We start from the raw sequence: 57,671 nt of genomic DNA, 5'->3' as shown, positions 1-57,671 counted from the left end.
TATTGATTTCAATATAATCGATATTAGTACTTTGTTTAAGTCCTTCCCCTTCGTTTACGAGTTCTTCTTCAAGAGTTTTTTCTTCTAACTCTGCTTTAGTCATTTCGTCTATACAAGATGACAACCCATGCCCATTCGCTAAGGTAAGTCTTAATCTTTTAAGCATATTTTCATCAGAGCCTCGGGAAACAATCGAAATTGCTTCAGCAGCACAAATAGAGCGTTTCCATTCATCAGTCAATGTCTCGAGCTCTATTTCTATTGACTTCTCTTGCCTATAATCATTTAATCCATTCATTTTATCCCTGAATTTTTGGACATGTTCATCTTGCCGTTTATCACGTCTTAACAAAAATGGACTTAACGCTACCTCAAATTTTTTCGCAGAGTCCATGAATACTTTTTTTGCAATTGGGTTATTAGTGAATGTTTGAATATCTTTTACTGACTGAATATATTCATTGATAATGCTTTTTATCTGGTTATTAACTTCTACATCGACATTTATACGCGAAAAAATTTCTAGCCATTGTTGTGGGTAGAGTTCAACAGGAGTAGCAGTAATTGCAATTCTTCTAGCTGATGCAGATTCAACTAATAAATTAGTCAACATTTTATTTAAACCACTTTCAGCTTTTCTACTTTTATGGGCTTCATCTATAATAATTAGATCAAATTCACCTAAGCCTAATCCAACTGCACTTTCCAAAAAAGGGCGAAGATATTCATCGTTTTTGTACTCTTTAGCATTCAAAGCATTAGGCCAAGGCGTATTATCATAGATATATTCAATTCTTTTTATTAGTTTGCTTTTATAGTTGGATTTTGAAATACGTTCCAAAAATTGAACGATCTTGTCACTTGCAACATCAACCTCAGCGTTCCAGTCACATTTATCATTTTTGTGATATTTATTAGGAAATCGTTCAGATTGTGATTTTCGCCATTTTCCATAAACTTGAGGCAATAAACTCCAACGCCATACTTCTGATTTTTCACTTAATCGCCAATTCATAAACAATTGTGATATCAACGTGATAGATTGCTCATACGGTATCACATTTTCGTCAGAACTGAACGACGCTAAGTATTGGTATAGACTTCGGATTAATTTTGGAGGCGAATTAATATTTGCATCAGCGAGCTCGCTATTCCATTGATATCCAAGTCCAGGCGGAACAATAATTGCAACTCTGCCACCACAATCCACAATAGCTTTGGATACTAGTGCTGCGATACGCGTTTTACCCATACCAACTTCATCAGCAATTATCACACCATTGTTGACTAAACGTTTTGCAATTGCGACTAGGGATGCCCGCTGACCCGCATTTAATTTTTTGATAGAAAGATCGTTAGCAACCATAATGAGCCTAGCAGCAACAGCATCCCAACCTTTGAAATTATGACTCATAACACTTCTCCTATATCTAAATTAGTCAGCTTACCAACACCCCATTCACTTTCTATTTTTTTAATAGCAGCAATATATTTATCAGCATACTCATTACCATTATTAGCAAAATCAGGCTTAAATTCTTCTCGATAAAGCGCACTTAAAGGATTTATTTTCAAAGATTCTTTAAAATATAAAACGCAGCATGTCGATTTCATTTGAATTAATGTTTGAGCAAGGCGATTACACCAAAGTGTCCAATTTTGCTCAGCCATTTGTGTTTGCTGAACTGCTATCTTTTCAATTAAGCTCATCATTTGACGTACTTGGTAACTGGAAATGCTTTTTTTTTGTGACGTTCTACTTAAATCATTATTGGCAATGATTTCACTTAAAGTATCTTGTTCATCTTCTTCGCCATCCTGATGTACAGGTAATGCTTCATCATCCAAAAAGTTAGGAAACGATAATAATTGAAGTTCAGCCTCTTCTGGTGTTAGTTGAGGTAATTTAGCACCAGCGATACGACCATCTTCACCAATAACTGGAATGAATACTTCATAGTTTCGCGTATCAATCTTCCATTTAATTAAGACTTCTCTTGGCTTTTCAGATTCCCAAATGAATCCATTTCTGGATCGTTTGCATTCTTTATCTCCATTAAAAAGGCAATAATTTGTTAAAAATTTTTTTTCACTATCTGACACGTAAAGTTCTACCGGTTCAGATTCATCATTCCAAATTACATAGCTTATTTCAGATGCAGCATAACATTTATCAGAATCTTCAAACCCTTTTCCTTCGATTAAATCAATATTTTCGTGATTAGGTTCTTTTCCTGTACGATGAATAGGAAGAACATAGTTTATTGACTCATACTTAGGACTTTTATCATCATGATTCCCCCAAATATCCCCTGTTTCAAAAATTACGCCAGCTTCTAAATTCCCTTTTTTAGACGCCGCTGTATTCATAAAACCTGGATTTGTGATATTTCCAGAACCAAGGTACAACCAGCCATGTGAATATTTATCTGTTTTTGTACTATATTTTGCACTGAATATAAATTTTGCATGAAGTGTTCTTTGCGTATTTTCGCCATATATGTTGGGATTAATATATGCTGGGTGAATTTTGTAATTATTTTCTTCTATTTCTTTTCTTAACTGAGCAATAGACTGGCACGCAAGAGGATTAACATAAATTACTTTATAAGGTGTTTTAGTCAGTAATCCATTTTCTTTAAGTGAGTATTCAATTTGACTTACAACCGTTTCAGTAAAATATTTTTTTATAGTCTCTTCAAAAAAACCAGACCCTATTGCTAAAAAATTTCTGGATACGGCACAATCAAACGAAGAGATGTGATTACCAAGCTGATTGAAAAATGATTTTTTTCTATTATCAATAAACCTCGGTTTACCCTTTGCAGCTTTAGATGTCAGCTCAAGCCATTTCATTAAATCAATACTTAAGTTACTGCTAATTAAAGGGCTTAGCGCTTCAAGGTTATAATTTTCCAGCAAGTCACTCATAAAATCCCAAGCTGCTTTGATATCAGCAGCCCCCTGAATTTTATCCTTATCTTTAGACACTAGATCGTTTTGGTTTATTTCTATTTGCCAAATCAAATCAAGACTTTGTTCAAGAGTTTGCTTTGTCCAATTCCCTGTGGATACCAGTAGACGTATCTTCCAATCATTTTTTGCTACAAGAGAGCGAAAACCAAGTATTGCTACTTTTGCGTGCATCAGTTTGTACTTTGGTAAAGAGTTCTTGACTAAAAAATGCATCACTCCCGGCATATTTGATATCTTCAAGGGTTGATTAGTTTGATCCAGTAATAATCCCAACTTTATTTGACCTGCTAATGCCCGTTGCCCTCTATTAGCACCGGTGAAGCGTTCAACTGCCAAATCCATAAAAGAATCATCTGCGCTATAACCACACACCCAACCAAAATGACCTTCATAATCATCCGGAGATTCGAAAAATTGTGTCAAAGATTTATTTTTTTGCTCAATGAATTTTTCGTTTTTCATGATAGCAGCTCCTCTGCGAGATGATTAGAGAGTTGATTTTGAAGATCCATATTAAGTAGGTATAGATTTGAAATTCGGTAAGATATGTGAGGAGGAAATTGGCCTAAGGGACTATCATCTTTGATAGATATATCAATAGAACGGTTCTCAAATGCTTCACCGGGTCTAATCGAATTACCTTGAATTATCAGTGTAGACATATCCCGACTAACCAAGTTGGTGATCACAGATTTAATACCATCAACATTTTTATTTAAAGAACATTCACGACAAAATTTAAGCGCATCAGGATGAGTATTATTATAATTTAAAAAATTTGTAGCTAAATCACTTAGTAGTTTTATTGCATCAATTATTGAGTCATTTTTTGCTAGCGATTCAACCGTTATTCCAGTAGAGGTTTTATCCGCAATAGTTCCTTCGATTTGATTTAAGACTTGTAGCGCAAGAAATTTCACATGATTAAAATGTGCTCCTATCTTTATATCAGCCCAATGTTCACTTGATAAATTCTCAGGTTGCGTTGAGTTAAAATCTATAGGCTCCTCATTTTGGTGGAGTGTTTCCATCCAGCACAGCGCATTTCTTCTGCGAATTGAATCCTCTTTGTAACCTTCTAAGGAGCTTTTCACTAAAACTTCTCTTAATAACTTTAGTGCATCCTTTGGCAGAGGTTCGTTCACGTTAAGACAAGATAAATTTGACGGAACTCTGCCAGAGAAATTCAGTTTTGGATCACCTGAAACCCAATTAGCCAATATCTCAATTAGGTCTTTAGCACCTGATTTTTTAATCAGTTCATTACCCAAATCTGTCAATGTAAAACTATTAAATCTTGAATTACTACTTGAGGCTAAGCCTAATGGAATAAGAGCTTGTGCTGTCGACATTCTCATTGGTTGTACTAGATAAAATCCAGTTTTAGAAATATTCTTATAGCTAAAATCAGTAAAAGGTCTCAGCAATAATTTAGTTAATCCTTTTACCCGCTTGTCAACCGCACCTTTATTTTTCAGCATAGTGACTTTAAATGCTAATGCTTCAATTGCATTAGCAACTGGAATGTTTTGGACTTTTTTACGTCCTTCGCGTACTTTGACTGCCACAGCAATTCCAAGTACGGCAAGTAATAATTGCTTGCCGTACCAGACAGAAGCTGTACCAGGTACGGCACGCTCATTGTAATAACGGATTACACCATTTAGTTCAAGTGAACGATTGCGTCTTATGCTAGAAACTTTTTCTGGTGCAAGAAGCCCCCAAGTTATTTGACTCATTGAATTATCCTTGAGTATTTTTAGATTAAAAATAATTATCACTTTGTTTATTTAATAAGCTTTTAATTTGATTGCTATCTTAAACGACTAAACAAATAATTGCCACATGGAGTCTTAATAGTAAGCATCCGCTGAACCCATCTTGAATAAGCCAACAGATACACTAGACTGAGTATAAGTTCAATTAATCGAGGTTTGTGCTTTAAGATAAAATTCACACTACAAGAAAAAATCGCACATTTAGAAGCTCTGGCAGAGTCTGAGCTTAAAATAGCTGAATATACTGTTTTACGTAATTTAAAATCAGCCTCAAGCATCAGAATAAAATCACCCTTCCATACTCGACCTATATATCCTCAAAATCCCAATATACGTACTTATTTATTTAGTACATAAAAAATACTCATGTCAGATATAAGCAACAGATTTAATTTATACCTCGATTTATGCCACCACTTTCAATAACTTCCAATGTATTTCATAACATTTAAATACTAATTTCGCATTGATTTACGCATGATATCGAGATTACTTGAATGGCAAGTACAAAAAACCGCTTTGATAGCGATTCTTATGATTTTCATGTTCAATTAAGCGTTAGCTTTTTGTTACTCTTTTCTAGCGGCACTAGAAAGAAGGTACCCCCTAATCTTGTACTCAGCTTTTGATTTAAGATCTGATAAATTAACCTATGAGGCAAAGTAATATTAATTATTTCGAATTTAGCATCATACATTGACTTGTCTATAGAAATATTTAACCACTGACCATCTTCATATATTCCATCTGAGTCATTTTTTAAATGCTCAGATACATTGCCTGGCTGAAGTATATCATCATCTTTCTCTACCAATAATTCGAAGAAAAAACCAAGCACACTTATCGCCTAGCTGAACCAGCTTCACCAAAATACACATCAGCTGGTTAGATATTGATATTTATTCTCGTTAATTATAACTTATTATAAAGATTGCACTTTTCTGGTTTCTCTTAGAGTTATAAGTTGCTGACATTTGATACTTGAAATCACTGTTGTAAATTCAGCAATTTATCATCCAAACTATTTTTAATCTTTTTCAAGTCATATTTTATAATTTTTCAATCATGTTTTTAATACTATCAAGTGCAAATTTGCACAAATGATGTAAACTATACCCATCCTTTTTCGTTGTGTAACTTACCCAGCTAAAGCCATTAAAATAGTTGCTTTTGCGTTAAAAAGTATATTTTAACCAAAAACTATATTTTAGTTATGAGTTTATGGCTGATTTGAAGACCACTTCGAACTAAAAGGCGCGTTTTTATATTTCTATTTTACTTTAATTCGTTAAATGCATTTTACTTAGGAGCATAGTATGTCTAAACAACAAATTGGTGTTGTCGGTATGGCTGTCATGGGCCGTAACTTAGCCTTGAATATAGAAAGCCGCGGATACAGCGTATCAATTTATAATCGCTCAACAGATAAAACTGATGAGGTCATTGCTGAAAATCCTGGTAAAAAACTTGTCCCTTATTATACCCCTGAAGAATTCGTTGCCTCATTAGAATCTCCTCGCCGCATTTTACTAATGGTAAAAGCAGGTGAAGCAACAGATAAAACCATCGCTTCATTAACGCCTTTTTTAGATAAGGGTGACATTTTGATTGATGGTGGTAATACATTCTTTGTTGATACTATTCGCCGCAATAAAGAGTTATCAGCTCAAGGATTCAATTTTATAGGAACAGGCGTGTCTGGTGGTGAAGAAGGTGCTCTGAAGGGGCCTTCAATTATGCCTGGTGGTCAACGTGAAGCTTATGAATTGGTTGCACCGATTCTTAAAGAAATTGCAGCGAAAGTAGGTGATGAAGCGTGTGTTACCTATATCGGAGCTGATGGCGCAGGTCATTACGTTAAGATGGTGCATAATGGGATTGAGTACGGTGACATGCAATTAATTGCTGAAGCGTATGCATTATTAAAACATGCACTTAAATTAGATAATCCTACCTTAGCAAATGTTTTTACTGAGTGGAACCAAGGCGAATTAAGTAGTTATCTAATAGAAATCACCTCACAAATCTTTGGTAAACAAGATGAAGCAGGTAATTACTTAGTAGATGTTATTTTAGATGAAGCTGCAAATAAAGGCACAGGTAAATGGACCAGCCAAAGTGCACTTGATCTTGGTATTCCTTTGACTTTAATCACAGAATCAGTTTTTGCTCGCTATATTTCTTCAATGAAAGAAGAGCGTGTCAACGCGTCAAAAGTTCTGTCAGGCCCAACATCTGTTGAATTCACAGGTGATAAAGCACAATTTATTGAGAAAGTACGCCGTGCATTGTATTTAGGGAAGATTGTTTCTTATGCTCAAGGTTTTCACCAATTAAGAGCTGCCTCAGAGGAGTACAATTGGGACTTAAATTATGGTGAAATTGCAAAAATATTTAGAGCCGGCTGTATCATTCGCGCTCAATTCTTGCAAAAAATTACTGATGCTTATGCCCAAAATCCAAAGCTTGCAAATTTATTTCTAGCGCCTTATTTTAAAAATATTGCTGACGAATACCAACAAGCTTTACGTGATGTTGTTGCATTTGCTGTCCAAAATGGTATTCCAACACCAACATTTGCTGCTGCGATAAATTATTACGATAGTTACCGTTCTGCGGTATTACCGGCTAATTTAATCCAAGCTCAAAGAGATTTCTTCGGTGCGCATACATATAAGCGTATTGATAAACCAGGTGTATTTCATACAGAATGGTTGGAATAAATTGACCTAAGCTTTATACATTGTATAAGCATTGCCCCTTGTGTTTTATACAGCACCAGGGGGAAATAAACCTTATCAATTTAATTACTATTAGCTTTAAACTTAATAATAGTTGAACATAATATGAAACAATTTAAAAATGATGATTTACGTGTGGAAAAAATAGAAGAATTACTGCCGCCCTACCAGGTATTAGAAAAATTTCCCGCTGATGATAAAGTTGCAGCTCTTGTCAAAGAAAGCAGGCAAGCTATCAGTAAAATTATTCATGGCCAGGATGATAGATTATTAGTTGTTATTGGGCCATGCTCTATCCATGATGTCGCTGCTGCTAAAGAGTATGCTCAAAGATTATTAAAATTACGTGATCAGTTTAAAAATGAGCTAGAAATCGTAATGAGAGTATACTTTGAAAAGCCTCGTACAACTGTAGGCTGGAAAGGACTGATTAATGATCCATATATGGATAATAGTTTCCAAATAAATAAGGGTATTCAAATAGGACGCGAGTTACTATTAGATATCAACGCTATGGGAATGCCAACTGCAGGTGAGTTTTTAGATATGATTACCCCTCAATTCGTTGCTGATTTAATGAGCTGGGGAGCAATTGGTGCTAGAACTACGGAATCACAAGTCCACCGTGAATTAGCGTCCGGCCTTTCATGCCCTGTTGGCTTTAAAAATGGCACGGATGGTACAATCAAAGTTGCTGTTGATGCTCTCATGTCTGCTAGCGCTCCGCATTGTTTTTTATCAGTCACTAAAATGGGGCATTCAGCTGTTGTGACAACAAAGGGAAATCCTGACTGCCATGTCATTTTGCGTGGTGGTAAGACACCAAACTATGATGAATCTCATGTTGCGCAAGTAAAATCAGAACTAGTCAAGGCTAATTTGCCGCCTTATATTATGATAGATTTTAGTCATGCAAACAGCTCAAAACAATTTAAAAAACAGCTTGATGTATGTGACAATGTGTCAGGTCAAATTGCATCTGGAGAGCGTGCCATTACTGGTATTATGATTGAAAGCCATTTAGTTGAAGGTCGCCAAGAATGTGAAGCTGGCAAAGAACTTGTTTACGGACAAAGTGTTACAGATGCTTGTATTGGTTGGGAAGATACTGAAAAAGTTTTACAACAGCTAGCTGATGCCGTAATTATTAGAAGAAAAAAATAAGTTCATTTTAAATTAAACTCGATATAAATCTTTACTTACATCGAGTTTAATCTTATTAACGGGCTATGTGCTTATGACTTGAATTCGCCCAATTCAGCAGTTATGCAAATCGCTAAAATCAAAACAGCGTGATTATTCTAGTAGGCTATTTTCTTCACAAGCTTCAAGGGTATTTTCAATTAAACTTGCAACTGTCATTGGGCCTACTCCCCCTGGCACAGGTGTAATGAATTGAGCCTTAGTTTTTGCTGCTTCAAATTCAATATCCCCTACAACCCTACCATCTTCTAATCGATTAATGCCTACATCAATCACAATAGCACCAGGTTTAATCCATTCTGCCTTAATAAAATTAGGCTTACCTACCGCTACTACTAAGATATCCGCTTGAGAAACAAATATTCCTAAATCATGGGTAAATCTATGAGTGACTGTTGTAGTGCAACCTGCGAGTAATAACTCTAAACTCATCGGTCTACCAACAATATTTGAAGCGCCTACAATTACTGCGTGCATGCCTCTTATATCAACACCGGTTGAATGAAGCAGGGTCATAATTCCTTTAGGGGTACATGCTCGCAATTTAGGAATACGCTGGCATAGACGCCCGACGTTATATGGATGGAATCCATCTACATCCTTATTAGGTAAGATACGTTCTAATACTAATGTGCTATTGATATGTTTTGGTAGCGGTAATTGAACCAAAATACCATCAATTGTTGAATCTAAATTTAGTTTATCAATCAAAGATAATAATGATTCTTCGGATGTTTCATCACCTAGATAGAATGCTTCAGAATGAAAGCCGACTTCTTTACAGGCATTTTCTTTACTATTGACATAAATCGCCGAGGCAGGATTGTTTCCCACTAAAATTACGGCCAAACCGGGTATCCGTAATCCAGACTCTTTTCGCATTGCTACTTTATTTTTTACTGTTTGTCTAATGCTTGCAGCGACGGATTTGCCATTAATTAAGGTTGCTGTCATGTCTATGTTTTCCTAGTTAAAATGGGAGTGCTGATTAAACTTATAGTTATTTTAACAACTTAAAAGCTGTTACAGTGACTAATACATCTTGTAGAACCCACTTAATCTCATAATCAAGTAACTCTACTCCATATTGTTGCTGTTCTGAGTTCTGTTTATGGTAAGCGGGCCTAGGATCTTGAGATAAAATTTCAACAATAAATGATTTTACTTCTAAGCTATATTCTAAACTTTGCCCAGCATCTAAAACTAGCCTTTCTAGTTGCTCATTAGCTTCTGGTGTGAATTCAACAGTAAAAGGAGAAATAGGTGGTAACTGTGCAAATGCCCCTTTCGCTTCATTGATGCTATCGCTAAAAGGAATATAGGGCTTAATATCTATAATAGGTGTACCATCAACTACATCAACACCTTTCACATGAATCTCAACATGTCCATTGATACACTCTACTGATTCTAGTTCGAATACTGACATACCGATTGGATTAGGTCTAAAAGGAGATCTTGATGCAAACACGCCCACTTTTTCTTTCCCCCCTAAACGAGGCGGCCTCACCATAGGTTGCCATTTATACAAATTTGAACTAGCAGATTTATTATCAGGGTTAAGATGAAACCAAAAAAGCACCCAAACATGACTAAAAGAAGATAATGCAGCAACTGCATTAACATCATCAAAAGGCTTATTGAGAGTTATCACCCCTTTTGCTAAGTTAATCAATCTCGGTTGTCTTGGTACCGTAAATTTCTGCTTAAAAGGGGTATTTATTTGTCCAATAGGCACTATTTCATAACGATCAACACCTATCGATTTTGTGTCCAACATTAATTCAACTCACCGAATTTTAAGGCTTCTCCTTTGCATACAGTTTGACGAACACATCCTGGTGTACCTTGTAAAATTTCACAATTTTGAACAAGCACAGCGCTCGCACCTATCCTTTGTGCGTGACGTTGTATTTGTTGTTCAGCTTGTCTTACTGTGACGACAGGGTCACTTGCATTCACTTGGCAAGCAGCGCCTGAAATATCGCCTAATGATTTATAGCTAATACCAGTTAATTGTCCTGGATTGTCAAATAGCACAATCGAAGATTTTGGTTCAGGAGGGTTTCTTTCAAATAAAGAACAAGCAGTCAAAGAAACAATCGATAGTGTAAGTGCGCTTATAAGCACCACTTTAGGCAAATTTATCATGTAAAATCCTTAAATAAAAACATTACAAAAACACGCTAATAGACTAAAAGTCTTTTAATTAGATGATACTACCAAATAAATCAGTATTTTATTAACTTATATTCAGCACAGATGAAAAAGTTTTCTTTAACCCTGCACATTTTGTCTCTAGGGCTATATCCATTGTGGTCAAATCCCTATAACGATCAATATTCAATTCTTGCTGTGCAATCAAATCTATTTTATCTGTTGCAATTCTACGATCGTAAATATAGCTAAATGTAATTTTTTTAGTTTGTTCATCGGTCAGGGGGACGCTGCAGTGATATCTCAAAAATAAGAGTGCTGCATTAAATTCAGCTAACTCTTCATTCTCATGCATGGCAGCAAACGCAGAAGTACTTAGCAAACTAATTACAAGGCCAAAAATGCTTAAGGCAGATTTAATTTTAAGATTTATTCTTAGTACATTCATTATTTTTGTCCCTGTATTAGTTATTTTATAAAGTTTGCAAGTAAAGAAAGACCATGCTCACTTAAAATACTCTCTGGATGAAATTGTACACCTTCTAATGCAAAATTTCTGTGTTTAATTGCCATTATCTCATCTATTTTTCCATTTTCATCTTCAGTCCAAGCCGTTAGCTCAAAAGAATCAGGTAAAGTTCTTTTATCTACTAACAGCGAATGGTAACGAGTCACTGACATAGGAGAGGGTATATTTCTAAACACACCTCTATTAGTATGCTTAATGATAGAGGTTTTACCATGGATAGGATGACGAGCTCGCACAACTTTTGCCCCCATAGCCTGAGCAATAGCTTGGTGCCCTAAACACACACCTAATATTGGTATTTTCCCAGCGAAATGATGGATAACGTCGAGTGAAACACCAGCATTATCAGGTGTACTTGGCCCAGGTGATATTACAATATGAGTGGGAGATAAACGCTCAATACTTTTAATATCAATTGCATTATTTCGCCTAACATCTATATCTTCACCAAGAACACCAAAGTATTGCGCTAAGTTATACGTAAATGAATCAAAATTATCAATTATTAGTATCATATATTAGTATCATAATTATCATACCGGCTAGGCCTGAACTTTAGGTTACGTTCTTGGTTCTAGGATGCTGACGAATTAACCCTTCTTGCTGGGTCGTCGCTATCAATTTCCCCATTCTATCAAAAATCTCACCCCTTACCAAGGCTAATGCATTATTCGCAATTGGACTAGTAATAATATAAGCAAGCCAATCATCTAATATAATATCATTATGGAACCAAATTGCATGATTGAGTGTTGCGACCTGCATATCTTTTTCCAAGAAACCTTTGCCATGTGGTTTTAGGGTAGCTGGTAATAAATTATGATCAGAGTGATAAGCAATGAGAGCATAGCGCAAAAATGGAGAGAGGTTTAAGACTTGGCCATTTAATTTAAACCATGCTTTATGTATTGCTTGCGCAGGCTTACCATAAAAAGGATTTAAAGGTACCTCTGGCCTTACCTCAAAAGCAGGCTCAGTTGTCCAATGCATTCTTATAGGCTCAGGAATAAGATGAGATAACTTCTTCGCTAGCTCAAATTCATTCTCTAATGTTTCAGGTGCAGCAATATCAGTTAATTTAGACTGTTGGTGCGAAAATCCATGTTCTGGTATATGGAAAGAGGCCTGCATACTGATTAACTGAATACCATTTTGAATAACCTTCACTTCCATTACTGAAAAACTTTTACCTACCCTTAAAGGGGCTATTTCATAATAAATAGGAGAATCAACTTGACCTGCATTGATAAATGAAGCTGTCGCGTAATGAAGCTGTTTTTCAATAGATAGCGTCATATCTGCATATTGAATAACTGCGCTAATAGCTTGAGCAAAAATTAAACCACCATACAGTTGGCGTAGACCTAAATCAATAGGCTTACCGACAAAAACATTCTCACTGTATTTAGTCATAGATAAGGCTTGGACTAATTCCGCTAGCGTTTGGCTCATCTAACTCCCTATTTCTGGTATGTTGGTTTCATACAAAAATTAAATTTAAACTAATTTTTTTATCCATTCTTCTTTGTTACCCGCTAAAAAATCAACAGGTGGGATTTCAATCAAGGTGTAAACCCCTGATTTTTGTTTCATACTGGCTCTTGCTGCACTTATCATAACCTGAGAAGTTAAAGCTGGATTATTAATTCTCATATCAAACATAAATTGTTGATTATGTGTCTGTCCAGAAACACCTTTGTGTAGCATAGAAACACCATGCCCCATATCTTTTAACTCTGCTATAGATCTAACAACTTTAACGTGAGTTTCAGAAGTTGAAAAATACGTATCTGCCTTAATAGCGGCAATAACAGTTGATTCATCTGCATGCGTATCAAGTTCAATATAAACCATTCTTCTATGAATACCAGTACCTAATGGTATCGTCATTGATAGTGCATCTTTCACACCTTCAATTGCTTTAGCAGCAACACTATGTCCCATACTCATTCCAGGACCAAAATTAGTATAAGTGATTCCTTTAGGTGCCATAGTTAGCATCAATGCTCTTAATATAGAATCAGTACCAGGATCCCATCCAGCTGCAATAACTGCAACGCTATTATGCTCATTAGCAAAAGGAGTAAGAGTTGACTTTAACGAGAGAATATTTTCATGGATATCAAAACTATCTACAGTATTAATCCCTTTTGCTAAGTAAAAACTTGCTTGCTGCTCTACGCTTCTAGAAGGAACACATAATAATGCAACATCAACATGCCCTAAGGCTTCAATCTCTGTAACAACTGGCACACCGAGTGTTAATTGCTCTTCAGTAGTGACTAACTGTCGTCTAACAATACCAACACATTGCATATCATCCGTTTGTTTAATTGCTTCTAAAGCAAACTGTCCAATATTTCCTAAGCCTATAATGGCAACTCGAATGCATTTCTCATTACTTTTAATCTGTGTTGATGAACTCATGATTTTTCCTATCATTTTAACGATATCAATTAGTCATTACTCTCCTTGAAACTCATCGATATTTAAATTTAACACTAACCCTGCTTTTTCCTTTTAGTGTTGTCGATTAATGCCTTTGTGAAGTTGTTCAGTATACAACTCTAGTTGAAGCATAAATTATGCTCTGGTCTCACTTCTATTATAACTATTTTTTAACTTTGACAATAGACAGAACATTTAAATTTCTCAGTGCTTAAGCTTTTCAATTTCCTCACTAAACTCTTCAATACTCGCAAAACTCAAATAAACAGAAGCAAATCTTATATAAGCAACTTTATCCAATCGCTTTAATGCAGCCATAACATGACTACCAATTAATTCACTACTAATTTCACGTTCACCTGTTGCTCTTAAAAACGACAGTATTTTACTGATTTCTATTTCAATATCATCTGCACTAACAGGGCGTTTTTCCAATGCTTTTAAAAAACTACGTCTAAGCTTGTCTTCATCAAAAGGTACCCTTCTACTATCTCTTTTAATCACATGAGGGATAACAAGCTCCGCAGTTTCAAAAGTGGTAAACCTCTCTAAGCAGCCTAAGCATTGACGCCTTCTTCTGACCTGATACCCTTCACCTACAAGCCTTGAATCGATAACTTTAGTATCTTGCATATTACAAAATGGACAATGCATAATATATCCTTATTTAAGAATGTAGCGAATTTGTTACTCTTATTTTAACACAATTGCATAAAATATTTTATAGATGTTCAACCTATTTTTATTTACTAACTCACTAATTATATCAACCAACCTTATTATGGGTTTTACCATTTAATTGTTTTGTACTAAGAATAATAGTTAAATGATAAATAAGTCTGATTGTAATGTATTGAGTTACTTTTTTTGGTTCAGAGAGCAAACAAGTGCATTAAAAACTGACTTACATAAAGACAGCTCCTTCTAAAACCGCGGTCTCTAATTTTCTTAACTTTACATTAAAAATGGTGAAATAAATTGACTTTCTTGTCAATTATAGGTAAAAGTACATTTTAGAATATATTAGCTGTAAAAACAGCCAATAAACTTATAACGCGATATAATTATAAGAAACCGTTAAATCAGAATTATTATAAGTTTCATTTTATGGATGAATTTACAACCAAAAGACAAGACCTCATTTATATGCTTTATTGGGTAAAGGAATCCTTTAGCCTATGTGAATCAATTTGCGTTAAACTTAAAGATTTACCATATATAGAATTTTCAATTCAATTAAATAAATTAAAACTTTCAATCAACTATTTCCAACGTTTTATGGTTAACTACCAAATCAAGCACAACGAGGATAAAACAATTATTTCTTATGGATGCAAATTCACAAAAGAACTTGAACAAATTGTTGAAGAACTGAGAGCGGTAAAGTTTGATCAAAAAATTAAAAATGGACTTTGCTTGATTGAGCCATTAAAAAACATAAAATTCATCTTAATCATTACTATTATTAACCATAATGATTATGTTCCTATAGATACAATTGAAGAAGTTTAATATAAGAAAAATTCAAATATTCTATAAATCAGATTAATTATGCACGTAATCTGGTTGGTTACAAAATATTAGCAAATATTTATTACACTTAACTTTATAATTAAACCTAAAATTTAATATATTATATTCCAATTAAAAAAATGAATTTTAGAATACAAAGAGGATGGTATGAACAAACATGATTACTTACTTAAACTAAGAAAATGCACTAGCATTGAAACATTAGATAGAGTAATAGAGAAAAACAAGTATGAATTAACTGCAGAAGAACTAGAGGTATTTTATTCAGCTGCAGATCACAGACTTGCTGAACTAACGATGAACAAGCTATATGATAAAATTCCTAGTACAGTATGGCAACATGTTAAATGAGTTATAATTATAAACGGCGATATATATGGCCGTTTATATTAAAAAAACAATCTACTTAATATATAAGGCCCCTTAGCTTTGAATTAAATCCAGTATTGCAAATGGAGCCTTATTATAATAGCTAATTATCTTAGTTTGATTATTAATATTTTTCCTATAGATAAACTAGTTAAATAAATAATTTGACGCAACTACATTTTATATATTAATTATAGTTACGCATCTAACTTATCTTAGAAAGATAACATCTATAAAAACTGATATTACTAAAAGTGGATAATTGAGTAAATTTTTCAGAGGTATTAGCAAAATTAATGCGGTATCGTTTAGTGTGGTGGGATCTCTACCAGCGCATCTCGGCACATACGTTCCATGCTGCGGCTGCTTCCTTCCGGACCTGACCGAGTTCACATAGTAGTATTGCGAGAGAACCAATAGAAACCCCATTGAAGGGTATTACAGTAACGTAACTCGTGAGCTATTATCTCTAATCAATACTTAAATAGCAAGTAACAATCTCAATCTAATAGTGTAATTGACGAAAATCAACACTATTTTATTTTCATTTGTTTAAAAAATATCTAATTTGCATTTCATTTCGAACCTCAACCAAAAAAATCGCTTAAAAAACATACTGAAGCACTCAGCGAAGCTAAAACTAAGACTTCTATCACAATTTAATTTCTTACATACCATTAACAAAATGCTTAATTCTTGCTATGCTCTGAAAGTTAATTCTCATTTAACTCTGAGAATCAAATACAAGATACTTTGTGTAAAAAATCGATTATTGCAAGTAATTAAGCTAATGCAGTATGAATCTCAATAAAAATAACCAGTAAGGAGTTATGCATGTTAGAAGCCTACCGTCAACACGTAGCTGAGCGAAAAGCGCAAGGCGTTGCCCCCAAGCCACTAAACGCCAATCAAGTTGCTGAATTAGTTAATTTATTAAAATCTCCTCCTGCTGGTGAAGAATCATTTTTAGTCGAACTTATAAGTGAACGTGTTCCACCAGGAGTAGATGAAGCTGCTTATGTTAAAGCAGGATTCTTATCTGCAATTGTAAAAGGTGAGACTTCTTCTCCCCTGATTGATAAAATCAAAGCACTTGAACTACTTGGAACTATGCAAGGTGGATATAATATTCACCCACTCATTGATGCTCTAGATGATGAGACTCTAGCACCAACTGCTGTTAATGCTTTATCCCATACCTTACTTATGTTTGACAGTTTTTATGATGTAGAAGATAAAGCAAAAGCTGGTAACATCCATGCAAAAAAAATAATTCAATCCTGGGCAGATGCACAATGGTTTACTTCAAAACCTAAATTAGCCGATAAAATCACCTTAACAGTCTTTAAAGTTACCGGGGAAACAAATACCGATGATCTCTCCCCAGCCCAAGATGCTTGGTCTCGCCCTGATATCCCATTGCATGCCCTTGCTATGCTTAAAAATCCAAGAGAAGGAATCAATCCTGATGAACCAGGTACAATTGGTCCTATCAAGCAAATCGAAGAACTCAGCAAAAAAGGTTACCCATTAACTTATGTGGGAGACGTTGTCGGTACTGGTTCATCAAGAAAGTCCGCTACTAACTCTGTTTTATGGTTTATGGGGGATGATATTCCTTATGTTCCGAATAAACGTGCTGGTAGTGTCGTACTTGGTAGTAAAATTGCCCCTATATTTTTTAATACAATGGAAGATGCTGGAGCACTGCCAATAGAAGTTGATGTTTCAAATCTTAATATGGGTGATGTTATTGATGTCTATCCCTATGAAGGGAAAATTTGCACTCATGGAACCGATACTGTTTTAGCGACTTTTGAACTTAAAACAGATGTCATTATTGATGAAGTCCAAGCGGGGGGACGTATCCCGCTGATTATTGGACGCGGGTTAACCAATAAAGCACGTAAATCTCTTGGTCTTGCGCCAAGCGACTTATTCCGTAAAGTTGCTGTAGTTGCTGCAAGTGATAAAGGGTTTACACTTGCACAAAAAATGGTTGGTCGTGCTTGCGGCGTAGAAGGTGTTCGTCCTGGCGAATACTGTGAGCCTAGAATGACCTCTGTTGGTTCACAAGATACGACTGGGCCAATGACACGAGATGAATTAAAAGATCTCGCTTGCTTAGGTTTTTCTGCTGATCTTGTAATGCAATCATTTTGCCATACTGCAGCTTACCCGAAACCAGTTGATGTTGAAACGCATCATACCCTACCAGATTTCATCATGAACCGTGGAGGTGTTTCATTACGTCCTGGTGATGGAATAATTCACTCATGGCTAAACCGTATGCTTTTACCTGATACGGTAGGAACGGGCGGCGATTCTCATACTCGTTTTCCAATAGGAATCTCTTTTCCAGCAGGTTCAGGTCTAGTCGCATTTGCTGCTGCAACAGGCGTTATGCCATTAGATATGCCAGAATCTGTTCTTGTTAGATTTAAAGGCAAAATGCAACCTGGCATCACCCTGCGTGATCTTGTACACGCTATTCCTTACTATGCTATCCAAAAAGGGTTGCTGACTGTTGAGAAAAAAGGCAAAAAAAATATTTTCTCTGGCCGCATCTTAGAAATTGAAGGCTTACCAGAATTAAAAGTAGAGCAAGCATTTGAATTAGCCGATGCATCTGCTGAACGTTCTGCAGCTGGCTGTACAATTAAATTAGATAAAGCACCTATTATAGAATACTTAAATTCAAATGTGATTATGCTTAAGTGGATGATTGCCGAGGGTTATGGTGACAGAAGGACAATTGAACGCAGAATCACTGAAATGAAAGCTTGGCTAGATAATCCTACTTTACTTGAAGCTGATAAAGATGCGCAATATGCTGAAATCATTGAAATAGATTTATCTGAAATTAAAGAACCTATTTTATGTGCACCAAATGATCCTGATGATGCAAGATTATTATCCTCTGTGGCAAATGATAAAATTGATGAAGTCTTTATTGGCTCTTGTATGACCAACATTGGCCATTTTAGAGCAGCGGGTAAACTTTTAGATCAGCACGCAGGGCAAATTCCTACTCGCCTATGGATTGCGCCTCCGACTAAAATGGATGCAGCTCAGCTTACAGAAGAAGGTTACTACAGTAAATTTGGTCGTAGTGGTGCTCGTTTAGAAATGCCAGGCTGTTCATTATGTATGGGGAACCAAGCACGTGTTGCAGATGGTGCATCCGTGGTTTCTACTTCTACGCGAAACTTCCCTAACCGTTTAGGTAAAGATGCAAACGTCTATTTAGCCTCGGCTGAGCTTGCTGCTGTTGCCGCTATTTTAGGGAGATTACCGACTGTTAGCGAATACCTAGAGTCAATGGCTCACGTAGATAAAACAGCAAATGATACTTATCGCTATTTGAACTTCAATGAATTAGCACAATATACCGAGCCTGCTAATACAGTGATATTCCAAACTAAACTATAAGCTATTGCATTTGATGCGTTATTGATAATAGGATTGCAACTGCAATCCTATTTTTTCTTAGGATAATTCTATGCTTAATGCACTTAAGCCTTGGGCTATTTTGCCTATCACTTTAGAAAGTGACACGCTTTCACTGATACCACTAAGCCTTTTACATTTAGCAGAATTAGAAAAAGTGGCAAATGAAAACATGCTTGATGAGCTTTGGTACACAGCTATTCCTTCTGCGCTAACCATGTCTGATGAAATTAAAAGACGCTTAGCACTCCAAGAGCAAGGCACGATGCTCCCCTTTACCGTTTTTGATAAACTCAGTCATAAAATTGTAGGAATGACGACTTTCATGAACATCGATATCTACCAACATCGATTGGAAATAGGCCATACTTGGTATGCAAAAACAGCACAGAAAACTCACGTAAATACCACTGCAAAACTGTTGCTTTTGAAGCATGCCTTTGAATTTCTAGGTGCTAATGCGGTTGAATTTAGAACCCACGCAATGAATTTCACAAGTCAAAAAGCAATTATACGTTTAGGTGCAAAGTTAGATGGCATATTAAGAAACCATCAATGTCAATTAATGCCTAATGGCACAAAGGTCTTGCGTGATACTCATGTTTACAGCATACTTGCACATGAGTGGCCTACAGTAAAAGTTAATCTTACTTTCAAGCTAAATCGTTAATCATTATTATTTGTTTTTGGATGTTTACTTATGAAAACAGAGCATAACCTTGCTAAACTAGACACTATTGCACAGCAAAAACTACAAGTTGACATGGCTGCATCTTCTGTTGCTTATCACGAAAAATATCAACAATTTGTTAATCTAGCTGAAGTATCTAGAAACCAACCCCCAGAGTTGCAATCATATTTTATGGAGCGATTAGACTATTACAGGCAATTAAGCCAAACAATTGGCGTGTTAGAATCTATTGAAGATTAATCTCTCATTCGAGCCAATTAACTTCAATAGATAAAAATAACTTAATTGAAATTGTCTGCTTTTTTCAAAACCAACTCACACACGCTTTACAGATTGCCTTATTGTCATTAAACATGTCGAATACTATACAAAACATTATCTAAATCAAAAATAAAAAACGGATACTTGCTATACTGCTTCTACTTACTTTTAAACGTTTCAATCTTTATTTTAAAATTTATCCAGTGTACCGTAACCATCTCCTTTAAGTTGGGAAGTATGTCAACTCATCATGAGTGAGGTCATATGATAGCGATTGTACAAGCTTATAAAAAAGGCTTTCTCGCAAAACGATTTTTCATTAAAAATCTGATTGCTGGGCTAGTTGTCGGTATCATCGCATTGCCTTTAGCGATGGCATTTGCAATTGCAAGTGGTGCTAAACCAGAGCAAGGTATCTATACGGCCATTGTTGCCGGAATGACTGTATCGATTTTAGGTGGTAGTCGAGTACAAATTGCAGGTCCTACTGGAGCATTCATCGTTGTCTTAGCTGGCATAACTGCAGAACATGGTATTATAGGATTGCAGATTGCCACACTTATGGCTGGCATAATCCTCATTGCATTTGGTCTTTTAAGGCTTGGTGGAATAATCAAATTCATTCCAACACCTGTTATACTGGGTTTTACAGCTGGTATTGGTGTCGTGATTTGGATAAGTCAATGGCCATCCTTTTTAGGGATTCCTCCCCCACAACAAGCATTCTTTCATGAAAAGCTAGCAGCAATGTTTAGTCAATTTACCGACATTGATGCTATGACACTTGTTTTCGGTATGATATCACTTGCCATTTTACTAATCATCCCTAAAATTAAAGCAATAAAATGGCTTCCAGCATCGTTGTTAGTACTGGTAATTTCAACTACTCTCCAAGCAATGTTTCAATTCCCTACTGTTGCGACAATTGGCAGTAGTTTTGGTGGTATTAAACAAGGACTACCCGAGATTATCATACCTACCTTTAACTTTGTTACCTTTACATCATTAATTGGACCTGCTTTTGCAATTGCAATGCTCGGTGCCATTGAGTCATTATTGTCAGCGACAGTTGCTGATAACATGACGAAATCAAAACACCATCCGAATCAAGAACTAATAGGACAAGGTATCGCCAATATGCTAGCACCTATTTTTGGAGGTTTTGCTGCTACAGGCGCCATAGCAAGAACTGCTGCGAACATTAAAAATGGAGGTTCAAGTCCAGTAGCTGGTATCGTACACGGCTTATTCTTATTGAGCGTTCTCGTTTTTATGGCTCCACTTGCAACTCACATCCCACTTAGTTCGCTTGCAGCAATATTATTTGTAGTGGCATAGAATATGAGTGAAGTTAAGGTAATATTTAAACTTTTTAAGCAAGCTCCCATCGCAGATAGTGTTATTCTTTGTATAACATTCTTTTTAACTGTTTTTACTGATTTAATTATCGCGGTCAACCTAGGTGTGCTTATCGCAATACTCTATTTTTTAAAACAGGCATCAAATCATGTCACAATCAAATTAGAGCCATTACCAGCAGAGTATCCATCTACCCGTGGTTGTAAAATACTTATCCGAGGTCCGTTATTTTTTGCATCACTTTCTAAACTAGATAATATTATCAGTCAAACGGATTCTAATTCTGAGTTGATCGTATTTGATTTTGAACAAGTCCCCTTTACAGATGCTACAGGGTTGGAAAAGTTAAAAATAGCGATTGATGAGCTTAACTCCGCAAATATTCGAGTTGAATGTATTGGGATGTCTCCACTTGTACTGAAACAATTAAAACAAGCTAATATTCATTGATAGTCTAGGATAAAGCATTATTTGATACTTTATCCATTTTTAGATTGAGATGAATGCCTGTGTCATGTATTGCTTTTAAAATTCATTTTATTTTTAATTAATCGAATAATTTCAAGCCTAAACATTAAACTTTAGTGATTAATTTAAAAACTCTAAGATATTTACTTCGTTTTTTTGTTTGATTTAACAAACAAAACATGTATTATAATCGCAATATCGTTACACATGGTAAACTTCTATTTGTTCATTTTTTATTTACATTAGGAATTATTATTATGAATCAAGCAAGTACTCAAAGCGAACCTTTAAAGCCCACAGAGAAAGCTAAATCACAAATTATTTCCTCAAAAAAATTACTCACGATTGCTGGATTGGGATGGATGTTTGACGCAATGGATGTCGGCATACTCTCTTTTATTATTGCGGCCCTAAAAACTGATTGGGAACTCTCTGCAACGCAATTAGGTTGGATTGGAAGTGTCAATTCTATAGGAATGGCAATTGGCGCTGTTTTTTTTGGAATATTGTCTGACAGAATTGGTCGTAAACAAGTCTTTATTTTTACATTATTACTCTTTTCAATTGCAAGCGGTTTATCTGCTCTAACAGACACGCTTTCCATATTTTTAATCTTAAGGTTTTTTATCGGTGCAGGATTAGGAGGAGAGCTTCCCGTGGCTTCAACATTAGTTGCTGAAAGTGTTCCAGCTAATAAACGTGGACAGATAGTGGTTTTATTAGAAAGCTTTTGGGCTGGTGGCTGGTTATTAGCTGCTTTAATTGCTTATTTTGTCATTCCTGCCTATGGATGGAGAATGGCATTAATTTTAACTGCCCTACCTGCTTTTTACGCTATCTATTTAAGAATAAATTTACCAGACTCTCCTAAATTTACCCAATCGCAAGAAAAAGGATTAAAGTTATCTTTTGCAGCTAAAATAGCTATGGTTTGGTCAAAACCCTATTTTAAGCAAACTCTGATGCTCTGGGTATTATGGTTCAGCGTTGTATTTTCTTACTATGGTATTTTCCTTTGGTTACCAAGCGTTATGGTAGGCAAAGGTTTTACACTAATAAAAAGTTTTCAATATGTATTAATTATGACATTAGCACAATTACCAGGTTATTTTTTAGCGGCATTTTTAATTGAGCGTATAGGAAGGAAGCTCGTGTTAATGCTTTTCTTAACTGGTACAGCAATAAGTGCTTTTTTATTTGGTCAAGCTGATACTGCTACACTTTTAGTCATCTATGGTATGTTGTTATCCTTCTTTAATCTAGGAGCTTGGGGCGCTTTATATGCTTACACACCTGAGCATTATCCAACACAGGTTCGCGGAACTGGCGTTGGGTTAGCAGCTGCATTTGGTCGCATAGGAGGAATATTAGGGCCTCTAATGGTTGGTTATATGATAAGTTTCAACTATTCGATCACGTTTATTTTTGCAATCTTTGCTGTAACGATCATGGTGGGTGTTTTAAGTGTAGGTTTACTTGGTAATGAAACAAAACAAACTGAATTAGATTAACCTACAAATTAAACATATATGAATAATAAGTTTAATTGCAGATTTTAATCTTACTTTGTTTTAAATTGAATGACGACTCAAAGTACGATAGCCAGCTTATTCAATTAAGCTATAGAAGGTGTAATGGGTTATTTGAAAGCTAAATATTCCAATCAATTTTTTGATTTTATTTTAGTGGCAACTGTCCTTATTTAGATAAAACTCAAGAGTTAATAGAGGAGTAATAATAACGATGAAAAAAGTCAATTGTGATGAAGCGTCCAACAATTTTGCCAATCTCTGTGGAAATTGGATTAGCGCGATTCAGAAATATATTAAGGAAGATAATCGAATTACATAATTTAAATTACAGTCTCTGACAGTTGATCTAGAATTGTCATTGCCGATTCATAACAAGATTTGCTAAAACAACAAATAGCGGTCGCGAATACTGAAGGCTGTGGATATTTGAAATTCGTAATAGGAAATGGACTTTAATTACCTAATATTCTACTAAAAACCTTTCACTAAGATAATTGTAGTTTTTTTTACATTTAACGCCTTCTGTAGATGGTAAAATAATTCATATCTAAACTTAGACTCAATTTTCATTAGAGTCTAAGTTTAGAGTTATTGTGATTAACTCTTACTATGTCGTTAATTTAGCATAGCTTGCTACCAACCATTTAATTCCTTGACCTTGAAAGGCAATCTGTAGCCTTGTGTGCTCACCCTCGCCTTCTATGTTAATGATCGTCCCTTCACCAAATTTATGATGTTTTACTCTTTGCCCTAAGGAATAGTCGCTCTCTCTTAATTGAGAGGCAATTTTATGGCTAGATGAACTTGAATTAGAAGCAGGAGTAGTGATAGCCCCTCTTAATCTTACTTCTTCTAATAAATTTTCAGGTAATTCACCAATAAACCGTGAAGGTCTATGCCTAACTTCCTGACCATATAGCCGCCTTGATTCTGTGAATGACAATGTTAATTTTTGTCTTGCTCTTGTAATACCAACATAAGCAAGGCGCCTTTCCTCTTCCAATCGGCTGGTTTCACCTGCTGACATTTGGCTTGGAAACATCCCCTCTTCCATTCCAACCATAAACACCTGCTCAAATTCAAGTCCTTTAGCTGAATGCAATGTCATCATTTGTGCGGCATCTTGGTGTGCATCAGCCTGACCTTCCCCTGCCTCTAATGATGCATGTGACAAAAATGATTGAAGTGGAGTCATTTCTAATTCTTCGTTCAGTACGACATATTCTTTCGCAGCATTAACTAATTCTTCAAGATTATCAATTCTCGCCTGAGCTTTTTCACCTTGTTCCTGCTTATAGTATTCAAATAAACCTGAATGTTTTATGACATATTCTGTTTGTAGGTGTAGCGGTAAATGCATTGTTTCTTTGTCTAAAGCTTCAATTAACTCTATAAACCGCTGCATTGCACCTGCTGAACGTCCTGATAAACTTTTATTTTCAAGAATTTCTAAAACTGATTGCCATAAAGTTTTTGACTCACTACGAGCATATTGCCTAAGTGTATCAAGTGTCCTTTCTCCCATCCCCCTTGTCGGCGTATTAATCACACGCTCAAAAGCAGCATCATCATCTCTATTAGCTAACAACCTAAGATAAGCTAATGCATCTTTAATTTCCTGTCTATCGAAAAAACGCATACCACCATAAATTCTATAGGGTACATTTCCTTGAAGCATAGCCTCTTCAATGACTCGTGATTGTGAATTATTTCGGTAAAGTACGGCGACTTGTGCTAGCGCTTTGCCTGACTCTTTCCAACGTTTAATTTTTTCGACTACAAATCTAGCTTCATCTAACTCATTAAAAGCAGAGTAAACGCTAATTAATTCACCCTTTTCGTTATCAGTCCAAAGATTTTTGCCCATCCTATCTGAATTATTAGCGATTAAGGTATTGGCAGCAGTTAAAATTGGATGGGTTGATCTATAATTTTGCTCTAAGCGGATAACGACCGCTTCAAAATAATCACGTGTAAATCGTCGAATATTTTCAATCTGAGCCCCTCGCCAACCATAAATTGATTGATCATCATCGCCAACGATCATGACATTACTATGAGTGGGTTCGTCAGGCTTATCCGTTTTACCTGTTGCAAGTAATTTTATCCACGCATATTGGATATGATTAGTATCTTGAAATTCATCAACTAAAATTTGGTTAAACCTGCTTTGATAATGCCTTAATAACGCAGGGTTATTTTTCCACAGCTCATATGAACGAATCAAGAGCTCAGCAAAATCCACTAAACCTGCTCTGTCACATGATTCTTGATAAGCCGTATAAATTTGCTTCCATTGTTGTTCAATAGGATTATTGTAGGTTTCAATTTCTGAAGGCCTTAATCCTTCATCTTTTTTATTATTGATATACCACACACCTTGCTTAGCAGGCCATTGTTTCTCATCAATGTTCATGGCTTTTAAGATACGCTTAACCATACGTATCTGATCGTCAGAATCGATAACTTGAAAAGTTTTAGGTAATTTAGCTTCGATTGCATGAGTTCGTAATAGTCTATGGGCTAATCCATGAAATGTACCAATCCACATACCTTGCTCAGCATTTCCGATAAGAGCACTAATGCGATATTGCATTTCTTTTGCTGCTTTATTTGTAAAAGTAACAGCCAGAATATTATGAGAAGAGAGTCGTTCAACTGCTAATAACCAAGCAATGCGGTGTACTAATACACGTGTTTTGCCGCTTCCTGCGCCAGCTAAAATCAATAAGTTTTTCTTAGGGGCGCTTACGGCTTCTCGTTGTTTATCATTAAGACCGTCTAAAAGTTCTGTTACGTCCATTTTACCAACATGATGAAATAATAGTTTTAAATTCGACCAGTATCCACAAAACGAATGAAAGTCATTAGCCTTCTTTTGTCTGAATACCCTGTTAATATATACAGTATACCATTATTTAAAAAATGTTAAAATCGGAAAAAATTCGTAAAACTAAGGAAAATGCATAGGGATAATTTTTATCATTCAGGTACTAGTATAGTAACCCTGTCAAATTAACAATGGTAAGCTGCTAAAAATGCTTTAATATCAAAACTTATGTTTCGTGGATTCGAAATAGTAGCTTTAGAATAATCAGGTTTTATCTGTATTTAAGAATAATACCTATGAATTGAGTAATGTTTTAAGAGGATTTGCTTTGGGATTAGAATTATTTTAATTAAATAACTAGCCTTGCATCAAATATTTTATTTAATGCAAGCAGTTATTAATTTAAGTCTTAGAAAGGAATTATCTATTCACCAATCAGCTCAAGTGCTTTAGTTAGCACAGCTTGTCCATTAACCATGCCATAATCTTTCATATCTATCACAACAACAGGAATTCTACCTTTTGCCATTGCTTCAACTTGAGGTAATTGATATCTTACTTGTGGCCCTATCATAACAATATCAGCCTGATCTATGACTGTGTTTGCTTCTGAAACAGGTAATGCTTCAATATGAACTTCTTTACCTGCACTAGTCGCATAATCTTTCATTTTATTTACAAGTAAGCTCGTTGACATTCCAGCTGCACAAACTAAAAGGATTCTTTTCATATTTAAGTCCCCAAAAAAGTGATTATAAAAAATAATTTATTCCAATAAATAAAAATAAAAGAATAATGAAGTCTTTACAGTTTAAACATAAATACACATTAAGTGTATTTTTTTTCCAGTAGTGTGAAGCAAATCACAATTTACTCAGTTAAGTGGCCGATTTTTAGCCATTTACCAATGGCCAACCACCTAGTGTTTTCCATTTGTTAACAATCTTGCAAAATAGCATTGCAGTCAAGGTTGTATCATAAATTGCTGAATGAGCTTGACTATTATCAAACTGCAAACCAGCAAGTTGACAGGCTTTTGCTAGAACTGTATGCCCATAAGCAACTGCACTTAATGCCGCTGTATCAAATGTCGCAAAAGGATGAAATGGATTGCGTTTTATCTTTGCTCTATCAGCAGCTGCCATTACAAATGAAAAATCAAAATTTGCATTATGCGCTACCATGACTGCACGACTGCAGTCAGCATTTTTCATACCTGTCCTAATCTCTTTGAATATTGCCTCAAGTGCGATGGATTCATCAACTGCATCCCTCAATGGATTATCAGGATCAATACCATTAAATGCTAACGCATCAGCATGTATTAATGCACCTTCAAAAGGATTGATATGAAAATGATACGTCTTATCTATGCTAAGCCATCCTTCTGCATCCATTTTCAGTGTGATTGCTGCAATTTCTAAAAGTGCATCTGTTTTAGCATTGAAACCAGCTGTTTCTACATCTATCACTACAGGATAAAAACCTCTAAACCTGTCACATAGTGCAGAATATTCATTATGCTGCATTAGCTATTCCCTAGACCCTGTCCAATATTTTCTGACTGAATTAACTCAATTTTGTATCCGTCTGGATCTTCAACAAAAGCAATAATAGTTGAACCACCTTTAACTGGTCCTGCTTCCCTGGTAATTTTACCGCCTGCACTTCTAATTTGTTCACACGTATCGGCAACATTTTCAACACCAAGTGCAATATGTCCATAAGCAGTACCTAAATCATAGCTGCTGACGCCCCAATTATAGGTAAGTTCTATCACTGCTTGTTCTGACTCTTCGGCATACCCTACAAAAGCCAGTGTATATTTATACTCGGTATTTTCACTTGTTCTGAGTAATTTCATACCCAAAACATTTGTATAAAATTCAATTGATTTTTGCAAATCACCAACTCTAATCATGGTATGTAAAAGACGCATAGTCGATTCCTCAAAGGTAGATTTTACTCGTAAAAATTACTTATACTCATTGAGTCTCAAAAAGTATAATAAACAATAATTGATAATAACATAATTGAAATTGAAAGTGTCGTACTACTTGATTTGATCATCAGAAAGTTATCTTTCTAGATTTCCCTTAACTTTCCAAGAATAATTAAGATTGTACGAAATTGAAACTAGCAGTATAATTAATTTAGTTTGTAATACTTTTACCTATTGGTAACAAATTTGGTATTCTTTATTGATATGAGTCTGAATTAGACCTTTTGATAATTACAAAAAAACTTATTCACAATAAGTATCTTATTTTTGAACTCGATAATACACTCCATAACTATTACAAGATTTTATACAGTAATTTAATATGTGTATTAATACTCTCCTATGTATAAATCTTTTTATAAGGAATTCATTATGTCACCACATAATTTCAGAAGTGTTTTTTTAGCATTTTTATTAGCATTCACTTTTATTTCACCATCAGCATTTGCAGAAGATGACCTCATTTACATTGAGGAAAATGACCCAGAAATGGAAAAAGCTATCGCTGAAGCAAGAAGAACCTATGAAAACTTTTTTATTGCTCAGCAAGAAAAAGGGGCTGAGTTAAGTTCATTTGCGATGAAAGTTTTAATCAAAGATCCTTCAAATGGAGAAAGTGAACATATTTGGTTGTCTGATATTACCCGTGAAAATGATAAAATGACAGGAACAATTGCCAACCAACCTGTTTATATTACTAATGTGAAATATGGCGATAGGTATGATTTTACATTAAATGACCTATCTGACTGGAGTTATGCAACGGAAAATAAAATGGAAGGAAATTTTACTATGTGCGTTTTATTTAAAGTCATGGCTGAAGATGAAGTTGCATATTATAAAGATACCTATGGATATGAGTGCGAATAATTGCTTCTCGCACTAAATTTTAACTAACTTACATGAAAAGTTATTTTTCAAATACGCTAAAAATCGATCCGGTTTGTATAAGCCATTTAATGCACAATTATAATAATGACTGAACAGTTAGAGTTTTTCGAAATCCCTAGTCCCTGCATACGTGTTTGTCAAACTGATGAACGTGGCGTTTGCATGGGATGCTTTCGAAATCGGCAAGAACGTTTTGACTGGCTAACCTATTCAAATACAGAAAAAAGAGAAGTGTTACGTCTTACAAAACAAAGATACATACGCTTTATTAGAGCAAAGAAAAATATTAATAATCAACCCAATAGCCTTCCAGATATTGACCCGTCACAGTTTTCCTTATTTGATAAATAGTTTTTTTTATGCTCTACTTAATTGGAATTGCAGTATCAAATTTACTTTGATGAGTGATAAAAAGGGCTCTGATATTACGAACATGATAATGAGAAGAAAGTACTCTTTGTACAAAATCATGATAATCAGACATCATAGGAACATCTATAACAATCACGATATCACTATTCGCAGCAACACGATAACATTGTTTAACTGCTTGCTCTTTAATTAGTACTTTTTCAATATTTGAAATAGCTTCAGCTGTTTGCTTTTCAAGTGTAATTTCCACAATCGCTTTAACACTTTCCGGAAACATATTCGGGTTTAAGAGCATGACTTCTTTTTTTATAAAACCTAAAGATTTTAGTCTAGAAATACGCCGTAAACAAGTTGCAGGAGAGGAATGTAATTTTTGCGATAATGATTGGTTTGTCATAGTCGAATCATTTTGTAATGCTTTAAGAAGCTTAATATCGAGCTCATCAAGTTCATGAGTTTGCATTTATTTCTCCTAAAAATATTTGATTCAAAATGGCAAAATAATCAACAGAAACTATATGTTAAAATATAGATTAGCTTATGAATACTCTTGGCTAACTTCAATGAAAAGTCTATTGCCTGAAAGCAAACATACATCTCAGACAATAGATATTACTACTGCGGGTTAGGTATAAAAAATGCCAACCGGTATCGATAATTTGACTTTATCATGGTTAGAATTGCAATTCATCTTGCAAACTATTATCAAGATGCTGTTCTTTTTTCTTCACAAGCCTTCCTTTCCCCAGGAATTCTTTCTGAAATAATTTCTAAAGTATCATCAACGGCTGGTAATGGAAATCCCATATCATCGTATGCATTAAAACCAATTAAGCGATAACCACTTAAACTTGCATTAATAGGTACTCTAAAAGGGATTATTTCCCCAGATGGGACTTTAGAAAAAGTCTGAGTAATAGGTTCTAATGGATTACATTTTTCATCAATTGGTAATACTACAATGTACCCACCATGAACAGAAACCTTTCCATGATTAGCAATACTCCCACCAATAAAATTTTGACCTTCTGCAGAAAGCCCCATATGAAATGTTAAATGTGCTGATGGGCCTTCTACTAGCGTTATAGAGGGATCGATTTTATTAGTTGCTTCTTTATTCGTTTCTGTTGTTTCTGCAGCTTTAGTTTCTACAACCTTTTCCTCTGCAAATACAAAAAAAGAGCTTGAAAGAGTTAAGGCAATCATCAGTTTTGAAATTTGGGTTAATTTCATTATTTCTCCTAATACTTTTAGTAAATTTAAACAGAAAACTACCTCACAAGTAGTTTGTGAGTCTACTTGGTTTTATCCGCCTTAGATTTTAACACACTTAAAATTTTTTTTGATTATTTTAAAAAATTTTACTAAATAAGCAGCTTAACAAATGACTTAGTATTCAATAAACCACACTGCTACCCGGTGCTCTGATACAGTTAATCCTGCTAATTGAGGCTAAAAAAGCAACTCATCTGAATTAAATGTTCAAGACTAATATATGAGATTGGAACTATCATATTGTCAATTAATCCCAAATATGACATTTATGATAGATATAGGAAGTTAAAGTGAACTACCAATACTTTGGTATGCTTTTACTCTCAAGGTTTGTAAGGTTATATTAGTAATAATTGGAGACGTTGCCTATTTAAGATAAAAAATTAATGCCTAGTCAGTATAATTTTCAAGCAATTATGTCAAGTAATTGTTCAGTAACCATTAATTAAATTGGTAAAATAATTTCTTCCGGCGAATTCAAGTTAAATGAATATAGGCACCATTTTTAACATAAAAATTTATCAGCAAGAAGAGCTTAGGCTCCATTTCAGCTGGTTTGAAACCTAAACTCTCTTATTAGTAACAACGCAGTTAACGCTTAAAGTTTTATAATTGAACTCTCTGGTGCAACGATTGAACTGATTTAACTTGCTCTCTTGGGTTCGTTTTGAGTGCCTGAAGTGTTGCAAATGCTGCATTAATGGTTGTGTCATAATGAACATGATGCTGTAATGCACTTTGTCTAATTAAACTAGAATCAGCCACTTGTGCCCTTCCAGAACTCGTATTAATAATATAAATATACTCCCCGTTTCTAATTTTATCAATTACATGGATTTTACCTTCGGCAAGCTTATTTACTCTTGTTGTATTAAAACCCATTTCATTAAGCGCCTTTGCTGTTCCAGCAGTTGCTTCAATAGTAAATCCAAGTTCAATTAATTGTTTTGCTAAAAGACCTAAATATTTTTTATCTGAATCCTTAATGGATATCAAAACACGCTTTTGTTTATCTAAATTTGTCTTAAATAACGAATCAAGGGGGTTTGCGGCAAGCATCGCTTTAGCAAATGCATGGCTAAATGAATCACCAAATCCCATTACCTCACCTGTAGATCGCATTTCTGGGCCTAAAATAGGATCGACGCCTAAGAATTTATTAAACGGAAAAACTACTTCTTTAACCGAAAAATAAGAGGGAATGACTTCCTTAATATGGCCTAATGAAGAGAGTGATTGACCTAACATGACCTTTGCAGCAATCTTGGCAAGTGCTATTCCTGTTGCCTTAGAAACAAATGGCACAGTTCTCGCAGCCCTTGGATTAACTTCTATTAAGTAAAGTGTCTCATTAGCAATAGCAAATTGTATATTCATCAGTCCAATTACATTAAGCGCTTTAGCTAATGCAATGGTTTGTTCTCGTAGCTGATTTTGCATAGATTGGCTGATGCTGTATGGAGGCAATGAACATGCAGAATCACCAGAATGAATTCCTGCTTGTTCAATATGTTGCATAATGCCACCAATTAAGACATGGTCACCATCTGAAATTGCATCTACATCCACCTCTACTGCATCATCTAAAAATTTATCCAATAAAATAGGTGATGTATTATCACTGATTACCGAGTGGTGAAAATAGTCTCTAAGTTCACTCTCTGAATGAACAATTTCCATCGCTCTACCGCCTAAAACAAAAGAAGGTCTGACTACTAATGGGTAACCAATTTTGGGAGCGATACTTAGTGCCTCATTAAGGTTTAGAGCTGTAGAATTAGCAGGTTGAAGCAATCCAAGTTTTTTTACAATATTTGAAAATAAGGCTCTGTCTTCTGCAGCATCAATATCTTCAGGCTGAGTCCCTAAAATGATTACACCCGCTTGTTTCAATGCCTTAGCGAGTTTTAGAGGGGTTTGTCCTCCATATTGAACTATGACGCCTAATGGCTTTTCTAGTTCGACAATATCAAGTACATGTTCTAACGTAACTGGCTCAAAATAAAGTCTATCAGCAGTATCAAAATCGGTAGACACAGTCTCAGGATTGCAATTGATCATAATAGTCTCATAGCCTTGCTCCCTTAAGGCAATTGCAGCATGAACGCAGCAATAGTCAAATTCAATTCCCTGCCCTATTCGATTAGGTCCCCCTCCTAAAATAATGACCTTCTTAGGGTTATGAGTTACATAAGCTTCACATGCTTGTTCATAGGTTGAATAAAGATAAGCTGTATCAGTTTGAAATTCTCCTGCTGAGGTATCAACCCGCTTGAACACTGGCTGTACATTTAATTCTAGCCTTTTGGCTCTTACTTTATTTTCATCTACTTTTAACAGCTTAGCAATATACGAATCAGCAAAACCAGCGCGCTTAAGTTGTTTCATTAACAAAGCATCATACTGACTTAAAGGCCTACTTTTAATAAGTGCTTCCATTGCGACAATTTCTGCTACTTCAGTTAAAAACCAACGATCTATATGAGTTAATTTATGTATGGCATCCAAACTCATTCCTAAACGTATGGCCTCTGCTAGATAAAATATACGATTAGGGCCTGCAGCTTGTAGTTCTGATTTAATGTTCTCAACATCTAAAGTCTGTTCACACGTCAAAATACCGTCAAGGCCACTAACACCTGTTTCTAGACTTCTTAACGCCTTTTGTAATGAAGATTTAAAATTTTGCCCCAATGCCATTGATTCACCAACTGATTTCATTTGAGTTGTTAATCTGTCATTTGCAAGCTCAAATTTTTCAAAATTAAAGCGAGGGATTTTAGTCACAACATAATCAATAGTAGGCTCGAATGAGGCTGGAGTTTTCCCTCCTGTAATATCATTGTCTAATTCATCTAATGTATAGCCTACAGCAAGTTTAGCTGCAATTTTAGCGATAGGAAAACCGGTTGCTTTTGAAGCTAGAGCTGAGGACCTTGATACTCTTGGGTTCATTTCAATAACGATCATACGTCCATCTTTAGGATTAATCGCAAATTGTACATTTGACCCACCTGTTTCCACACCAATTTCACGTAATATAGCAAAAGATGCATTACGCATTTTTTGAAAATCTCTATCTGTTAATGTTTGTGCAGGTGCAACTGTTATCGAATCTCCGGTATGAATTCCCATCGGATCAAAGTTTTCAATTGAACAAATAATAATACAGTTATCTCGTTTATCACGTACAACTTCCATTTCATACTCTTTCCAGCCAATCAATGATTCATCGATAAGCAATGAGTGGGTAGGAGATAAATCTAAACCTGAAAGACAAATTGCTTCAAAGGTTTCTAAATCATAAGCAATTCCTCCCCCCGTACCTCCCATCGTAAAAGAAGGTCTAATCACACAGGGAAAACCTAATTCTGATGCAATAGCAAATGCTTCTTCCATGTTATTGGCAATTCCTGAACGTGCTGTTTGCAGCCCTATCTTTTTCATAGCAATATCAAATCTTTGCCTGTTTTCTGCTTTATCTATCGCATCAGCATTTGCGCCTATCATTTCCACGTTAAAATGTGCAAGCACACCCTGTTTTTCAAGTTCTAACGCACAATTTAGTGCTGTTTGGCCTCCCATTGTCGGCAAAATTGCATCAGGTCGCTCTTTTTCTATAATTTTTCTAACTACTTCCCACTCTATAGGTTCGATATATGTAGCATCAGCTAAATTAGGATCGGTCATAATTGTAGCTGGATTAGAATTAACAAGGATGACACGATACCCTTCTTCTTTAAGTGCTTTACAGGCTTGTGTGCCTGAGTAATCAAATTCACATGCTTGCCCTATTACAATTGGACCTGCTCCTAATATTAAGATTGTTTGAATATCATTACGTTTTGCCATCTTTCACTCCTGGTTCATATACAATTGTTTTTGCCAACATTTGAATTTCTTTTATTTGCAGAGTCAGCCGTCAAAAAAATTTGATTGCAAACTTAGCTCAAAAAAAAACCGATAATAAATTATCGGTTTTTTATGATTCAATTGACTGATATTTCAAATCAGATACCATCTCTATGAAGGTATCGAATAAGGTCTCTAATTCATTAGGTCCTGGACTCGCTTCAGGATGTCCTTGAAATCCAAACGCTGGCTTTTCTAAATGCTTGATGCCTTGGATGCTTCCATCAAATAAAGAATGATGGGTTATTTCAAGATGAGCTGGCAAAGTTTCAGCATCAACGGCAAAACCATGATTTTGTACACTAATTGCAACCAAATCTGTTTTTCTATCTTTAACGGGATGATTTGCACCATGATGACCAAATTTCATTTTTACTGTCTTAGCACCAGATGCTAATGCAAGGATTTGATGACCTAAGCAAATACCAAAAATAGGAATATTTTTGTCCAATAAACTTTGAGTAGATAAAACAGCATAATCACACGCGGCAGGATCGCCTGGACCATTAGACAACATAACCCCATCTGGTTTTAATGCAAGCACTGTATTGATAGGTGTTTTTGCTGGTACAACTGTGATTTTACAGCCACGTTTAGCTAGTAAAGTTAAGATGTTTTTTTTAACTCCAAAATCATAGACAACAATATTCAGCTCCGGAGTATTAGAATGATTAACCAGCTCTTCACCAACTAGGTTGAATTCATAGGGAACTTTACATGTCACTTCTTTTGCCAAATCTAATCCATTTAAACCTGACCAATTACGAGCATTAGCTAATCCTTTTTCTATTTGTTGTTCTGTTATGATTTCTGAACTAATAATGCAGCCTTTCTGCGCTCCTTTATCCCTTAGTAATCTTGTTAATTGCCGCGTATCAATCTCAGCAATAGCCACAATATTGTGTTGTTTAAGATAATTTGAAAGCGAATCAGTCGCTCTGTAATCACTATAGGTAGTTGGGAGTTCTCTGATAACGAGACCGCTTAAATGCAGTTTATTAGATTCTTCATCGAAAGGATTAATGCCAGTATTGCCAATATGAGGATAAGTTAAGGTGACGATCTGATGTGAGTAGGAGGGATCTGTTAATATTTCTTGGTAACCGGTTATTGATGTGTTAAAAACTACTTCACCAACTGTTTCCCCGGCTACCCCTATCGACTTGCCGTGAAACACACTTCCATCTTCTAGCACAAGTATAGCTTGCATAAATGACTCCTATAATTAAATCATTATTATATTTTTATCAAACACTAATACAACCTAAGGTGAATAAAAATTCATTTAAAGTGAATTAAATTTCAATTTTATTTTTAAGGCTGCGAGAATTTACAGGAAGTTAAATTCAATGTCTACATTTTTTTAAAGAATTTTATCTTTTTTTTAACACAGATATTTTAGTTTACCGAAACCGGTGTCATCTATATTACTATACGCAATATTTATTCTAACCATTTAAACTTAATTAAATACGCCACAAAGGGAAAATAAAATGATGTCCGTATCTACCTATTTGAATGTTTAAAAGGCTTTTTTAACGCTTATCCTCGCTATTATTATATATAACTAACATTTAACCGCCACCTTATAAATGAATAACTATTCACTTTATCATTAAATTCATGTCTTGATACTCCCAAAGCAAAAACCCATGGCATCATTTAAAATCAAATAATTAAAACTAATCATATCAAATTGCAATTATTCATAACAAATAGTTCTTTCCCTTCTTAAATTTGTTCTTCTATAGTCAGATTAATAGTTAGTCAACCAATTACATTTCATTTTTCGATAGGAGTCCTCATGACACAGAATAATCAAATTAACGTTGAAGGCACCACACAATCAAATTGGCGTGCAGAGACTATAAGCTTGCACGCTGGTTATGATGCAAATGAACATAATCGTAGTGCTGCGCTTCCTATCTATCAAACCGCATCTTATTTATTTGATGATGCGTCCCATGGTGCTGATCTATTTAACCTCGCTAAAGAGGGATATATCTATACAAGAACAGGTAATCCAACACTTGATATATTAGAAAAACGTTTAGCTGCTTTAGAAGGTGGTGTAGGGGCAGTTACCTTTGCCACAGGCATGAGTGCGATAGATGCAGCGATTTCTACTATCGCACAAAGTGGAGATCATATCTTGGCAAGTAAAGAAATATATGGCGGTACTCATAATTTCTTTAAAGAAGTTTTACCTGCTAGAGGCATAACAACTGAACATTTTCCGATTGATGATTTAGCGCAACTTGAATCACTTATCAAATCAAACACTAAATTAATTTTTATTGAATCGATCAGTAATCCTAGTACACGTGTTGCAGACATTCCGAAAATATCAAGGATTGCAAAACAATACGGCATTGTTTTGATTGTAGACAATACTGTTGCTTCTCCGGTTGGTATCAATGCGATAGAGCTTGGTGCAGATATTTTAGTGCATTCTCTGACAAAATATATTGGCGGGCACGGCAATACGCTTGGTGGTGTTGTGATTGATAGTGGCCGCTTTAATTGGCAAGCATACCCTGAAAAATACCCAACTTTATCCACTCCATCACAAGCCTATCATGGCATCGTATTTAATGATTATTTCAAAGAACTAGCTTATATCGTTAAAGTGAGAACTAGTGCACTTAGAAGCTCTGGTGCCGCACTCTCCCCACATTCTGCATTTTTACTTGCGCAAGGGTTAGAAACTCTATCTTTACGTTATGAACGTATCAGTGACAATGCACTTAAAATTGTTAATTTTTTAAATACGCATGAAAAGGTTAAATCAGTCAACCATCCAAGTTTAAATGCTCATCCAGATCATGCAATTGCAACTCAATATTTAAAGTATAAAGGTGCACCTGGTATTATCAGTTTTGAACTCAATGCTTCAAGCCATCAAATCAGTGCTTTTTATAACCATTTGAATCTTTTTTTACGTCTTGTGAATATTGGTGATAATAAATCTCTTGCTGCGATCCCAGCACAAACTACTCACAGGCAATTAAACGAAGCTGAACTCAAACTTGCAGGTATTTCGCCTGGATTAGTCAGGTTATCAATTGGTATTGAACATGCCGATGATTTAATTGATGACCTTAAGCAAGCATTTGCTCACGCTTTTATTGAAGCCCCAAGTAAATCGTTCGCTAAAGTTGTATGACCTATATTAACTTAGCTTGTTAATATAGTTGATAAATATAAACAGCTAACTTTAGTTGATAGCTATGTTAGCTACATATACGTCCGCGTTTCGGTTAACAATGCTATTTATCTAGATATTTGCAAATTATGTTGATAATAAATTTAATTCTTTTCTAACGAGGAATACTTAATGAGTCAAACAACCGATCTCAGCCCAGAAAAAGTAATTAGCTCTCATAATATAGAGCCGTCTATCATTTTAAACTCCTTACCAATTATTGATTTAAGTGAGGCTGAAAATCCCTTATTAGCCGATGCATTTGATGAAAAATTTAGAAAATTAGCAAGGGAGATAGGCTTTTTTTACTTAGTAGGTCATGGTATTTCAGATGAAGATATCTCAACTCTTGAAACGACTGCTAAAGCATTTTTTGAATTAGAGCCTACCCAAAAACAAACTATCAATATGGCAAATTCTCGTCATTTTAGAGGATATACAGGGCTTGAAGAGGAAACTACGCGCCAAAAACCTGATTTTAGAGAACAAATCGATATTGGCCCTGAGTTACCCGTTGATCCTTTAGCTAATGAATCTGAATTATGGCGTAATTTACAAGGTCCAAACCTATGGCCTAATGAATTACCTGAGCTCAAACCCATTGTGTTAAATTGGGCTGATAAAAATAGAGCCTTAGCGATCCGAGTTTTAAAAGTCTTTTTAAGGGCGCTTTATCAAGATGAATCTGCCATAAACCAATTACTTGACGGTAATCCACACCATTTATTAAAATTAATTCACTACCCAAGTAATAACACTAACCCTCAAGGTGTAGGGGCGCACAAGGATGCAGGTATACTAACTTTGCTTTTACAAGATAGTGTAGGTGGGTTACAAGTTGAATCTGATAATGGTTGGATAAATGCTCCTTATGTTAAAAATGCATTTATTGTGAATATTGGAGAAACATTAGAATTACTCACTAATGGATATTTACGTGCAAATGTACATAGAGTTATTGCTCCCAAAGCTGGTGTTTCTCGATATAGCAATGCTTTTTTCTTTTCCCCATGTCTATCAATAGGTGAACTTAAGCCATTTAAATTACCAGATTCATTAGCCAAACTGGCGAAAGGACCTTCAAGTGATCCTCATAATCCGCTATTTAAACATGTTGGTGATAATGCAATTAAAGGTAGATTACGCTCTCATTTAGCGGTTACAAAAAGATTTTATCCAAACCATTTACCAGATCCTAAAGGAAACTAATGCATTAGTTTTTATCTTTGCACATGCCAATCTTGTGATAATAGCTTGGCATTATTGCCTTAGGATTATTGCCCCACATAATCTACTCGCTTAACTCTCCTATTTTTAAGGATAATTACTTATTATCAAAATGCTCACTATGATTAACACATATTTTCGCCTATAATTACCTAATTCAAAGCTATCTCTACACCAGTAGGCGATTTATTTCTTTTAGTCAAGTAAGAGTAAACCATGACAACACACCCTATATCGAATTCAACGCACAATAATCACCCAACATTAGAACAACTCACTGACAATTACTATGCTAATCGTTCAGTTTTGACGACCTGTGCATTACCCTATGCCAATGGACCAATTCATCTAGGTCACATGCTTGAGCATATTCAAGCTGATATTTGGGTGCGTTATCAAAGATTAAGAGGAACAGATATTCATTTTGTTTGTGCAGACGATACGCATGGCACCCCGATTATGCTAAGAGCTCAACAACTAGGTATCACACCAGAAGAACTCATTGCCAAAAGCCATGAAGAACATTTAAGAGATTTTAATGGATTTGATATAAGTTATGATAATTATCACTCAACTCACAGTGATGAAAATCGTTATTTCGCTGAACTTATCTACAAACGTTTAAATACTGCAGGTCACATAAAAACAAAAACAATTTCTCAGCTATTTGATACGGAAAAGAATCTTTTTTTACCAGATAGATTTGTTAAAGGGACTTGTCCTAAGTGTAAAGCAGAAGATCAATATGGTGATAACTGTGAAGTCTGTTCTGCAACTTATTCTCCTTCAGATTTAATTGAGCCAAGATCTGTCTTATCAGGATCTACACCCATAGAAAAAGAATCTGAACACTATTTTTTCGATCTGCCCGCATTTGAAGAGATGTTAGCAGAGTGGACTCGTTCAGGTACCCTTCAAGAACAAGTTGCTAATAAACTACAAGAATGGTTTGATGCAGGTCTGCAACAGTGGGATATCAGTCGTGATGCTCCCTATTTTGGTTTTGAAATTCCAGATGCACCTGGCAAGTATTTTTATGTATGGCTTGATGCCCCAATCGGTTATATGGGCTCATTCAAAAATTATTGTGATAAGTATCCAGAAAAGGCTAATTTTGATAAATTTTGGCAAGCAGGTTCTACAGCAGAGTTAATCCATTATATCGGTAAAGATATCGTTTATTTTCATAGCCTATTTTGGCCTGCAATGTTAAAGGGAAGTGATTTTCGTCTTCCTTCAAAATTAAATGTACACGGATATGTAACGGTTAACGGCGCTAAAATGTCTAAATCGAGGGGGACCTTTATCAAAGCTCAAACCTACCTTGAACATTTCAATGCTGATAGCTTACGTTATTATTACGCGTCAAAATTGAGTAACAGGATTGATGATATCGATTTAAACCTAGAGGATTTTATCCAAAAAGTAAATACAGATATCGTTAATAAAGTGGTTAACTTAGCGTCACGCAATGCCAGTTTTATTCTTAAACGCTTTAACAGTACTTTAGGAAGTGACATTGATGACCCTCAATTGCACAATACCTTCACTGCAGCTAGCAGTCAAATAGCCTTTTATTTTGAGAATAATGAAACAGCTAAAGCAGTTCGTGAAATTATGCAGCTTGCTGATTTAGCAAACCGCTATGTTGATGAAAATGCACCTTGGGTTTTAGCTAAGTCTGAAGAACCTAAAGACATCCAAAAACTACATGCGGTCTGCACAATGGGAATTGAGTTATTTAGGATCTTGATGATCTATCTAAAACCTATCTTGCCGGAATTAAGTAGTAAAGCTGAAGCTTTTTTACAAACAGCGCTTGATTGGGCATCAATCAATACCCCGTTGTTATCTCATCAAGTAGCACCATTCAAAGCTTTATTTGCTAGATTAGAAACTAAACAAGTGGAAACATTAATTGAAGCATCAAAAGAAGATGTAAAAGCAGAATCAGCAAGTGCACAATCAACTGATAAAGATAAAAATAAAGCTGGGCAAAAACATTCATCTGAATCAAAAAAATCTTCATCCTCAAGTAGCAACACGCCTGAAATAATTGATTTTAATGACTTTATTAAAGTTCAGTTAATGATAGCTAAAATTGAAGATGCACAATTTGTAGAAGGTTCAGATAAACTATTACAACTTACTCTAGATATTGGTGATACGAAACGAAATGTTTTTTCAGGGATCAGAAGCGCTTACCCAGATCCAACTAAATTAATCGGTAAACTCACTGTGATGGTTGCAAATCTCGCGCCACGAAAAATGCGTTTTGGAATATCGGAGGGAATGGTACTTGCTGCCGGCGCTGGTGGAGATGAAATCTTTTTACTCAGTCCTGATGATGGTGCAAAACCCGGCATGATTGTCTCTTGATAAAATGGAATAAGATAACTCAGTATAACATTATCATCCCATTTACGTTATACTATAGACAGTATGAATGGAATCAAACCTAGATAAAAAAGCGCATGATTGTTCAATCAATTATGCGCGTTGTTTTGAAACTGAACATAAAAAAATTTAACAGATAATGGTGAGTTCAATTTTTTAAATAAAGCGTAACCACTAATATAAGGATTTATCTGTAAAATATAATAATTTGTTCACACTAGCAACTGGATTTTGCGTAACAACTGCGCAAAATAATTTTTTCTTTTTTACTAAATGGTTTAATCGTGGCACAAAGAGACTATATTTCAAACAAAAATCGCCAAGTTCGCAATGGTAATAGGCGCAATACATCAGAAAAACACTATGCAGGTAAGTCACCCGTCATATTAATTGCTTTAATTGTATTGGTATTAGCAGTATTTATAGGTGGACTATACTTCATTATGAATAATGCACCTTCAGAAGAAGTTGAAAAACAAAGATTGCCTACCGCAAGCGATATTCCGCCGCCGCCAGAAGAGCGTTGGCAATATATCAGTAGCTTAGAAAGTAACAGTGCGCCTGTGACTAACAATGAGAATACTGTACAAAACCTAGAACAAGAGGCGCTTAATGCCTTAATTGCCCAGCAACTCGGCACAAATCCTCAAGACCAAACTGCTGGCCAAGGCTTACCTCAAGCTCAAGATAACGTGAACACCACAACTGGGCTTGCGCTCAATCCAAACGAACCTGTGCAACCTATTAATCAACCAGAACCTGCTACGTTGCAACCTATCTACACTGAACCGTTAGAACAGGCACCTGTAACTGATCAATCTGGTGTCACAGCTATTCCTCAAACAGATACAATTATAACCGATACTACGCCCATTATCCCAACAGGAACGCCTCCTGTCTCTGATACGCCTCAAACAGCTTCTACTCCTTCATTAGCTGATGAACAAGCTGCTCTTGAGAAAAAAAGAGCATTAGAACGTCAAAAAGAGCTTGAGTACCAATATCAATTAGAGCAACAAGCCCTGTTTAAAAAACAAGAGCAAGATAGGATAAAAGCAGAAGAGATCATTAAACAAAATAAACGAGAGGCTGAAAGGCTTGCACAGCAGCAAAATCGTCCCCAAACACAGCAGCCTCAGCAACAGCAACAGCAGCCTCAGGTTGCTGTCAATAACAGAAATAGTCAACCCGTTACTACTAATGCACCAGCAGCTGGATGGCAGCTTCAATGTGGTTCATTCCAAGATTCAAAACGCGCTGATGAAGTCAAGGCAACATTAGCATTTAAAGGTATCCAAGCAAGAGTTGTACCTGCTGGAAATTATAATCGAGTGATGATTGGACCTTTTAATAACCGTAACCAAGCAAGCGATGCCCAATCGCGTGCTAAATCAGCTGGTGCGCCAAGTTGTATTATTCTTGCGCCTTAAGACTTGAAAAATATAAATTCCCCCCAATATAGATCATAACTGCTTAAAGTAAAACGCACCTTGCAGTGCGTTTTTTTTTGCAAATTTTCTATACTTTAGCTAGAGCTTTCTAGCAAGAGTTCATTGACACCTATTGGTAAGGAGTAGCACTTGACTACAATCGTTGGCGTTAGAAGAAATGGACGTGTTGTGATTGGCGGTGACGGCCAAGCAACACTGGGCAATACTGTAATGAAAGGAAATGTACGAAAAGTCCGTCGTCTTTACCATGATAAAATTATCGCAGGATTTGCAGGGGGCACAGCTGATGCCTTCACTTTATTTGAGCGTTTTGAAGCAAAGCTTGAAATGCACCAAGGTCATCTAGTAAAAGCTGCTGTTGAAATGGCTAAAGATTGGAGAACAGATAGGATGTTAAGGCGCCTAGAGGCACTTTTAGCAGTAGCAGATGAAACATCTTCCTTAATTATTTCTGGTAACGGGGATGTAATACAACCAGAAGATGACTTAATTGCGATAGGTTCAGGAGGCGCATTTGCGCAAGCTGCCGCAAAAGCACTACTTGAAAATACTGAATTAGATGCAATGGAAATTGCTAAAAAAGCACTCACTATTGCTGGAGACATTTGTATTTATACCAACCACAATCATGTCTTTGAAGAAATCTTACCTAAATCATAGCTAGAGGCAATAACTGCTTATTTAGAAAACATTTAGTCAAATAATGCAATTTAAATGACATACAAGAAAGGAAATTACCATGTCGGAAATGACGCCTAGAGAAATAGTCAGTGAGTTAGATGCACACATAATCGGCCAACAAGAAGCAAAAAGAGCAGTTGCTATCGCGCTTAGAAATCGTTGGCGTAGGATGCAACTTGATGAAGCACTTCGCTATGAAGTCACCCCTAAAAATATTTTAATGATAGGCCCTACAGGTGTAGGTAAAACAGAAATTGCCCGTCGCCTAGCTAAGTTAGCTAATGCACCTTTCATAAAAGTTGAAGCCACAAAATTTACTGAAGTAGGTTATGTTGGTAAAGAAGTTGATTCTATCATTCGTGATTTAACAGATTCTGCAGTCAAAATGGTTAAATTGGCCGCAATTGAAAAAAATAGATTCCGTGCTCAAGAACAAGCTGAATCTCGCATTCTAGATGTGCTAATTCCACCAGCTAAAAATGAATGGGGGCAAACGACTGATGCTGATACGCAATCAACCGCCCGCCAAAGTTTTCGTAAAAAATTACGCGCAGGTGAGCTTGACGATAAAGAGATTGAAATTCAAGTAAGCGCTGCGCCAGTCGGAGTTGAAATTATGGCTCCTCCTGGTATGGAAGACATGACGAATCAACTTCAGTCTCTGTTTGAAAATATGGCTGGCGATAAGAAAAAACCTCGCAAAATGAAAATCAAAGATGCACTTGCTGTATTAGTTGACGAAGAGGCAGCCAAACTTGTCAACCCTGAAGAACTCAAACATCAAGCGATAGATTTAGTTGAGCAAAATGGAATTGTGTTCATTGATGAAATAGATAAAATCTGTAAACGTAGCGGTACTTCTGGTGCGGATATATCTAGAGAAGGTGTGCAAAGAGATTTATTGCCTTTAGTAGAAGGTTGTACTGTATCGACAAAGCATGGCATGGTCAAAACCGACCATATTCTCTTTATCGCATCAGGCGCATTCCAAGTTGCAAAACCTTCGGATATGATCCCTGAATTGCAAGGGCGTTTACCGATTCGTGTAGAGCTAAAGGCATTGACTGTAGATGACTTTGAAAGAATTTTAACAGAGCCTAATGCTTCACTGACGACTCAGTATAAAGCATTAATGGCAACTGAAGGCGTATCAATTGAATTTACTGCTGATGGTATAAGACGCATTGCACAAGCGGCTTGGCAGGTGAATGAAAGTACTGAAAATATTGGTGCCCGACGTCTTCAAACAGTATTAGAACGTCTTATTGAAGATGTTTCATTTGATGCGAGCGAAATGAGTGGCCAGAGTGTCACGATCGATGCTGAATATGTTGCTAAACACCTTGATGCTTTAGTTGATAACGAAGATCTTAGTCGTTTTATTCTCTAGCAGCTATTATCTATCTTCTCTTATCTATAGCTTTGATAAGAGAAGACTTTTAATTTTTCTCACTCACACTGACCTGCCATATGAACCTGCAAAGTAGCAAAGACTCTAAAAGCACTCTTCCATAAATAACGATGAATAACTAGGAATAATTGTCTTGAGCCTCTCTTTCAAAGCGCCCAGTAGCTTTGAAAGATGAACATTTGGCGTGTATCACTACATTGTTGATGAATTTAAATCACTCATTTTCAAAAATGAGTGTTCTCAATTTATTCAGGTATAGACAAATTGCCTTTACCCGAATAATTACCCTTTTTTACGCTAAAGCAGTGGCAATTCTTCTTTAAAGTCCTATACTAACTGATATTCATTAACACCTAATTATGAGACTTAAGCATGGTTAATTCAACAAATACTACGCAGTCCCCTATCCGCCCAGCTCAATTTTTTCAATCTGATGAACAAATCATCATTGAACCTCTACCGAACAGTGATATGGCTTTAAATGAATTAGAGATAAAAGCGGAGCCTGATTTGTTTGTTCCAAAAAAGCAATCTTTCGCAAAACGCCTTTTTGCCATAGCATGTTTACTGTTTGTCATAGCAGCAACTGTACAAAGTGGTTACCATATTTATTCTCAGTGGCTATCTAAGGCTTGGTTATCCATGCTGATTGATATTAGCTTGCTTGGAATCGGTTTGGCTGTTTTAAGCAGCATTATCAATGAATATTTTACGCTTAAAAAATTAAAACAGAGTTTAAATCTTCAGGCACGAGGATGCGAGTTATTTGAGTCAATGGAAGTAAATGACGAGGCGAAAGACTTTTGCTTAAGTATCGTGAAAAAAAATGGCCTAGGTGAAATGAACCATGAGTCACTTTCACCAAGTGTTAAGTATTGGTTGTCACAAATTAATGAAACCCATACTAACCAAGAGGTCATTACACTATTTGAACAATCTGTGATGATAACATTGGACAAAAAAGCGATGAAAGTAATTGAATCTCACATGACTGATTCAGCCTTGTTGGTCGCCCTTAGTCCGCTTGCGATTGTTGATATGTTATTTGTAGCCTGGCGTAATCTTCGAATGGTTAATCAGATAGCAGCCATCTATGGAATCGAACTTAATTATTTTGGGCGTATTCGTCTTTTAAAACACATTTTATTCAATGTTGCCTTTGTAGGCGGGGCTGAACTTATCACTGAACTTGGTAGTGAATTACTTTCACAAGATATCTTAGCTAAATTTTCGACTCGTGCAGCCCAAGGAATTGGTGCGGGTGTCTTAACTGCTCGGTTAGGTATCCAAACCATTAAATTGTGCCGCCCTATTCCGTTCATTCAATCTGCCCCTAAGTTAAGTCATTTAAGGCTTAATTTAATCAATAAAGTCAAAAATATGATTAAAACGGCACGCTAGAACGATTTAGTGAGGATCATTCTTTCTCATTCATACTCAAATTTGTTGCTAGCGTAAAAATTGAGTTAATGGTAGCTATAGTACATTTTTAACATTAGCGTTCGACCATTTTAACAATTGCAAAGGTAAATACAATCAATTCACCTACTATAAGTTTGATAATCGTTATAATTTAGCCTTCATCTTTAATGCGTTAGGTAAAACTGTTTGGTCATTTTACTTAACGTTAAAATGATTAATCATGATAAAGGCATGTTTTTATATCAACTAGCATATCTTTATTAGACATGTATTTTTACATTTTGTATATAAATCTCTCTTTTATCTGCTCGATAAAACCACACACCAAATAGTGATAATTTAAAAAAATATTTAGACTAGCATTTAAAATAATCATCCAAAACATCAACAACATAAAAAAAACAAACAAATCATAACGTTACTTTAAATATTCACATTAAAAAATAATGGCTAGTTCTATACTAAATCTATCTAAAAATTCTGCTACTTATTTTAAAACTAGATCCCCTCATTATGTAAGCACTATTATTTTTGCGTAATTTTACATATTTGAGCAGTTGGTCACACTCTTAGTAGCATAATTAACGATATGATAACTAGTATATTACATTTTTATATTACTCTTCCGTAAATACCATCCGTCGACAGATGGATACCCAAATGAGGTCTGACCATGAAAAAACAGTTACTAGCTTTATGTATTGCAAGCACAATTTCTATGCCCGCTTTAGCAGATCAAAGTGTTGAAGTTTTACATTGGTGGACAGCGGGTAGTGAAGCTGCTGCATTAAATGTACTTAAAACTAACTTAGAAAAACAAGGAATAACTTGGAATGATATGCCAGTTGCAGGTGGAAGTGGTGAAGCTGCGATGACCACAGTGAGAACACGTGTTATTTCAGGTAATCCACCTACTGCTGTACAGATGCAGGGGTTTGATATTACAAACTGGGCAAATGAGGGTGTACTTGCCGATATCAATGATATCGCAACGGCAGGCAACTGGGATACCGTAGTACCAACGGCTATTCAAGCTTTTTCTAAACATGATGGCAAATGGGTAGCAGCACCTGTTAATGTACACTCAACTAACTGGGTTTGGGCAAACAAGGCGGTAATGGATAAAGCTGGCATCACTGAGGTACCTGAAACATGGGATGACTTTATTAAAGCTGCCGAGAAAGTACAAGCTGCTGGATTCATTGCCCTAGCTCATGGTGGACAACCTTGGCAAGATGCAACGTTATTCGATGGTGTTGCTTTATCTACTGGTGGTGTAGAATACTATAGAAAAGCATTTGTTGAATTAGATCAAGATACATTAAAGTCAGCGACAACCGAAGAAGTATTCAAACGTATGGCACAACTACGTCAATTAGTTGATAAAGATTTTTCTGGGCGTGATTGGAATGTTGCATCAGGAATGGTGATAAATGAACAAGCCGCGTTCCAAATTATGGGAGATTGGGCAAAAGGAGAATTTATTTCTGCAGGTAAAGTCCCTAACCAAGATTTCTTATGTTTCAGACTACCCGGCACGCAAGGTGCAATTACCTACAATGCTGACCAATTTGTCATGTTCAAAGTCGGTGATGAATTTGTGGATGCACAGAAAAAATTCGCTGCCGCTGTTATGGACCCAAGTTTCCAAATTGCATTCAACAAAGTAAAAGGCTCAGTACCCGCACGTACTGATATCTCTGATAGCGAATTTGATGATTGTGCTAAAAAAGCGATGAAAGATTTAGTTGAAGCCAATACCAACAACACGTTATTGGGGTCTATTGCTCATGCACATGCTGTTCCCCCCTCTATCAAAAATGCCTTCTTTGACGTGATTACTCGTCATTTCAATGGGCAAATAGATGATAAAACCGCAGTTGAAGAGATGGCTATGGCTGCACAATAATTTAGTTTAGCTAAGTTAATTGTATCTTAAGGCATGGGATGTGACATGCCTTAATCAAAAACAATTGCTAAGGAGCATAACTTGAATAAAAACTTCCTCGCAAAATTGTTTTTATCACCTAGTGTGATTGTGACATTAGTTTGTGTTTACGGATATATTTTCTTTACCGCATTTCTGTCTTTTACCGCTTCAAAATCAATTCCCAATTTTACGTTTGTTGGCTTTGCTAACTATGAAAGATTGATGAAACTGGATTTGTGGTGGCTTTCAGTCAGTAATTTGGCAATCTTCGGCTCATTATTCATTTTATGTGCGCTTGTCTTAGGATTATTATTAGCCATATTAATTGATCAAAAAATTCGAGCTGAATCGCTTTTCCGTTCATTATTTCTCTATCCCCTCGCCTTATCACTTATTGTAACCGGTACGGCATGGAAATGGTTACTCGACCCTGGCGTAGGGATTGAGAACACCATTAGAACTCTTGGATTTGAAAGCTTCAATTTTGCTTGGATAAAGAGTAATGATCTGGCGATTTATTGTGTTGTGATTGCTGCTGTTTGGCAAACAACCGGATTTGTCATGGCAATGTTTTTAGCAGGGCTTCGCGGAGTTGATAGTGAACAAATTAATGCCGCAAAAATTGATGGTGCCCCCACATGGCAAATTTATTGGCGCATTATTATTCCTCAGCTAGGCCCCGTCTTCATCTCAGCATTCGTTGTAATGGCGCACATGGCAATAAAATCTTATGATCTTGTCATAGCATTAACCAATGGTGGACCAGGACGTTCAACTTGGTTGCCTTCTGTTTTTATGTATCAGTTTACCTATGCAAGAGATGAAATGGGCGTAGGTGCTGCAAGCTCAGTATTAATGTTACTTGCCACGGCAATCATTATTATTCCTTATTTGATTCGTGAATTAAGGCAGGCTAAAAATGACTAGCATACATTATCAAATTACAAGACCGAATCCTGCTCTTAAGTTGCTATTTAGGATATTAATTTATAGTACCTTGATTATTGCGGCACTATTTTTCATCATGCCGCTTTACATTATGATAGTCAATTCGTTAAAACCGCTTGCTGAGATTAGAAGTGGTAATTTGTTAACGCTCCCTGGTACTTTAACATTTCAGCCTTGGATAACAGCTTGGAGCGAAGCACAAATCGGGGTCAATGCCACAGGCTTAAAACCCTATTTTTTAAACTCATTTCTATTAGTTATCCCCTCTGTTGTTCTATCGACTTTGTTAGGCGCGCTCAATGGCTATATTTTAACTAAATTCAATTTCAAATGGGCACATTGGATTTTTGTAGCCATGCTATTCTCGGTCTTTATTCCTTTTCAAATCGTTTTGGTCCCTATGGCTACAACATTAGGATTTTTAGGATTAGCAGGTACCATTCAAGGATTGATATTTGTGAATGTTATCTATGGTATTGGGTTTACCACCCTCTTTTTTAGAAACTATTACGCCGCATTTCCTGATGAATTAATTAAATCTGCCAGAATGGATGGCGCAGGTTTTTTCCAAGTGCTTTGGCGTATTTTGTTACCAAATAGCACGCCAATAATAGTGGTAAGTGTAATTTGGCAATTTACAAATATCTGGAATGAATTTTTATTTGGGGTTTCATTTAGTGATTTTGACTCGTTTCCAATTACTGTAGCACTTAATAACCTGGTTAGTAGTAGTACCGGTGTAAAGGAATATAATGTTCATTTTGCAGCAGCGTTCATAGCCGCAGCGCCCACTTTACTTGTCTATATTATTTCAGGCAAATACTTTGTCCGGGGGCTGATGTCAGGTGCAGTAAAAGGATAAATATTAAATTAGATTAGATAACATAGGCTAACATAAAAAGAGTCGAATGGATTCTTATTGTTACCTGGCAGGCTTTAAATTAAATAACACTATATTAACGACATTTCATGCCATTAATTTACGTATAATAAGTTAGATTGATTAAGGGGACTTAGATGTCATCACTTACATTAAGCCACATTGAAAAGCAATTTGGACAAACACATATCCTACACGATATCTCAATTTCGATTGAGAAAGGTGAATTTTTAGTTTTAGTCGGCCCATCTGGTTGTGGCAAAAGCACGCTGATGAATATTATAGCTGGATTAGAACCACCTACCTCTGGTCAGGTAAAATTAGGGAATAGAGATATCACCGAGGTTCAACCGGCAGAACGTAATGTTTCGATGGTATTTCAATCCTATGCACTTTATCCAAATATGACCGTTCGGGATAATATCGCATTTCCACTTGAGATGCGCAAAATACCCAAGCTTGAGCGAATCGCAAAAGTGAATGAAGTTGCTAAACTACTTCAAATAGAACATCTACTAGATAGAAAACCTAAGCAACTTTCTGGTGGGCAAAGGCAACGTGTTGCTATCGGACGCGCTTTGGTAAGAGAACCTGAATTATATCTATTTGATGAGCCTTTATCTAATCTAGATGCTCAGCTTCGTGTAGATATGAGAATCGAAATTAAAAAATTACATCAAAGACTTAACGCTTCAATTGTGTATGTTACGCATGACCAGATTGAGGCTATGACACTTGCAACCAGAATTGCAGTTATGAAAGGCGGTGTTTTGCAACAATTAGGCACCCCTTATGAAGTCTATAATGAACCTGCGAATACATTTGTGGCAAGTTTCATGGGCTCGCCGAGAATGAACTTAATTGAAAGTACCATCATTGAAATGAATCAAGCACTCCATATATCAGTGACACCTTTAGCCTCTGCAGAATCATCAGCGATGGTTCATCCTGAAGCAGTAGTCTTTAAAATCCCTGAAAATCGGATTTCACCTGTCTTAAAATCATATATTGGCAAGCCTATTTTAGCAGGTATTAGAGCTGAAGCTATTATTCTAGCAGATTCAAATGGTGCTAATCGTCCTACGAGTGAAGGCAGTTTGAGCAATGATAACTTAATCAACCAAACTACTGTTCATGAGAACAATCCAAAAGCTAAAGACTCAATGTTTGAATTCACTGGAAGAGTCGAGATGCTAGAAACAACAGGGGCTGATACATTTGGGATTGTGCTGATTAATGGGCAACCATTGTCTGTAAGATTAGAACCAAATGTTGATTTAAAAATCGGCCAAACAGCACGTTTCACATTAGATTTATCAAATTTAGTTTGTTTTGATCCTCAATCGACTTCTAAGATTTAATATCGCTTGATGGCAAGTTTCGCAAAATAAGATGTGTAATAAAATTAACTATGCGGTGCTTGCCAGTTATTACCTTAACCTCTCTACTTATTAATAGCTGATTTTTTAAGCTTAGGTTCCCTTACTGAGAAAGAAGCTACTTTTACCATAACTCGTATTCTGCCTTTTCATCCATAGTTTCTATTTTTTTAACCTTCACCCCGTGTCCCATCAATACAATTTAACGATAGAAAAAAGGAATAAAAAAACGGTAAGTAGAAAATGCCCCTACTTACCGTTAAATTAATGCTGCGATTTTATAGACTTAAATCTAAATTCACACTTGTATTATTGGCTTAGTTAAAATGCGTATTTCACACCTAAATGTCCACTGATACTATCACCGCTAGCGCCATCAATTTGTCTATTATAATCAACACCAAGGAATAGCTGCCAGTCAATTTCAGGCTCATAAGCAACCCCTACACCAAACTGTACTTTACTGCCACCTTGATTCGTTTCAATACTCATAGGATTTTGTCCATCTAAATCACTTACTATCATTTTAGAATCATAGTCAAATGTCTTCCAATAATTAAATCGAACAAAACTATCAACAGGGCGACCTTCATCTGTCAAATCATGATGCGCTAAACGTGCTCCTAATCTTCCTGTAAAGCTATTATCCGCATCAGGTGTAAACCTGCTAAACTCATCTTGGCTTGCATCTAATTTAATGTGCTGGTAAATGAGCTGCGCCTGTGGTTCTAGCTTCCAATTTTCATCTATATGCCAAGGATAACCGACTTCGCCAGATAGAAGCAATCCATATCCACCAGATGAAACACGTTGTCCAAATCTAGATTTGCCATCTAAACCAGTATATCTTGAATATTGTCCAACAACATCGAGATATGCTTGTTTTTCATTAGTACGTGTATAATAAAGCCCACCACTAATAGAATCCAATGAACTTGTCCCAATTTTATTTTGCAATGCACCTTTTACATCATTTTTGCTATTTGCATAGCTTAAATAAGCGCCTGCTAAATTGCGAATATTATCCTCATCTGTTTTTTCATAAAAATCAAAACCGACTTGCAAACCTTTAATATCATAATCATAATCTGCACCATTCTTCAATTGATTATCAACACCTTGTCCATTTTTGACGTCACCTGATTCACCTAATAATCGGATCCATGGTGTATGAGGTTGAAGCTCCTTATGGTACATTGTACTTGTGTTAGCACCCACTCTATCATGATAAGTGCCAAGCGTTAATAGCCCTAATTGTCCCGTAATAGCATTAAAATTTCTGGCGATATCAATTTCATCTCTCAGTCCTTCATTTTTATCACTGCGAAGGAACCAATCCTCACCTGTTCCATCTAATTTCCCATGCTCTAGGTAATAATTATAGAGATTATCAACAACAACTCGTCCACCTTTTAATTTAAATGCATCATCACCGGTTTCTACAGCGTTCGTATCTGCATCTACAACTTTGATACCATCCTTAGTTGTTAAATCTCCCTTACCATTTTTATTTCTAATCTCTAGGATAGTAGTGCCTTGCGGCGGCTTAGACGAATTAGTCAAAGTGATTTTATCAGTGATCGAATCATCATTACCAAGCTTTGTATATAGAACAATTGTCCCTGTACCATCGTTTACAAGTTCATCAATTTCTAAATCCCGTCCATCCCAATTAGGATCAGAAGGATCAATAAATCCAGCTGTGCCATTTTCCGATAGAATCAGTTTTCCGATATTTGAGTCATCTGTAATTTGCCAATTTGGGTGATTCCCCGGCGCATTAGGTCCTTTAATATTCACTTCACCTAAATCACGAATAGTGCCAGTTATAGTTCCACCGCTAACTAATTTTAATTTTGTATTGCTATCATCCCCATCACCGACAATATTTGTAATAATATTTCCATTTTTGGTATCAGTCTCGGTATTATTAGAGCCATCAATTATGAGCGTACCATTGTGGGTAATCTGAGTATCGCCTTCAAATTCCGTTAAATTACCACTAAGAGTCAGCTCTCCAGAGTTGTCAGGATCTAATGTTCCTTTTATTACTAAATCTATACTGCCTTTAATCGAACCATTATATTCAGTATCTTTGTTATTCACTAAACTCAATTTGCCATCAGAGGATTCAATGACAATAGCTGGAGGCTCAGTGTGCAATTTATCAGGATCAGAGCCTTGCAAATTATTAAGCGTTTGATCCGTGCCGTCTGCTATCTTTAACGTAGCATTATCTTGAATGATTACTTCTGCACTATCATCAATAAGATCATCTTCTAGACCTAAAGTCAATGTGCCATCAATAATTTCTGTCTTGCCCTGATAGGAATTACTCACATTAGTAAGTATCAATTCACCATCACCATCTTTAACAAGTCCACCATCGCCAGAAATTTCACCATTAAATTCGGCTGAATTATTAATGTCAACAACATCAATTGTATTATCGTCACGATTTCCTAAAAATAGGTTGCGATCTGTTTCAAACGGTCCTTGACCTTTTATTTCCAAAGTAGATTGGCCACCGTTAGTAGGATCTTTACTACCTAGATGGATGTCTCCGACATCACCAAAATCCGTATCCTTATTCCCTAAATTCTGATCCTGACTAATGACAAGGGTGCCCTCATCAATATAAGTATCCCCTGTATAAGTGTTATTTTCTGATAACTCAAGTATCCCTTCACCTGATTTAGTAAGTGTTTTACCATCCCAGGTAATTTGCTGTCCTTTCTCATCCAATATAGGATTACCATCTTGGTCTAAAATAACAAATTCTGTTCCACCATTAGTAAAATCCGTTCTATCTTCTAGTATTTTATCAACATTAAAGCTATTGCCTGATCCTAAGAAAAATGTCCCAGTGCTTCTATCATTGCCACCTTCAATCCAAGCAAGTTCTGGTTTATCTATGACATAAATTTGCTGACCATCATCACCCGTTTCCAAACCATCATTAAACACTAAAAACCCTCCCCGTTTTGGAGTTAGGTAATGAGTTTGTGAAACATCAGCATCAAATTCACCTGTAATTGTATTTGCCGAAATTAATTTATATTTAATACCTGCTAAATCAGTTGCCTTGACGAACCTTAAACCATCCTTACAATCTGTATCATCCACTGATTCTTCACAAAGCACCCTTGCAAAACCAAGTAAAGTTAGTTCCCCACCTAAAACAGCTTCATCCGCTATAATATCCGCTACATTTACATTGTTATTATTCAGATCAAGCGTTACACCAAGAGCAGAGCCTGTTTCTTGGGTAAATTTTCCTTTCACTTCAAGGTAGGTGTTCTCCCCAACTAAATTGGTTGTAGAGCCTGTTTTTGTGGTAAAATCACCTTCAACGATAAATGTATCGGGTTTGTCTATTTCTGTATTATTAGAACTAATTTCGAATATAGATTCATCTGTGCCAGAACCTACATTAACATTCCCAACTGTTGACCCATTATTGTAGTTAAAGTCTAATTTTCCACCACCCACTACATTTAATGTAGAGCTAGAAGCACCATTTAGCAAGCCTGAGTACTCACTGACTTTAGATTCTTTGGTTATAAAATTAAGGTTAGTATTTGCATCAAGCTTAATATCACCTAAGAAACTGTCTGCAGAAGTAATTAATCCCCCACCTTGCACATGCCAATCTAAAGCCGTATTGCCGCTTAGCGATAAATCGCCTGCACCTAATTTATCAACTGTACCATTTGAAAACGAGCCATCAGCATTCTCTAATCCTAAAACATCACCTTTTAAAATAACCTGGGTATCAGCTGCTTGATTCAAATTTGCATCAACATCAAAAATCAAGCGACCAGCATTAAATATGTGGCTATTTAAATATTCAGCATCATTTTTAAAATTGAATCTTAATGTCCCATCTTCAATTGTAACCTCTGATACATCAGTTTCTAAAATTGAACCAGGGTTGGGACCAATATTAATTTGACCATCTACTGTCAGGGTACCTTCACCTGATTTAGTAAAGCCATTCTCAGCAGTTATATAATAAGCTAAAACTACTTCATCTTCTTTTTCTGATACTTCGATTGTTTTGTTAGTTCCTAATATTGTTATTTCTCTGTTTAATTCTATTTTATCTGCAGAGTCATTATTAGTAGCAATCTTTAATTTTGCGGTTTTTGAATCATTTTCATACTCTTCCCCTAATACGACACCTGGATTGAAAGGACCTAAAATTTGACCCAAATTACCATCATCGCTTATCGTCAAAGTACCTTCATATATTAAGGTTTCACCTGAATACTCATTTTGTTCAGAAAGAACGAGTTCACCAGCTCCAGTCTTGATAAGAGTTTTACCATCCCATGAATTAAAGTTTTCAGTACTTCTATCTTTTAAAACAACATCTATTTCAAATCCTGTATCACCGACGATATTAAAGGTGCCATTAGCGCGCTCTACATCACCATAATTCCAAGCTAAATTAATGTTATCAATATCAAAGGTAAATTTGCCATCCTCATTCGCTACTTCGGAGGCAGAATAAAAATAAACTAAATAACTTGGTAATTTACTATCTAGCGGATGCGTACGTGATGGGTCCTTGAATCCACCTTGATTCGCTTGTAACCCTGCAATATTTATCTTATTATCAGATTGCATAAGTGTATAGTTAACATCATCAAGTTCTGTGGCTCTAGCAAATCTACTTGCTACATTTTCATCACAGCTCTCACTGTTTACGGCCTCTTCACACCCATTAACCCTTTGAAAACCAAGTACATTTATACTACCAGCAAGTGAAATATCGTTTGCTGTGATATCTGCTTTACCTCTGGAGTTATTATCAAGATTTAACATCACGTTTAGCACGGAATCAGCTTCTTGCGTAAACGTCCCGCCAACATTCAGGTAAGAGTTGGTATTTTCTAATTCCGTTGTTGCGTTTGATTTGATTGTGAAATCAGTTTGAACCTCGAGTGCTTTTTCACTTGCAGGATCATTATTACCAATATAGAAAGTTGTTTGAGACGTCCCATCACCAATAACCACATTCCCTAAAGTAGACTCTGTATTGCTGTCAAAACGTAATGCGCCATTACCAACAACATTCAAGGTAGAAGATGCATCACCTAAAATAATGCCTGAGTACTCTGTCGCATTACTTGCACGGGTTAAACTATTAGGTGATTGATCAAAGGTTAAGAAAGTATCAGCATTAAGTTTTATATCACCAGTAAAGCGTGAAGCTTCAGTGATTAAACCGCCTTCTTCAACTAACCAATTTCTGTCAGATGTTCCTTTTAAGGTGAGTGCACCTGTACCAGTTTTAAATAATGTAGGCACAAATGCATAATTCGCTGCAATGATCGGATCATCAGCAACCGCACGGAATTTTTTTTCTGTGATATTACCTGCAAAGCTTGAATCAGTATCTTGATCAAAGATAGCCTTGCCTTGATTATATAAATCACCTTTTAATTCGCTCGTATCGCCTTTAAACGTCAATGTCCCCTCAATAACTTCAGTGTCTCCATCATAGTCCATCACTTTATGATTTGATGGATCGCTATCAGTTGCATCAGGTGCTAAAACAAGGTGTCCTTTTCCTGTTTTCATCAATCCACTGTTTCTTTCAAAACGTAGAATGGAACCAGAAGGTGGCGCATTTTGATCCACTAAATTACCATCAACATCCGCCCAAAGAGCACGCTTCGCTTCTGGTGGTGGCGCACTTTGATTTGCAACTAATGTGCCATTTGGGAGATACCATTTTGCTGTATCAAACCGAACGGAATTTGTTATATTCCCTTTAAACGTCGCAGTATTATCTTCTTCAATAACATTGATCGTATTATTATCACTTCTACCAAGTACTAACTCTCTACTTGAACTACCTTGGCTATCAAATTCAGTGCCAGCGATTTCTAAAATAGAGCCAAAACTCGTTAAGCCATTGCCTAGATTTAAAGAGCCCACACCTAACGCACCTA

Annotated in this window: 44 protein-coding genes and 1 other RNA gene (2 of these 45 running past the window's edge); 23 read left to right on the top strand and 22 right to left on the bottom strand. The window is 35.9% G+C overall.

The genetic code is table 11. The annotated features are described in order from the left end of the window. The 4 genes from BMW37_RS03920 to BMW37_RS03905 form a co-directional block, all read right to left on the bottom strand. Window positions 1-1,414, bottom strand: partial view of a DEAD/DEAH box helicase gene (locus tag BMW37_RS03920; protein ID WP_093317970.1) — the 5' portion only. It extends 1,376 nt beyond the left edge of the window; the window shows 1,414 of its 2,790 coding nt (coding positions 1-1,414); it begins with the start codon at window positions 1,412-1,414; its stop codon lies beyond the left edge, outside the window. Beyond that, window positions 1,411-3,438: a hypothetical protein gene (locus BMW37_RS03915; RefSeq protein ID WP_093317969.1), complete on the bottom strand. Its 2,028-nt coding sequence runs from the start codon at window positions 3,436-3,438 to the stop codon at window positions 1,411-1,413. Before BMW37_RS03915 ends, BMW37_RS03920 begins: the two co-directional genes overlap by 4 nt. After that, window positions 3,435-4,715, bottom strand: a complete 1,281-nt coding sequence (locus BMW37_RS03910; RefSeq protein ID WP_093317968.1) for a hypothetical protein — start codon at window positions 4,713-4,715, stop codon at window positions 3,435-3,437. The genes BMW37_RS03915 and BMW37_RS03910 overlap by 4 nt, the downstream gene beginning before the upstream one ends. 586 nt (window positions 4,716-5,301) lie before the next feature. Next, entirely contained in the window at window positions 5,302-5,592 is a 291-nt protein-coding gene (locus BMW37_RS03905; RefSeq protein WP_177168569.1) for a type II toxin-antitoxin system HicB family antitoxin, read from the bottom strand. A gap of 478 nt (window positions 5,593-6,070) precedes the next feature. On the opposite strand from BMW37_RS03905, the gene gndA reads away from it, so the two are divergent. Together gndA and aroG are read left to right on the top strand one after the other, a co-directional pair. Continuing rightward, window positions 6,071-7,477, top strand: a complete 1,407-nt coding sequence (gene gndA / locus BMW37_RS03900; RefSeq protein WP_093317966.1) for an NADP-dependent phosphogluconate dehydrogenase — start codon at window positions 6,071-6,073, stop codon at window positions 7,475-7,477. A gap of 123 nt (window positions 7,478-7,600) precedes the next feature. Continuing rightward, window positions 7,601-8,659 carry a 3-deoxy-7-phosphoheptulonate synthase AroG gene (gene aroG, locus BMW37_RS03895; RefSeq protein ID WP_093317965.1) on the top strand — a complete coding sequence of 353 codons (1,059 nt, stop codon included), beginning with the start codon at window positions 7,601-7,603 and terminating at the stop codon, window positions 8,657-8,659. 132 nt (window positions 8,660-8,791) lie between these two features. Here the strand turns inward: aroG and folD are convergent, their stop codons facing one another. The 8 genes from folD to nrdR form a co-directional block, all read right to left on the bottom strand. After that, complete coding sequence (folD, locus tag BMW37_RS03890; RefSeq protein WP_093317961.1) at window positions 8,792-9,652, bottom strand: bifunctional methylenetetrahydrofolate dehydrogenase/methenyltetrahydrofolate cyclohydrolase FolD; 861 nt, start codon at window positions 9,650-9,652, stop codon at window positions 8,792-8,794. Window positions 9,653-9,698: 46 nt separating this feature from the next. After that, entirely contained in the window at window positions 9,699-10,478 is a 780-nt protein-coding gene (tsaA, locus tag BMW37_RS03885; protein WP_093317960.1) for a tRNA (N6-threonylcarbamoyladenosine(37)-N6)-methyltransferase TrmO, read from the bottom strand. Next, a complete protein-coding gene (gene rcsF, locus BMW37_RS03880) occupies window positions 10,478-10,849 on the bottom strand; it encodes an Rcs stress response system protein RcsF (RefSeq protein ID WP_093317959.1) in 372 nt (123 codons plus the stop codon). The genes tsaA and rcsF overlap by 1 nt, the downstream gene beginning before the upstream one ends. 91 nt (window positions 10,850-10,940) lie before the next feature. After that, the gene (locus BMW37_RS03875; RefSeq protein ID WP_093317958.1) at window positions 10,941-11,303 is read right to left on the bottom strand and encodes a hypothetical protein; all 363 of its coding nucleotides are present in this window, start codon (window positions 11,301-11,303) and stop codon (window positions 10,941-10,943) included. A 20-nt stretch (window positions 11,304-11,323) separates the two neighbouring features. After that, on the bottom strand, window positions 11,324-11,899 hold the full coding sequence (locus BMW37_RS03870; RefSeq protein WP_093317957.1) for an anthranilate synthase component II: 576 nt from the start codon (window positions 11,897-11,899) through the stop codon (window positions 11,324-11,326). A 40-nt stretch (window positions 11,900-11,939) separates the two neighbouring features. After that, window positions 11,940-12,836 carry an acyl-CoA thioesterase gene (locus BMW37_RS03865; protein ID WP_093317955.1) on the bottom strand — a complete coding sequence of 299 codons (897 nt, stop codon included), beginning with the start codon at window positions 12,834-12,836 and terminating at the stop codon, window positions 11,940-11,942. A gap of 45 nt (window positions 12,837-12,881) precedes the next feature. After that, window positions 12,882-13,811 (bottom strand): diaminopimelate dehydrogenase, encoded by a 930-nt coding sequence (locus BMW37_RS03860; protein ID WP_093317954.1) that lies wholly within the window; start codon window positions 13,809-13,811, stop codon window positions 12,882-12,884. A gap of 225 nt (window positions 13,812-14,036) precedes the next feature. Further along, a complete protein-coding gene (nrdR, locus tag BMW37_RS03855) occupies window positions 14,037-14,486 on the bottom strand; it encodes a transcriptional regulator NrdR (RefSeq protein ID WP_093317953.1) in 450 nt (149 codons plus the stop codon). Between the two features lie 453 nt (window positions 14,487-14,939). Here nrdR and BMW37_RS03850 point away from each other — a divergent pair, with 453 nt between their 5' ends. Together BMW37_RS03850 and hha are read left to right on the top strand one after the other, a co-directional pair. Continuing rightward, window positions 14,940-15,344, top strand: coding sequence for a hypothetical protein (locus BMW37_RS03850; RefSeq protein WP_093317951.1), 405 nt, complete (start codon window positions 14,940-14,942; stop codon window positions 15,342-15,344). A gap of 168 nt (window positions 15,345-15,512) precedes the next feature. Continuing rightward, window positions 15,513-15,716 carry a hemolysin expression modulator Hha gene (gene hha, locus BMW37_RS03845; RefSeq protein ID WP_093317950.1) on the top strand — a complete coding sequence of 68 codons (204 nt, stop codon included), beginning with the start codon at window positions 15,513-15,515 and terminating at the stop codon, window positions 15,714-15,716. A 341-nt stretch (window positions 15,717-16,057) separates the two neighbouring features. Here the strand turns inward: hha and ffs are convergent. Next, window positions 16,058-16,153, bottom strand: an RNA gene (ffs, locus tag BMW37_RS03840) — signal recognition particle sRNA small type. 415 nt (window positions 16,154-16,568) lie between these two features. On the opposite strand from ffs, the gene acnB reads away from it, so the two are divergent. From acnB to BMW37_RS03815, 6 genes are all read left to right on the top strand, one after another. Continuing rightward, on the top strand, window positions 16,569-19,166 hold the full coding sequence (gene acnB / locus BMW37_RS03835) for a bifunctional aconitate hydratase 2/2-methylisocitrate dehydratase (protein WP_093317948.1): 2,598 nt from the start codon (window positions 16,569-16,571) through the stop codon (window positions 19,164-19,166). A gap of 70 nt (window positions 19,167-19,236) precedes the next feature. Continuing rightward, a complete protein-coding gene (locus BMW37_RS03830; protein WP_093317942.1) occupies window positions 19,237-19,854 on the top strand; it encodes a GNAT family N-acetyltransferase in 618 nt (205 codons plus the stop codon). A 30-nt stretch (window positions 19,855-19,884) separates the two neighbouring features. After that, window positions 19,885-20,115, top strand: coding sequence for a DNA polymerase III subunit theta (locus BMW37_RS03825; RefSeq protein WP_093317937.1), 231 nt, complete (start codon window positions 19,885-19,887; stop codon window positions 20,113-20,115). Window positions 20,116-20,400: 285 nt separating this feature from the next. Continuing rightward, complete coding sequence (locus BMW37_RS03820; RefSeq protein WP_218139454.1) at window positions 20,401-21,474, top strand: SulP family inorganic anion transporter; 1,074 nt, start codon at window positions 20,401-20,403, stop codon at window positions 21,472-21,474. Window positions 21,475-21,477: 3 nt separating this feature from the next. Further along, the gene (locus BMW37_RS15300) at window positions 21,478-21,945 is read left to right on the top strand and encodes an STAS domain-containing protein (protein ID WP_218139453.1); all 468 of its coding nucleotides are present in this window, start codon (window positions 21,478-21,480) and stop codon (window positions 21,943-21,945) included. Between the two features lie 197 nt (window positions 21,946-22,142). Continuing rightward, entirely contained in the window at window positions 22,143-23,474 is a 1,332-nt protein-coding gene (locus tag BMW37_RS03815; protein WP_093317936.1) for an MFS transporter, read from the top strand. Window positions 23,475-24,102: 628 nt separating this feature from the next. Here BMW37_RS03815 and uvrD read toward each other — a convergent pair. The 4 genes from uvrD to gloA all read right to left on the bottom strand — a co-directional run bounded on the left by uvrD (window position 24,103) and on the right by gloA (window position 28,264). Beyond that, entirely contained in the window at window positions 24,103-26,298 is a 2,196-nt protein-coding gene (uvrD, locus tag BMW37_RS03810; RefSeq protein WP_093317934.1) for a DNA helicase II, read from the bottom strand. A 451-nt stretch (window positions 26,299-26,749) separates the two neighbouring features. After that, window positions 26,750-27,055, bottom strand: a complete 306-nt coding sequence (locus BMW37_RS03805; RefSeq protein WP_093317933.1) for a PTS sugar transporter subunit IIB — start codon at window positions 27,053-27,055, stop codon at window positions 26,750-26,752. Window positions 27,056-27,218: 163 nt separating this feature from the next. Beyond that, a complete protein-coding gene (gene rnt / locus BMW37_RS03800; RefSeq protein WP_093317931.1) occupies window positions 27,219-27,854 on the bottom strand; it encodes a ribonuclease T in 636 nt (211 codons plus the stop codon). Beyond that, on the bottom strand, window positions 27,854-28,264 hold the full coding sequence (gene gloA, locus BMW37_RS03795) for a lactoylglutathione lyase (RefSeq protein ID WP_093317930.1): 411 nt from the start codon (window positions 28,262-28,264) through the stop codon (window positions 27,854-27,856). Before gloA ends, rnt begins: the two co-directional genes overlap by 1 nt. Before the next feature lie 435 nt (window positions 28,265-28,699). Here gloA and BMW37_RS03790 point away from each other — a divergent pair, with 435 nt between their 5' ends. Beyond that, window positions 28,700-29,197: a YegJ family protein gene (locus tag BMW37_RS03790; RefSeq protein ID WP_177168568.1), complete on the top strand. Its 498-nt coding sequence runs from the start codon at window positions 28,700-28,702 to the stop codon at window positions 29,195-29,197. A 105-nt stretch (window positions 29,198-29,302) separates the two neighbouring features. Next, window positions 29,303-29,569, top strand: a complete 267-nt coding sequence (locus BMW37_RS03785) for a DUF1289 domain-containing protein (protein WP_093317926.1) — start codon at window positions 29,303-29,305, stop codon at window positions 29,567-29,569. A gap of 13 nt (window positions 29,570-29,582) precedes the next feature. Here the strand turns inward: BMW37_RS03785 and BMW37_RS03780 are convergent, their stop codons facing one another. The 4 genes from BMW37_RS03780 to carA all read right to left on the bottom strand — a co-directional run bounded on the left by BMW37_RS03780 (window position 29,583) and on the right by carA (window position 35,987). Further along, window positions 29,583-30,053, bottom strand: a complete 471-nt coding sequence (locus BMW37_RS03780; protein WP_093317925.1) for an Lrp/AsnC family transcriptional regulator — start codon at window positions 30,051-30,053, stop codon at window positions 29,583-29,585. Window positions 30,054-30,295: 242 nt separating this feature from the next. Further along, a complete protein-coding gene (locus BMW37_RS03775) occupies window positions 30,296-30,823 on the bottom strand; it encodes a hypothetical protein (protein WP_093317923.1) in 528 nt (175 codons plus the stop codon). Window positions 30,824-31,471: 648 nt separating this feature from the next. Beyond that, complete coding sequence (gene carB, locus BMW37_RS03770; RefSeq protein ID WP_093317921.1) at window positions 31,472-34,717, bottom strand: carbamoyl-phosphate synthase large subunit; 3,246 nt, start codon at window positions 34,715-34,717, stop codon at window positions 31,472-31,474. 130 nt (window positions 34,718-34,847) lie between these two features. Next, the gene (gene carA / locus BMW37_RS03765) at window positions 34,848-35,987 is read right to left on the bottom strand and encodes a glutamine-hydrolyzing carbamoyl-phosphate synthase small subunit (RefSeq protein ID WP_093317919.1); all 1,140 of its coding nucleotides are present in this window, start codon (window positions 35,985-35,987) and stop codon (window positions 34,848-34,850) included. A gap of 594 nt (window positions 35,988-36,581) precedes the next feature. On the opposite strand from carA, the gene BMW37_RS03760 reads away from it, so the two are divergent. From BMW37_RS03760 to BMW37_RS03710, 11 genes are all read left to right on the top strand, one after another. Continuing rightward, window positions 36,582-37,943, top strand: coding sequence for an O-acetylhomoserine aminocarboxypropyltransferase/cysteine synthase family protein (locus BMW37_RS03760; RefSeq protein ID WP_093317910.1), 1,362 nt, complete (start codon window positions 36,582-36,584; stop codon window positions 37,941-37,943). A 171-nt stretch (window positions 37,944-38,114) separates the two neighbouring features. Beyond that, a complete protein-coding gene (locus BMW37_RS03755) occupies window positions 38,115-39,191 on the top strand; it encodes an isopenicillin N synthase family dioxygenase (protein ID WP_245711016.1) in 1,077 nt (358 codons plus the stop codon). A gap of 234 nt (window positions 39,192-39,425) precedes the next feature. Then, on the top strand, window positions 39,426-41,588 hold the full coding sequence (gene metG / locus BMW37_RS03750; protein WP_093317909.1) for a methionine--tRNA ligase: 2,163 nt from the start codon (window positions 39,426-39,428) through the stop codon (window positions 41,586-41,588). A 302-nt stretch (window positions 41,589-41,890) separates the two neighbouring features. Next, window positions 41,891-43,036 carry an SPOR domain-containing protein gene (locus tag BMW37_RS03745; RefSeq protein ID WP_093317908.1) on the top strand — a complete coding sequence of 382 codons (1,146 nt, stop codon included), beginning with the start codon at window positions 41,891-41,893 and terminating at the stop codon, window positions 43,034-43,036. A gap of 150 nt (window positions 43,037-43,186) precedes the next feature. Next, the gene (gene hslV, locus BMW37_RS03740; protein ID WP_093317907.1) at window positions 43,187-43,717 is read left to right on the top strand and encodes an ATP-dependent protease subunit HslV; all 531 of its coding nucleotides are present in this window, start codon (window positions 43,187-43,189) and stop codon (window positions 43,715-43,717) included. Window positions 43,718-43,796: 79 nt separating this feature from the next. After that, window positions 43,797-45,128, top strand: coding sequence for an ATP-dependent protease ATPase subunit HslU (hslU, locus tag BMW37_RS03735; protein ID WP_093317905.1), 1,332 nt, complete (start codon window positions 43,797-43,799; stop codon window positions 45,126-45,128). Between the two features lie 393 nt (window positions 45,129-45,521). Next, entirely contained in the window at window positions 45,522-46,550 is a 1,029-nt protein-coding gene (locus BMW37_RS03730) for a YcjF family protein (RefSeq protein ID WP_093317904.1), read from the top strand. Window positions 46,551-47,244: 694 nt separating this feature from the next. Further along, window positions 47,245-48,480, top strand: coding sequence for an ABC transporter substrate-binding protein (locus BMW37_RS03725; protein ID WP_093317902.1), 1,236 nt, complete (start codon window positions 47,245-47,247; stop codon window positions 48,478-48,480). Window positions 48,481-48,561: 81 nt separating this feature from the next. Continuing rightward, on the top strand, window positions 48,562-49,428 hold the full coding sequence (locus BMW37_RS03720) for a carbohydrate ABC transporter permease (RefSeq protein ID WP_093317901.1): 867 nt from the start codon (window positions 48,562-48,564) through the stop codon (window positions 49,426-49,428). Then, window positions 49,421-50,311, top strand: a complete 891-nt coding sequence (locus BMW37_RS03715; RefSeq protein ID WP_093317900.1) for a carbohydrate ABC transporter permease — start codon at window positions 49,421-49,423, stop codon at window positions 50,309-50,311. Before BMW37_RS03720 ends, BMW37_RS03715 begins: the two co-directional genes overlap by 8 nt. A gap of 155 nt (window positions 50,312-50,466) precedes the next feature. Beyond that, window positions 50,467-51,690 carry an ABC transporter ATP-binding protein gene (locus BMW37_RS03710; protein ID WP_093317898.1) on the top strand — a complete coding sequence of 408 codons (1,224 nt, stop codon included), beginning with the start codon at window positions 50,467-50,469 and terminating at the stop codon, window positions 51,688-51,690. 339 nt (window positions 51,691-52,029) lie between these two features. Here the strand turns inward: BMW37_RS03710 and BMW37_RS03705 are convergent, their stop codons facing one another. Next, window positions 52,030-57,671 carry the 3' portion of an autotransporter outer membrane beta-barrel domain-containing protein gene (locus BMW37_RS03705; RefSeq protein WP_177168567.1) on the bottom strand. The gene runs 3,232 nt beyond the window's last position, so 5,642 of the gene's 8,874 nt are visible here — the last part of the coding sequence; its start codon lies beyond the right edge, outside the window; it ends in the stop codon at window positions 52,030-52,032.

It is taken from the genome of Thorsellia anophelis DSM 18579 (assembly GCF_900111395.1).
Lineage (GTDB): Bacteria > Pseudomonadota > Gammaproteobacteria > Enterobacterales > Thorselliaceae > Thorsellia > Thorsellia anophelis.
This window is presented reverse-complemented; position numbering and strand designations above follow the sequence as displayed.

Coding starts and splice junctions, on each gene's coding strand:
- BMW37_RS03915 (WP_093317969.1), bottom strand. CDS start 3,438: ATGAAAAACGAAAAATTCATTGAGCAAAAAAATAAATCTTTGACACAA.
- BMW37_RS03910 (WP_093317968.1), bottom strand. CDS start 4,715: ATGAGTCAAATAACTTGGGGGCTTCTTGCACCAGAAAAAGTTTCTAGC.
- gndA (WP_093317966.1), top strand. CDS start 6,071: ATGTCTAAACAACAAATTGGTGTTGTCGGTATGGCTGTCATGGGCCGT.
- aroG (WP_093317965.1), top strand. CDS start 7,601: ATGAAACAATTTAAAAATGATGATTTACGTGTGGAAAAAATAGAAGAA.
- folD (WP_093317961.1), bottom strand. CDS start 9,652: ATGACAGCAACCTTAATTAATGGCAAATCCGTCGCTGCAAGCATTAGA.
- tsaA (WP_093317960.1), bottom strand. CDS start 10,478: ATGTTGGACACAAAATCGATAGGTGTTGATCGTTATGAAATAGTGCCT.
- rcsF (WP_093317959.1), bottom strand. CDS start 10,849: ATGATAAATTTGCCTAAAGTGGTGCTTATAAGCGCACTTACACTATCG.
- BMW37_RS03875 (WP_093317958.1), bottom strand. CDS start 11,303: ATGAATGTACTAAGAATAAATCTTAAAATTAAATCTGCCTTAAGCATT.
- BMW37_RS03870 (WP_093317957.1), bottom strand. CDS start 11,899: ATGATACTAATAATTGATAATTTTGATTCATTTACGTATAACTTAGCG.
- BMW37_RS03865 (WP_093317955.1), bottom strand. CDS start 12,836: ATGAGCCAAACGCTAGCGGAATTAGTCCAAGCCTTATCTATGACTAAA.
- BMW37_RS03860 (WP_093317954.1), bottom strand. CDS start 13,811: ATGAGTTCATCAACACAGATTAAAAGTAATGAGAAATGCATTCGAGTT.
- nrdR (WP_093317953.1), bottom strand. CDS start 14,486: ATGCATTGTCCATTTTGTAATATGCAAGATACTAAAGTTATCGATTCA.
- BMW37_RS03850 (WP_093317951.1), top strand. CDS start 14,940: ATGGATGAATTTACAACCAAAAGACAAGACCTCATTTATATGCTTTAT.
- hha (WP_093317950.1), top strand. CDS start 15,513: ATGAACAAACATGATTACTTACTTAAACTAAGAAAATGCACTAGCATT.
- acnB (WP_093317948.1), top strand. CDS start 16,569: ATGTTAGAAGCCTACCGTCAACACGTAGCTGAGCGAAAAGCGCAAGGC.
- BMW37_RS03830 (WP_093317942.1), top strand. CDS start 19,237: ATGCTTAATGCACTTAAGCCTTGGGCTATTTTGCCTATCACTTTAGAA.
- BMW37_RS03825 (WP_093317937.1), top strand. CDS start 19,885: ATGAAAACAGAGCATAACCTTGCTAAACTAGACACTATTGCACAGCAA.
- BMW37_RS03820 (WP_218139454.1), top strand. CDS start 20,401: ATGATAGCGATTGTACAAGCTTATAAAAAAGGCTTTCTCGCAAAACGA.
- BMW37_RS15300 (WP_218139453.1), top strand. CDS start 21,478: ATGAGTGAAGTTAAGGTAATATTTAAACTTTTTAAGCAAGCTCCCATC.
- BMW37_RS03815 (WP_093317936.1), top strand. CDS start 22,143: ATGTATTATAATCGCAATATCGTTACACATGGTAAACTTCTATTTGTT.
- uvrD (WP_093317934.1), bottom strand. CDS start 26,298: ATGGACGTAACAGAACTTTTAGACGGTCTTAATGATAAACAACGAGAA.
- BMW37_RS03805 (WP_093317933.1), bottom strand. CDS start 27,055: ATGAAAAGAATCCTTTTAGTTTGTGCAGCTGGAATGTCAACGAGCTTA.
- rnt (WP_093317931.1), bottom strand. CDS start 27,854: ATGCAGCATAATGAATATTCTGCACTATGTGACAGGTTTAGAGGTTTT.
- gloA (WP_093317930.1), bottom strand. CDS start 28,264: ATGCGTCTTTTACATACCATGATTAGAGTTGGTGATTTGCAAAAATCA.
- BMW37_RS03790 (WP_177168568.1), top strand. CDS start 28,700: ATGTCACCACATAATTTCAGAAGTGTTTTTTTAGCATTTTTATTAGCA.
- BMW37_RS03785 (WP_093317926.1), top strand. CDS start 29,303: ATGACTGAACAGTTAGAGTTTTTCGAAATCCCTAGTCCCTGCATACGT.
- BMW37_RS03780 (WP_093317925.1), bottom strand. CDS start 30,053: ATGCAAACTCATGAACTTGATGAGCTCGATATTAAGCTTCTTAAAGCA.
- BMW37_RS03775 (WP_093317923.1), bottom strand. CDS start 30,823: ATGAAATTAACCCAAATTTCAAAACTGATGATTGCCTTAACTCTTTCA.
- carB (WP_093317921.1), bottom strand. CDS start 34,717: ATGGCAAAACGTAATGATATTCAAACAATCTTAATATTAGGAGCAGGT.
- carA (WP_093317919.1), bottom strand. CDS start 35,987: ATGCAAGCTATACTTGTGCTAGAAGATGGAAGTGTGTTTCACGGCAAG.
- BMW37_RS03760 (WP_093317910.1), top strand. CDS start 36,582: ATGACACAGAATAATCAAATTAACGTTGAAGGCACCACACAATCAAAT.
- BMW37_RS03755 (WP_245711016.1), top strand. CDS start 38,115: ATGAGTCAAACAACCGATCTCAGCCCAGAAAAAGTAATTAGCTCTCAT.
- metG (WP_093317909.1), top strand. CDS start 39,426: ATGACAACACACCCTATATCGAATTCAACGCACAATAATCACCCAACA.
- hslU (WP_093317905.1), top strand. CDS start 43,797: ATGTCGGAAATGACGCCTAGAGAAATAGTCAGTGAGTTAGATGCACAC.
- BMW37_RS03730 (WP_093317904.1), top strand. CDS start 45,522: ATGGTTAATTCAACAAATACTACGCAGTCCCCTATCCGCCCAGCTCAA.
- BMW37_RS03725 (WP_093317902.1), top strand. CDS start 47,245: ATGAAAAAACAGTTACTAGCTTTATGTATTGCAAGCACAATTTCTATG.
- BMW37_RS03715 (WP_093317900.1), top strand. CDS start 49,421: ATGACTAGCATACATTATCAAATTACAAGACCGAATCCTGCTCTTAAG.
- BMW37_RS03710 (WP_093317898.1), top strand. CDS start 50,467: ATGTCATCACTTACATTAAGCCACATTGAAAAGCAATTTGGACAAACA.